The 57,671-nt window shown below is 40.4% G+C and carries 37 protein-coding genes (1 of these 37 running past the window's edge); 22 read left to right on the top strand and 15 right to left on the bottom strand.

Annotation, left to right across the window (positions count from 1 at the left end; all coding sequences use genetic code 11):
• Positions 1-274: 274 nt before the first annotated feature.
• A complete protein-coding gene (locus H6G08_RS08085) occupies positions 275-1,909 on the bottom strand; it encodes a serine/threonine protein kinase (RefSeq protein WP_190540319.1) in 1,635 nt (544 codons plus the stop codon).
• A gap of 601 nt (positions 1,910-2,510) precedes the next feature.
• Between H6G08_RS08085 and H6G08_RS08090 the strand changes: the two genes are divergently transcribed.
• Positions 2,511-2,828 (top strand): hypothetical protein, encoded by a 318-nt coding sequence (locus H6G08_RS08090; protein WP_190540321.1) that lies wholly within the window; start codon positions 2,511-2,513, stop codon positions 2,826-2,828.
• A gap of 143 nt (positions 2,829-2,971) precedes the next feature.
• Positions 2,972-6,202: a CHAT domain-containing tetratricopeptide repeat protein gene (locus H6G08_RS08095; RefSeq protein ID WP_190540323.1), complete on the top strand. Its 3,231-nt coding sequence runs from the start codon at positions 2,972-2,974 to the stop codon at positions 6,200-6,202.
• 138 nt (positions 6,203-6,340) lie between these two features.
• Here H6G08_RS08095 and H6G08_RS08100 read toward each other — a convergent pair whose 3' ends face one another.
• A complete protein-coding gene (locus tag H6G08_RS08100; RefSeq protein WP_190540325.1) occupies positions 6,341-8,542 on the bottom strand; it encodes a BamA/OMP85 family outer membrane protein in 2,202 nt (733 codons plus the stop codon).
• Between the two features lie 152 nt (positions 8,543-8,694).
• On the opposite strand from H6G08_RS08100, the gene H6G08_RS08105 reads away from it, so the two are divergent.
• On the top strand, positions 8,695-10,056 hold the full coding sequence (locus H6G08_RS08105) for a lipid-A-disaccharide synthase-related protein (protein WP_190540327.1): 1,362 nt from the start codon (positions 8,695-8,697) through the stop codon (positions 10,054-10,056).
• A 123-nt stretch (positions 10,057-10,179) separates the two neighbouring features.
• On the opposite strand, the gene H6G08_RS08110 is transcribed toward H6G08_RS08105, so the two are convergent.
• Positions 10,180-10,899, bottom strand: coding sequence for a response regulator transcription factor (locus H6G08_RS08110; RefSeq protein WP_096645749.1), 720 nt, complete (start codon positions 10,897-10,899; stop codon positions 10,180-10,182).
• A gap of 1,454 nt (positions 10,900-12,353) precedes the next feature.
• Here H6G08_RS08110 and H6G08_RS08115 point away from each other — a divergent pair.
• Positions 12,354-13,754: an ATP-binding response regulator gene (locus H6G08_RS08115; RefSeq protein WP_190540329.1), complete on the top strand. Its 1,401-nt coding sequence runs from the start codon at positions 12,354-12,356 to the stop codon at positions 13,752-13,754.
• A 42-nt stretch (positions 13,755-13,796) separates the two neighbouring features.
• Positions 13,797-14,927, top strand: coding sequence for an ATP-binding response regulator (locus H6G08_RS08120; protein ID WP_190540331.1), 1,131 nt, complete (start codon positions 13,797-13,799; stop codon positions 14,925-14,927).
• 201 nt (positions 14,928-15,128) lie between these two features.
• Here the strand turns inward: H6G08_RS08120 and H6G08_RS08125 are convergent, their stop codons facing one another.
• Positions 15,129-15,554 (bottom strand): response regulator, encoded by a 426-nt coding sequence (locus tag H6G08_RS08125; protein WP_190540333.1) that lies wholly within the window; start codon positions 15,552-15,554, stop codon positions 15,129-15,131.
• Between the two features lie 692 nt (positions 15,555-16,246).
• Here H6G08_RS08125 and H6G08_RS08130 point away from each other — a divergent pair.
• Positions 16,247-17,449: an AAA family ATPase gene (locus tag H6G08_RS08130; protein WP_190540335.1), complete on the top strand. Its 1,203-nt coding sequence runs from the start codon at positions 16,247-16,249 to the stop codon at positions 17,447-17,449.
• A gap of 210 nt (positions 17,450-17,659) precedes the next feature.
• Entirely contained in the window at positions 17,660-18,922 is a 1,263-nt protein-coding gene (locus H6G08_RS08135; protein ID WP_190540337.1) for an AAA family ATPase, read from the top strand.
• A 242-nt stretch (positions 18,923-19,164) separates the two neighbouring features.
• Here the strand turns inward: H6G08_RS08135 and H6G08_RS08140 are convergent, their stop codons facing one another.
• Positions 19,165-19,665: a DUF1648 domain-containing protein gene (locus H6G08_RS08140; RefSeq protein WP_190540339.1), complete on the bottom strand. Its 501-nt coding sequence runs from the start codon at positions 19,663-19,665 to the stop codon at positions 19,165-19,167.
• Positions 19,666-19,766: 101 nt separating this feature from the next.
• Complete coding sequence (locus tag H6G08_RS08145; RefSeq protein WP_190540341.1) at positions 19,767-21,170, bottom strand: aromatic ring-hydroxylating dioxygenase subunit alpha; 1,404 nt, start codon at positions 21,168-21,170, stop codon at positions 19,767-19,769.
• A gap of 323 nt (positions 21,171-21,493) precedes the next feature.
• On the opposite strand from H6G08_RS08145, the gene H6G08_RS08150 reads away from it, so the two are divergent.
• Both H6G08_RS08150 and H6G08_RS08155 read left to right on the top strand, forming a co-directional pair.
• Positions 21,494-23,689, top strand: a complete 2,196-nt coding sequence (locus tag H6G08_RS08150; protein WP_190540343.1) for a tetratricopeptide repeat protein — start codon at positions 21,494-21,496, stop codon at positions 23,687-23,689.
• A 360-nt stretch (positions 23,690-24,049) separates the two neighbouring features.
• Entirely contained in the window at positions 24,050-27,544 is a 3,495-nt protein-coding gene (locus H6G08_RS08155; protein WP_190540345.1) for an NB-ARC domain-containing protein, read from the top strand.
• A gap of 287 nt (positions 27,545-27,831) precedes the next feature.
• Here H6G08_RS08155 and H6G08_RS08160 read toward each other — a convergent pair whose 3' ends face one another.
• From H6G08_RS08160 to H6G08_RS08170, 3 genes are all read right to left on the bottom strand, one after another.
• Positions 27,832-28,098, bottom strand: a complete 267-nt coding sequence (locus H6G08_RS08160) for a hypothetical protein (RefSeq protein WP_190540347.1) — start codon at positions 28,096-28,098, stop codon at positions 27,832-27,834.
• Between the two features lie 114 nt (positions 28,099-28,212).
• On the bottom strand, positions 28,213-28,449 hold the full coding sequence (locus tag H6G08_RS08165) for a hypothetical protein (protein ID WP_190540349.1): 237 nt from the start codon (positions 28,447-28,449) through the stop codon (positions 28,213-28,215).
• Positions 28,450-28,508: 59 nt separating this feature from the next.
• On the bottom strand, positions 28,509-28,916 hold the full coding sequence (locus H6G08_RS08170) for a KTSC domain-containing protein (RefSeq protein WP_190540351.1): 408 nt from the start codon (positions 28,914-28,916) through the stop codon (positions 28,509-28,511).
• A gap of 180 nt (positions 28,917-29,096) precedes the next feature.
• On the opposite strand from H6G08_RS08170, the gene H6G08_RS08175 reads away from it, so the two are divergent.
• Positions 29,097-31,415, top strand: coding sequence for an alkaline phosphatase D family protein (locus H6G08_RS08175; RefSeq protein WP_190540353.1), 2,319 nt, complete (start codon positions 29,097-29,099; stop codon positions 31,413-31,415).
• Positions 31,416-31,747: 332 nt separating this feature from the next.
• Here the strand turns inward: H6G08_RS08175 and H6G08_RS08180 are convergent, their stop codons facing one another.
• Positions 31,748-32,671 carry a nucleoside hydrolase gene (locus tag H6G08_RS08180; protein ID WP_190540354.1) on the bottom strand — a complete coding sequence of 308 codons (924 nt, stop codon included), beginning with the start codon at positions 32,669-32,671 and terminating at the stop codon, positions 31,748-31,750.
• 16 nt (positions 32,672-32,687) lie between these two features.
• Between H6G08_RS08180 and H6G08_RS08185 the strand changes: the two genes are divergently transcribed.
• The 7 genes from H6G08_RS08185 (at position 32,688) to H6G08_RS08215 (ending at position 41,641) form a co-directional block, all read left to right on the top strand.
• The gene (locus tag H6G08_RS08185) at positions 32,688-33,119 is read left to right on the top strand and encodes a nucleoside deaminase (protein ID WP_190540356.1); all 432 of its coding nucleotides are present in this window, start codon (positions 32,688-32,690) and stop codon (positions 33,117-33,119) included.
• Positions 33,120-33,706: 587 nt separating this feature from the next.
• Positions 33,707-35,899: an Hsp70 family protein gene (locus tag H6G08_RS08190; protein WP_190540358.1), complete on the top strand. Its 2,193-nt coding sequence runs from the start codon at positions 33,707-33,709 to the stop codon at positions 35,897-35,899.
• The gene (locus H6G08_RS08195) at positions 35,896-36,393 is read left to right on the top strand and encodes a LysM peptidoglycan-binding domain-containing protein (protein ID WP_190540360.1); all 498 of its coding nucleotides are present in this window, start codon (positions 35,896-35,898) and stop codon (positions 36,391-36,393) included. Before H6G08_RS08190 ends, H6G08_RS08195 begins: the two co-directional genes overlap by 4 nt.
• Before the next feature lie 209 nt (positions 36,394-36,602).
• Positions 36,603-39,341, top strand: coding sequence for a peptidase M, neutral zinc metallopeptidase site (locus H6G08_RS08200; RefSeq protein WP_190540361.1), 2,739 nt, complete (start codon positions 36,603-36,605; stop codon positions 39,339-39,341).
• A gap of 125 nt (positions 39,342-39,466) precedes the next feature.
• Entirely contained in the window at positions 39,467-40,081 is a 615-nt protein-coding gene (locus tag H6G08_RS08205; RefSeq protein WP_190540363.1) for a molecular chaperone DnaJ, read from the top strand.
• Positions 40,074-40,652: a nucleotide exchange factor GrpE gene (locus H6G08_RS08210; RefSeq protein WP_190540365.1), complete on the top strand. Its 579-nt coding sequence runs from the start codon at positions 40,074-40,076 to the stop codon at positions 40,650-40,652. The genes H6G08_RS08205 and H6G08_RS08210 overlap by 8 nt, the downstream gene beginning before the upstream one ends.
• 665 nt (positions 40,653-41,317) lie before the next feature.
• Positions 41,318-41,641: a slr1957 family protein gene (locus H6G08_RS08215; RefSeq protein WP_190540367.1), complete on the top strand. Its 324-nt coding sequence runs from the start codon at positions 41,318-41,320 to the stop codon at positions 41,639-41,641.
• A 35-nt stretch (positions 41,642-41,676) separates the two neighbouring features.
• On the opposite strand, the gene H6G08_RS08220 is transcribed toward H6G08_RS08215, so the two are convergent.
• Positions 41,677-41,835, bottom strand: coding sequence for a hypothetical protein (locus H6G08_RS08220; protein WP_190540369.1), 159 nt, complete (start codon positions 41,833-41,835; stop codon positions 41,677-41,679).
• Positions 41,836-42,268: 433 nt separating this feature from the next.
• Here H6G08_RS08220 and H6G08_RS08225 point away from each other — a divergent pair, with 433 nt between their 5' ends.
• On the top strand, positions 42,269-43,861 hold the full coding sequence (locus tag H6G08_RS08225; protein WP_190540371.1) for an alkaline phosphatase D family protein: 1,593 nt from the start codon (positions 42,269-42,271) through the stop codon (positions 43,859-43,861).
• Positions 43,862-44,073: 212 nt separating this feature from the next.
• Here H6G08_RS08225 and H6G08_RS08230 read toward each other — a convergent pair whose 3' ends face one another.
• Complete coding sequence (locus tag H6G08_RS08230) at positions 44,074-46,731, bottom strand: DUF4114 domain-containing protein (RefSeq protein WP_190540373.1); 2,658 nt, start codon at positions 46,729-46,731, stop codon at positions 44,074-44,076.
• A 613-nt stretch (positions 46,732-47,344) separates the two neighbouring features.
• Positions 47,345-49,255 carry a GTPase family protein gene (locus H6G08_RS08235; RefSeq protein WP_190540375.1) on the bottom strand — a complete coding sequence of 637 codons (1,911 nt, stop codon included), beginning with the start codon at positions 49,253-49,255 and terminating at the stop codon, positions 47,345-47,347.
• 193 nt (positions 49,256-49,448) lie between these two features.
• Between H6G08_RS08235 and H6G08_RS08240 the strand changes: the two genes are divergently transcribed.
• The 4 genes from H6G08_RS08240 to H6G08_RS08255 all read left to right on the top strand — a co-directional run bounded on the left by H6G08_RS08240 (position 49,449) and on the right by H6G08_RS08255 (position 54,488).
• Complete coding sequence (locus tag H6G08_RS08240) at positions 49,449-49,808, top strand: hypothetical protein (RefSeq protein ID WP_190540376.1); 360 nt, start codon at positions 49,449-49,451, stop codon at positions 49,806-49,808.
• Between the two features lie 90 nt (positions 49,809-49,898).
• Positions 49,899-50,879: an aldo/keto reductase gene (locus H6G08_RS08245; protein ID WP_190540378.1), complete on the top strand. Its 981-nt coding sequence runs from the start codon at positions 49,899-49,901 to the stop codon at positions 50,877-50,879.
• Positions 50,880-51,318: 439 nt separating this feature from the next.
• Positions 51,319-53,646, top strand: a complete 2,328-nt coding sequence (locus H6G08_RS08250; protein WP_190540380.1) for a hypothetical protein — start codon at positions 51,319-51,321, stop codon at positions 53,644-53,646.
• Positions 53,643-54,488, top strand: coding sequence for a hypothetical protein (locus H6G08_RS08255; protein ID WP_190540382.1), 846 nt, complete (start codon positions 53,643-53,645; stop codon positions 54,486-54,488). Before H6G08_RS08250 ends, H6G08_RS08255 begins: the two co-directional genes overlap by 4 nt.
• 282 nt (positions 54,489-54,770) lie before the next feature.
• On the opposite strand, the gene H6G08_RS08260 is transcribed toward H6G08_RS08255, so the two are convergent.
• Together H6G08_RS08260 and H6G08_RS08265 are read right to left on the bottom strand one after the other, a co-directional pair.
• The gene (locus tag H6G08_RS08260; RefSeq protein WP_190540384.1) at positions 54,771-56,123 is read right to left on the bottom strand and encodes a GTPase family protein; all 1,353 of its coding nucleotides are present in this window, start codon (positions 56,121-56,123) and stop codon (positions 54,771-54,773) included.
• Positions 56,124-56,438: 315 nt separating this feature from the next.
• Positions 56,439-57,671 carry the 3' portion of a CHAT domain-containing protein gene (locus H6G08_RS08265; protein WP_190540386.1) on the bottom strand. 1,371 nt of this gene lie beyond the right edge of the window, so 1,233 of the gene's 2,604 nt are visible here — the last part of the coding sequence; its start codon lies off the right edge, out of view — the gene reads right to left on this strand; its stop codon occupies positions 56,439-56,441.

The raw sequence follows: 57,671 nt of genomic DNA on the forward strand, positions 1-57,671 counted from the left end.
AATAATCCTGACAATTGAAGGGGTATCGAACCCCTCCAATTGTCCCGCAATTCCCCTCACCGCCAACCTTCGGTGTGGCGGGAGTACCCTTGCGGAGGTCTAGATGGAAATCCCTGAATTCACCCCACAGGAAAAGGGGTAGGGGATAGGGGGAGAATTATCTGTAGCTGGAATTTAGACAAATGTTATTAATCCCCAAGTAGATACTTCATTGCGGGAAGGGCAATGTATAAAAATATCTGATTTATATGAAATTTTAATCGGAGATAATTAGCTAATTATTCGTTTCGGAAGTTGATTCTGCTGGCTTCTCGCTTTTTGATGAAGGATTATCACTAAAATTTTGTTTTACCTCTTGGGTAGGTACTACTACAGGCGCAGGAGCCGAACTTTTAGATTCTACTGGCGCTTGGGGAACGACTACAGGGTTAGACTGTTTTTCTGATTTTGGCGGTGCAGAATTGTTAGGAACAGCAGGTGAGTTATTTGTTGGTGATGCTGCTGGTGTAGGCTTACGAGAACGAGTTGTGCGAATTGCGCGTAATTTTTCCACTAGCGAGGGAGAGGGCGAAACTTCCGGCGCAGGGGAGGATTTTTCTGGGGTTTGACGGGGCGTTGATTGTTCTTGTTCTTGAGAACGTCGGTTACGGCTAGAAGAGCTAGAAGATTCTTCTTGATAAACGCGACGATTGCGCCTGCGGCGTGAGGAAGTAGAAACGGGGGTAGTTTCGCTAGCAGAAGTTGTTTGCGCTTCTTTAGTTGTCTCATCTGGTGTGGAGTTCACCACTGGTGTTTGCGGGTTCGGGCTAGCTTCGAGAGTTGGCTCGGCAAATAGCTGCTTTTCTGGTGACTGGGGCTGAGATTTTGGCAGCATACTAGTAATACCAAAACCTGCGGTAGCTGCGACAACGGCAACAGTTGTACCAATAAATACTTTAGATTTTGCTAGTTTTTGAGCCAGCAATTTAGCATTATTGATCGCAAATGATGGATCGACATATTTTTTGGTAGTTCTGGTAAAAAATTCGTCCTGTTCTTGTAGCGATAAATTTATAGTGGCGACTGTGTGGGTAGGTACAGATTGGGGTACTGTATTTGTGCTTTCACCGGGTAGCAGTTTCAGCCATTCGGTAACTGTGGCGGGACGAAAACGCGATTCTACCGCCATACCCCGCATCACTGCTTGGTTAACAGCAGCACTGAGGTGGGGTTGGAGTTCGCGGGGAGTTGGCATTTGTTCGCGATCGCGCAATAATGCCGGCAGGGGTACTTGGGCGGTTAATAATGCGTATAATGTAGCTGCCAAGCCATACACATCTGTAGCGGGTGTACGCGGTGCTTGGGTTAAATACTGCTCAATGGGGGAATAACCTTCCGAAACCATCCCCGTGTGAGTTTGTCTCACACCGCCATTAAATTCACGCGCAATGCCAAAATCAATCAGCACTACTTCCTGAGTGCCTTGGCGCAAAATAATATTATCCGGTTTCACATCTCGATGTAGTAAACCGTTATTATGAACAACCTGTAAAGCTGCGCCAATTTGCCTAATGTAATGGATAGCGGTAGCTTCTGGTAAAGGTATCCCTGGTAAGACAAATGCATCCCCCAAGGTATCCCCAGGAATGTACTCCATTACCATGTAAGGCAGCCCAGATTCGACAAAAAAGTCGCTCACCCGCACAATATTGGGGTGGACACAAGTAGCTAATCTTCTCGCCTCATCTTGGAATTGGCGCTCGAACTTGGCAAAATCAGGATGTTGTCGCAGCCGTTCATTAATAGTTTTGATCACTACTTCCTGACCTAAGTAATGATGCGTAGCTTTGAACGTGATTCCAAAGCCACCACGCCCGATTTCTTGATTTAGGGTATATTTGCCACCCTGTAAAGTTGTACCTGCTAACATAAAGATTTTTGCGTTTTGAGTCCTTAGTCCGAAGTGAGCAGATAAGTACTGAGTCCTGAGTTTTAAAGCAATTATAAAGAAATCGCTTCTCCCCTCAGTGGGAAAACCTCCCTATTATGGCAAGAGTTTTGTCTTTTTCATAATACATTGCCAATTGCCTGAACGACTTTAAAGCTATGGTTAAGTCAAATTAGAACTTATTTTCGGAAAAAATTGGCTGCAATCTGCGAAATTGCCTGTTTCTAGCGACTTCCAGAAAATAAATTATCCCATTTTCACAGTGGTAGATTCTTTCTCCTCTGCCTCCTCTGCTTCCTCTGCATACACAGCGATGGAATATTTTTTTAGTTGGAAGTTATTACTCTTTCAAGCCTCATGCCTTTAGGCTGAGGTTCCTGACCGATTTAACTGTTATGTACTGTCCAGCTTACCATCTGTATTCATTGGCTGTTGCCCATTCAATTCAGGATGGAGTTTTTGGGCATGGCGAAGAAATTACCAATCTCCACCCACGGATCGGAGTTTCCCGCCGCTTTCAATGAAGGCCTTGATTTACCGTAGTTTTGATTGTTGATGCGTAAATCCTACAGAACTTAAAATTTTGAGTGTAAAACTTGAAACTTCATTTGCAAAACCCGACAATTTGACATCAGAGCTTGAAACTTCAGCTGCAAAACTCGAAACGCCGAGTTCAGAACTCGGAACTTCAGCTTCAAAGCTCGAAAGGTCGAGTTCTGAACTCGGAACTTCAGCTTCAAAGCTCGAAAGGTCGAGTTCTGAACTCGGAACTTCAGCTTCAAAACTCGAAAGGTCGAGTTCAGAACTCGGAACTTCAACTTCAAAACTCGACCTTTCGAGTTCGGAAGGCGGAACTTCAGCTTCAAAACTCGAATCTTCAAGATTTCAACCCCATCATTGACAGTTGCTGGCAAACGGATCGTGAAATTTTTAGCATTAACGGCTGTGGGTTGCTGAATTTTGCATATCTTCCCACCGATGAGAGATATATGTTTGTATATTTTCCCCTTCCAGGATGGAAACTCCTAACTGTAAATACCAACCATGCGCGATCGCCAACTTAGTTTAACTGTATTAATCACTCTCATCTTGACTGTTTCACAACCCATCGCCAATTTGCCTTCATTATTCCAGCCATCGCAGGTATTGGCGCAAACACCAGCAGACCGCAAAGCAGAAGCAGACCGATTGTTTGTGCAAGGTGGTGAACAGTTTAATATGAGTGAATTTAAAGCGGCATTACAGACTTTCCAAGAGGCGCTAATTATTTATCGTGAAATTAAAGACCGCCAAGGAGAGGGAAGGATATTGACGCTTCAAGGCAGTGTTTATCTTTCTCTAGGAGACAAAATTCGTGCAATCGCTTCTCTTGAGCAAGGTTTAGCGATTGCTAAACAAATCAATGATCCTAAGTTAGAGGCATTTGCTCAGAAATGGCTACAGTTGGCTCAAAGTGAAAATGATCCTCGCATGCTAGAAGCAGACCGATTGTTTCAACAAGGTATTCAGCAATATGAAAGCAGTCAATTTGAAACTGCATTACAGTCTTGGCAACAGGCGCTGATAATAGTGCGGGAAATCAAAAACCGTCAGGGTGAGCGTGCGATTTTGGACAATCTGGGACTTGCTGACCATGCCTTGGGGAACTACGCTAAAGCAATTGAGTATCACCAGGAGAGTCTAGTAATCGCCCGTGAAATCAAAGACCGCAAAGGGGAGGGAAATGCTCTGGGTAATCTGGGAAATGCTTACAATTCTCTGGGAGATTACCCCAAAGCTATTGACTACTACCAGCAGAGTTTAGTAATCGCCCACGAAATCAAAGACCGTCAAGGAGAGGGAAATGCTTTGGGTAATCTGGGAATTGTTTACTATTCCCAGGGAGATTACGCTAAGGCTATTGACTACCAGCAGCAGAGTTTAGCGATCGCCCGTGAAATCAAAGACCGCCAAGGGGAAAGTGCGGCGCTGGGCACTCTGGGAAATGCTTACAATTCTCTGGGAGATTACGCCAAGGCTATTGACTACCACCAGCAGAGTTTAGTAATCGCCCGCGAAATCAAAGACCGCCAGGTAGAGGGAAATGCTCTGGGGAATTTGGGAACTGTTTACCGAAACTTGGGAGACTACACTAAGTCGATTGATTACCAGCAGCAGAGATTAGCGATTGCCCGTGAAATTAAAGACCGCAACGGTGAGGGTCAATCTCTGGGCAATTTGGGAAATGCTTACCGAGACTTGGGAGATTACGCCAAAGCGATTGATTATCAGCAGCAGAGTTTGGCGATCTCCCGTGAAATTAAAGACCGCAACGGTGAGGGTCAATCTCTGGGTAATCTAGCAGCTGCTTACTCTTATCTGGGAGAATACACCAAAGCAATTGAGTATTACCAGCAGAGTTTGGCGATCTCCCGTGAAATTAAAGACCGCAACGGTGAGGGTCAATCTCTGGGCAATCTAGGACTCGTTTATCAAACACTAGGAGACTATACCAAGGCGATTGATTATCAGCAGCAAAGTTTGGTAATAAAACGAGAAATCAAAGACCGCAACGGTGAGGGTAAATCTCTGGGTAATCTAGCACTTGCTTACTATGACTTGGGAGATTACGCCAAGGCGATTGATTACCAGCAGCAGAGTTTGGCGATCTCCCGCGAAATTAAAGACCGCAAAGGTGAGGGGTATACTCTGGGTAATCTAGGAAATATCTACTATGCCCTGGGAGATTACGCCAAGGCGATTGATTACCAGCAGCAGAGTTTGGCGATCTCCCGCAAAATTAAAGACCTATTTGGAGAAGGACAAAATCTGAATAATCTAGGATCTGTCCTTCAAAAATCTGGTAAATTCGCAGAAGCAGAAAAAATTCTCCGCGCTGGCGTTGAGGTACTAGAATCTATCAGGGGAAAATTGGGTGGCAATGATAGCTACAAAGTATCAATTTTTGAGGAGCAATCTAAAACTTATCGCACACTACAAAAAGTCCTAATTGCTCAGAATAAAACCAAAGAAGCATTAGAAATTTCTGAGCGGGGACGTTCTAGGGCATTTGTGGAGTTATTAACTTCACGCTTGTCTGGTAAAAATATAGGTCAAATCACAGAAAAACCTACAATATCACTGCTGCAACAAATCGCCAAAAAACAGAATGCTACTCTCGTTGAATATTCAATTATTTATGATGACTTCAAAATTCAGGGTAAACAAGAAACCAAAGAATCAGAACTCTACATTTGGGTAATTAAACCCACAGGTGAAGTTACCTTCCGCAAAGCTGACCTTAAACCTTTGTGGCAAAACGAAAACACAACTCTTGACAACCTCGTTACCACCAGTCGCAACTCCATTGGTGCAAGAGGTACAGCTTTTCGTGGCATCTTTGTAACTTACAACCCCAATGCACCTGAAGCAAAAAACAATTTAAAACGCCTACACGAATTATTAATTAACCCCATCGCTGACTTATTACCCAAAAATTCTCACGACAGAGTTATCTTCATTCCCCAAAGTTCCTTATTCCTCGTCCCCTTCGCTGCATTACAAGACGCAAACGGTAAATACCTGATTGAAAAACACACTATTCTCACATCCCCATCAATTCAGGTTTTAGACTTAACCCGCAAACAGAAACAACGCATCGGGACACAACCCATGCAAGGAAAAGATACGCTGATTGTTGGTAATCCTACCATGCCTTTTGTTACCCCAAAAATTGGCGAAACTCCGCAACAATTACAACCTTTACCTGGTGCAGAACAAGAAGCAAATGCAATTAGCTCCTTACTTAAAACCGAACCTCTCATCGGCAACAAAGCCACAGAAGCAACTGTAGTTAAGCGTTTACCCCAAGCGCGATTTGTGCATTTAGCAACCCACGGCATATTTGATGATATTCAAGGATTAAATAGCGGTATTGCCTTGACTCCATCCGCTAAAGATGATGGTTTATTAACAGCCTCAGAAATCCTCGATTTAAAACTCAACGCGGAATTAGTCGTTCTCAGCGCTTGCGACACCGGACGCGGACGCATTTCTGGGGATGGGGTAATTGGTTTATCTCGTTCCTTAATTAGTGCTGGTGTACCCAGCGTCTTAGTATCGCTCTGGTCGGTTCCAGATGCGCCCACAGCACAACTAATGACGGAATTTTATCAAAATCTCCAAAAAAGCACTGACAAAGCACAAGCGCTGCGACAGGCGATGCTGACGACGATGAAAAATAATCCGAATCCCGTTGATTGGGCAGCTTTTACTCTCATTGGAGAAGCAGAGTAGGTTTTTTCAAGTAGAAGGGATGAGGAGGACAAGGGGGACAAGGGGGACAAGGGGGACAAGGAAGCAAATGACTCTTGTACAGACGCGATTCATCGCGTCTCTGCCCAATGCCCAATGCCCAATGCCCCATGCCCAATGTTAAAACCTCTGTCCTATACCAAAATGAACTCGGCTTTCTCCTTGGTCATTGACTCCGTAGTCAGCGCGGAGTACTCCCAGGGGTGAATCTAGGCGGACTCCTGCGCCGTAACCAAAGCCGTTACCGGGTTTATTTCTTGCCCCGGCGGGATCTCCTAAAACTGTGTTACCAGAACCTAAGTCTGAAGCATAGTCAGCAAATAACACTCCTCCCACAGCAGAGACGATGGGAAAGCGATATTCGGCTGAGGCTAAAACATAACTGCGTCCGTTACCCACTGCGCCGGTATTGTAACCGCGTACTGAGTTAGCACCGCCTAAGTTAAAGGCTTCGTAAGGTGGTAAATTTCCGAGAACTGTCCCGGCTTGGACGTTAACGGCAAATACTTGGGGTTTTTGACTGCCAAATAAATTTACTGGTAAATATTGGCTATAATTCGCTTGCACGCGATTCATGGAAATATTGCCTTGACCAACGGGAACTGATTGTTCTGTACTTAATTTCAGCAGGGAACCTTGGGTAGGATTGAGGGCATTATTACGGCGGTCTTGGGTAGCGGTGAATGATACTGTGGTTAAGTCGTCAATACCTGTACCGCTAGCAGTGAGGGTATTTCCTTGGGCGTCTTTGGCGGCGATATTTCCTTGGCGATCGCGAATACTGATGCGATTATAGTTAAATCCTAAGGATGTATCCCAATCATCTATCGGTCTTTGAAAGCTAATACTACCGCCAATTCTCCCTTCTCTGGCTTGTTCGCCATTGGCTAAAGGAATTTCATCGTCAAAGGTTTGCGATATTTCCCGTCGCCGAAAAGCATTAATGGTGTATCCTAAGCGATCGGGGTTGGTTTGGCGATAGGGGCTGCTATATCTGGTGTCAAATTGAAAGTCTCGCAAGCCGACGCCTAAATTTAAACCTAAGGTATTGTTAACGCCGCCTACATTTTGGTCTTGATATGTTACTGTGCCTAATACACCTTGGTCAGCGTTGTAACTACCGCCTACATTTACCGCACGCGCCCCGGTTTCTTTGAGTTCGTAAACTAAATCTACCTTGTTTGCATCCCCTTCTAAAGCTACATTCACAGTTTCAAATAAGCCTGTACGATATAGCTGTTGCACATCTTGGCGGACAGCATTTTCTTGGAATACTTGACCGGGTTTGAGTTTAAGTTGTTGGCGGATAAAATCGGGTTTGGTACGTCCGGTGACAGGGTTACCTTTGCTATCAACGGTTTTACCATCGTCGTTCATAAACCGGAATTTGATATCGCCTACCAAGCCTTCGGCAACATTTATATTGAGAATGCCTTCGCGGTTGGGTTTAATTGATAGCACCCTAGCGAGATTATAACCGTTATCGGCGTACCATTTATTAATTTGTTGTACTGCTTGCTGGAGTGTCGCCGGACTAATTACAGTCCCGATTTGCGGCTGAAAGTAACTTTGCGCCACTTGATAGGTTAGCACCTTCGCCCCGGAAAGTTGGAGCGATCGCACTACTACTGGTTGTACTTGATACGATACATTCATCCCCGCAGGCGTAATTCGGCTATTTACAGTCGCACTGGTAAATAAACCTGTATCTAAAATTGCCGCCACATCTTTTTGTAACTGACTTTGACTGGTATCTCCCCCTTTTTGGGTTTTAATGACTTTGCGAACTATTTGCTGTAATTCCGCACTTGCGCCCAATATCTGCACATCTGTGGCTGTAACTACTAAATTATTGTCAATATTAGTAGCCGGATTAGTAGCTGGATTAGTAGCCGGAGAAACTACAGGTTTAGGCGTTGGGGTAACTTGTTGAGCTTGTATTTTCCCGACTGTAACTTTAGAATTCCCCTGTATCTCCTTTACCTGAGAAACAGCAGCCACAGAAGAAGCAACAGGTAACACAACCTGTAAATTCTTTTTCTCCCCCTTGTCCCCCTTCCCTTTATCCCCTATCCCTGAGGAATTATGACCAACACCACTGGGCAACAATACAGGATTTTGCGAAAATTGTTGAGAAATTACGGTTTCCGGTGCTGAAACTGCTTCTTTGCGGGCTGGCGTTTCTTCAACTACCGGAACTACCACATTACTTGGTTTGTCAGTGGGAATGGCGTTTGTAGTAGGTGCAGCCATTGCTTGCTGAGTGGCGCTATTAGCCGCCAATGTCGCTAAAGTAAAAATTGCAGCAGAAGAAACTCGCATAATATTCAGCCTATGTTGCCTAATTTACTGGTAATTAATCGTAGTCAGGTGAGTCAGTGAGGATAATAGTAACTTCCAGCTGCTTAAGCTATTTTTATCCCCATTCATTCCTCTTTTCTACATAGACATTTAATTATAATTTTTTGTTTCTCATGAGCGATCTATCTTCTTTATCTGTAGCATTCCCATCACAATCATCGGCTGCGCGGTTGCAATTACTGGTATTAAGTAATGGTCATGGTGAAGATATAATTGCCGTCAGAATTTTGCAAGCATTATTACAACAATCAAACCCACCAGATATTTATGTGCTACCTCTGGTGGGTGAAGGACATGCTTACCAAAAATTAGATGTGCCGTTGATAGGTTCGGTGCGGAATATGCCTTCTGGCGGTTTTGTCTATATGGATAGTCGCCAATTAGTCAAAGATGTGCGTGGTGGTTTATTACAACTTACCTTAAGTCAAATTAAAGCTGTTCGCCGTTGGGTAAACCAACAAAAAAAACTAGGTAATCGCACGGGAATTTTAGCAGTAGGCGATATTGTACCGCTATTATTTGCTACTTTTAGCGGCGCTAATTATGCTTTTGTAGGTACAGCGAAATCAGAATATTATGTCCGCGATGAAGGTGGATTATTACCACGTAAAAATAAAGGCGCAAAGTGGGAAAACTTTTCCGGTTCGATTTATCATCCTTGGGAACGCTGGTTAATGAGTCGTCCCCGTTGTCGCGCTGTATTTCCTAGAGATTCCTTGACTACGGAAATATTACAAAAGTTCCAAGTTCCAGCTTTTGATTTTGGTAATCCGATGATGGATGGTTTAGAACCTTCTTTTCCTACAGGACGGTTTTACACTGCGGATTTACAACAGCAAGAAATCAATCGTCCTTTGGTTGTGACTTTGCTGCCTGGTTCCCGTGCGCCAGAAGCTTATAATAACTGGGAAACTATTATGGTTGCGGTGTCTGCATTAATCGCCAGTTTCCGCGATCGCAATTCTGTCTTTCACACCCATAGTACAGTGGTATTCTTAGGCGCGATCGCCCCAGGTTTAGATTTTACCACTTTAACCCAAACCCTCACCACCCAAGGCTGGCGACCCCATGCAGAACCTCCGGTGCAACTTGGCGATTCTAATTGCTTGACATTTAAGCAAAAAAATGCATATTTAGTTTTGACGCAAAATGCTTATAACGACTGCTTGCATTTGGCAGATTTGGCGATCGCAATGGCTGGAACCGCAACAGAACAATTTGTTGGTTTAGGAAAACCTGCGATCGCTATTCCTGGTGATGGGCCTCAATACAACCCCGGTTTTGCTGAAGCGCAAAGTCGTCTTTTAGGGCCATCTCTAATTTTAGTAGACCAGCCAGGACAAGTTGCCAAAATAGTGCAATCTCTCTTCAAAAATCCTGATACCTTGCAATTAATCGCCGACAACGGATTGCGGCGCATGGGTCAACCAGGTGCAGCGCGCCGGATTGCCGAATGTTTACAATCAAAATTGTAGTTGGGCATGGGGCATGGGGCATTGGGCATGGGGCATTGGGCATTGGGCATTGGGCATTGATAATTTCTCCCCCTTCCCTTGTCCTCCTTCCCTTGTCCCCCTTCCCTTGTCTCCCAAACTTCCTCATCCCACCAAACCAGAGCGCAAGGCGCGAACTGCTGCCTGAGTACGATCATCAGCGCAGAGTTTGTTGAGGATGTTACGCACGTGGGTTTTAACTGTACCGACTGTAATATAGAGTTTTTCGGCAATTTGGCCATTGCTGCAACCAGCAACAATTAATTCCAAAATTTCGAGTTCGCGCTGGGTTAAGGGGTAGGTTTCTAAAACTTGCTCGTACTCTGAAGCCAAAGCTTCTATTTTCACAGTCTTGGGTTTATCGCTGTTATTGGCTTCACCAGGTATACCTTGGCGCATTTTCCGTAAAACTACGTTAGCGATCGCTGGATCGATCCAAGAGTTACCAGTATAAGTTGCTTGGATCGCTTCTGTTAATCTGGTGATGCTGGTTTCTTTCATATAATAAGAATCAGCCCCAGCCGCAAAAGCCGCCAGTACAGCATCTTCTGTATGATCCATTGTCAGAATCAGGATTTTGGTGGCTTGGCCAGTTTCCGCTTGCTGACGCTTAAATTTGCGGGTGAGTTCAATCCCATCCATATCCGGTAAGCCAATATCTACCACCGCTACATCTGGTTTAGCGGTTTCTAACAGCTTCAATCCTTGGGTAGCATTTGCTGCTTCACCGATAACTTTCACGCCCGTCTGCGATTGGAGTGCAGCTCTTAGCCCCATGCGGGTAAGGTCGTGATCTTCAATTAAAATAATACTAATTTCACTCATTGCAACGCTCACGTTTTTTAGCTCCAGTTTGGGAAATACTTAACTTATCTAAAGTCTTTATTTCTTTTTACCAAACCAAAGATAGATGATATTTAGACTACCGTGCATCCACCGATAGAAATAATAAATTTATGATTTTCAGTTAGCGATAGATGTAAATATCTAGCCAAAGATGTATAGATATTTTACGAGATAAATTGAAATATTGAGACATAATCATGGTTTTTGCAGTCTGTTGGCTTTATTTACCCAGTGAGGACTCATCAAGCTTGAAGCAGATATAACATCAGTGGTTTACATATTTACTTATTAGGATTATCTAGCATAATTAGCGCCGTAGGGAGGAGATTTTTTTGGGAAAGTAACTGCTGTTGAGGTATCTAGGCTAGAGGTAAGTCTACAAAATTCTTTATTGTTCCTAGCTGTAACTAGAAATTATGCAATTTTAGTAATGTGTCATAATCCAATATTTTTACGATCAAAAATTTACAATAAATAAAATTACAAACTATATTTTCTCCGAATTTTATCTTCGCCACAGCAGATGATACTTCTATGATTTTGTAGAGAAACATCACAAAATTTTTATCTTCTGGTAGACTTGAGCAATCCGCGATCGCCAAAAATATTGTGGCAACTGCCAGAAGTAAAATAAAATACTTAGCAATATATATCTTATTTCAGCTAGCCCCTAGCCTCTAGCCCCTAGTCCCTGACTCAAGCAACCTGATGAGTAAAATTGCTCAGGCTTATGGTACATAATAGTTATTATGCAACTCACACCAATGACTGACGACAGCGTCTAAGCTGTTTATTTAGAATTGTTTTGAAGCTTGATGCAAGTAATTGAAGTTACTATGCATCGGCTAAGTTTGCTATGGAGGTTTAATAACTAACTTTTGATTAATTGCTGATGATAAAAGAGCTTAAATTTAGTTAATTCTTAATAGAGGTTTTGGATAATCTCTATTTCTCAACCAGATGTATCTACTATCAAGAGGTATTTAATACTTAATATACAACTAAGTTAACCCAACTAAGTAGAAAATAGCATCAAGTAAATTTTTCAGCAAGTAATTCACAAACTACAAAGAAAGGAAAATACAGCTAATGTCAAAGATATTAAATAGATTTAAACCTGCCGAAAGTGGACAAAATTTAATTTATCCCATAATTATGTCCCGTGGCAATATAAAAAACAAATCCTGCCCTGAAAAGGACTAAATACAAATAGCAAACTTTTGATATTGAAAAATCTCAAATTGGCAGAGTTAACCCTTACCCAAAGAGCAGTGACCAGATTTTTTAAATTAGAGCTTGGGAATTAACAGCAACACTGATGAATTATAAATAATAAGCATTACTCAATCTCAAATTTAAAATGATTTAATTTAACAGTTTGAAATCGGTAATGCTAAACATCAACCTGTATCTGACAGCGAAAATAAAAGCCGATGGAAGAGACGCTGAAAATATTAGTTGTAGACGACGATGAAGTAGATCGCATGATAGTTCGTCGTGCCCTGATTCAAGCAGGTGTACCCTTAGAACTGTCAGAAGTAAGCGTCTGCAATGATGCGATCCATACCTTAAGAAATACTACCTATGACTGCGTGTTTCTAGACTATCGTCTACCAGATGCAGATGGCTTAACTTTAATTCAAAAGTTACGCTCATTAGAAATTAAAGTTCCTATAGTCGTGCTAACTGGATTGGGAGAGGAACAAATTGCTGTCGAGTTAATTAAAGCAGGTGCTACAGACTATATATCTAAAGCTAGAGTATCTTCCGAAAGAGTAGCGCAAGTTTTGCGGAATGCAATTCGAGTTCACCGTGCGGAAATGCAGACAGCTTTGGCTAATCAGCAACTTAAAGAAAGTCACGAACAACTAACTCGTAAACATGAAGAACTCGAAAGACAACGGCAACAAATTCATCTGCAAAATTTAAGATTATTAGAAGCATCGCGGCTAAAATCGCAATTTTTGGCCACTATATCCCATGAATTGCGCACGCCAATGAATGCTATAATTGGCTTTTCGCAAATATTGCTGCGGCCTAAATTTGGACAACTTACCCATCAACAAAAGGATATGGTAGAACGTATCCTCAATAATGGGAAGCATTTATTGATGTTATTAAATGAAGTTTTAGATTTTTCTAAATTAGAAGCAGGAAGGTTTGAGCTAAAACCAGAATTATGCGATTTACCAAGAATAATTGAAAACACAGTAGCCGATATCCGTTCTTTAGCAGAAGCAAAAAGATTATCTTTATTAGTTGATATTAATTTAGCCGATCCGTTAATTTTTAATGATGCAAATCGCTTGCAACAAATTTTAGTTAACTTACTTTCCAACGCCATTAAATTTACAGAGTCAGGAAATATTTGGGTAGAAGTGAGTGAAATTCCTCATAATAAAGTAGCAATTAGCGTGCGGGATACAGGTATTGGTATCGCATCTCGCGATTTCAAACTCATTTTTGAAGCTTTTCGCCAAGTAGATCAAAGTATTACGCGCAAATATCCCGGTACTGGTTTAGGTTTAGCAATTGTTGATTCATTAGTCAGAATGATGGGTGGTAAAATCATTCTTAAGAGTCAACTGGGGGTAGGTTCATTGTTTAGAATTGAATTACCACGGCAGGTAACATTGTCAAATACAGCATTTGATGATGCGGCATTAAAGTTAGATAGCGATTATATTTTTTGTACTGCGGAAAATCCCCATCCTGTCTCTCATCAACCGAGCCAGCATCAACATCCTTCCCAGCCACAACCTAACCAACACCAACATTCATCTCAGGAAAAATCAAGCAAAATATCAGTAAGTTCTGCTAAATTTAATTTATAAAGTTACTTGTAATTAATTGTAAAAATATATAAGTTATCAATCATGTCTGTTCGCGAAAATTCTCAAATAGATCGAATTCTGGCTGTAGACGATACTATAGATAATCTTATTTTGGTGCAAACAATTTTAGAAAGCGAAGGCTATGAAATTGATTTAGTATCCGATGGAATGACAGCTCTAGAAAAAGTTGCCGAATCGCCACCAGATTTAATTTTATTAGATGTGATGATGCCAGGAATTGATGGCTATGAAGTCACGCGGCGAATTCGAGAACTGTTAGGTAATAAAAACTATATTCCTATATTGTTAATTACAGCGTTTCACGAATCTAGCGTTGTTGAAGGTTTAGATGTCGGTGCTGATGACTTTATTCGCAAACCATTTGATACAGATGAACTACTAGCCAGAGTGCGATCGCTATTGCGTTTAAAGCACAGTTTGGATGCACAAAAAAAGATGGCGCGTCAACGGGAAGACTTTGTTTCTCGTCTAACTCATGATTTGCGCACACCTTTAGTAGCTGCAGATCGGATGCTGAATTTATTTATGGAAGACACCTTCTGTAAAATTTCGCCAGAAATGAAACAAGCCATTGGCGTGATGATTCGCAGTAATCAAAATTTAATGCAAATGGTAAATACCCTCTTAGAAGTTTCGCGCTTTGAAGCGGGTAAAAAGACTTTAAATTGGGAAAGTTGCAATCTCAAAGAAACAGCGCAAGAAGTAATTAGCGAACTCACTCCTTTAGCGATGGAGAAAAATATCACCCTCAAATTAGATACCCAAGAATTAGATAATTTGGGAGACAAGGCTGGTGTAGTTATGGGTGATAACCTAGAATTACGCCGAGTTTTGAGTAATTTAGTAGGTAATGCAATTAAATTTACAGATACAGGAAGTGTAGAAATTAAGCTTTCAGAACAACCAGATAAACAAGAAAATTCTGATTATTTAACCATTGAGGTAAAAGATACAGGCTATGGTATTGCACCAGAAGATCAAGCCAGTATTTTTGAGCGATTTCGCCAAGGTAGAAATAAACGTTCCGGTAGCGGTTTAGGATTGCATTTATCTCAGCGAATTGTTGAAGCACATGGCGGTACTATTGAACTCAGTTCGGTATTAGGTGAAGGTAGTGTATTTACAGTTCGCTTACCGAAAAATTTAGAATAGTCATTTGTCATTTGTCATTTGTCATTTGTCAGTTGTTAATTTACTAATTAGCCCCTCACGAAAAAATCTCACAACCAAATATGAAAATCTCTCTTCCCTAGCCCCTATCACTACGTATCCAGTAATGGTGATTATGATTGAATGGTAGCTGATTGAGGTTTTAAATTTAAACGCAAAGTTAGGCAAAGAAGGAGTTATGAATTAATGACATGTTTTACTAAGTAATTTGTGAATAACTATTTCTAATTCATCAATCATGTAGGGTTTGCTTAAATAAGCATCAAAACCCGCTTGGAGAATTCTGGCGCGATCCTCTTGGCTAGCTAATGCTGTCACTGCAATAACCGGAATGTGGCGAGTTAAGGGTTCTTGTTTTAAATAGCGCACCATCTCAATACCGTTGATAGTTGGCAATAAAATATCCAACATAATTAAGTCTGGTTGGTACTCTTTTGCTACTACTACAGTATTGATACTGTCTGATTGACAAATGAATCTACAACCCAGCGATTCCAGCGCATAACCCATCAACAATAAATTATCATCATTATCTTCTACTGCTAAAATTAAAGGCTGTTGAGGTTTACGCTGTTTGCGATCGCTTTTTGATGAATGTTTTAAGTACATTTTTGCTCCGGAGGATACAAGTGAGATTCATTGTCTTTCATAAATCACAAAACTATCTATATTGAGAATTAACGCGATAATTTACGCACGCAAAACTGTTTCTCGCTTGAGAAGTTTCCTGATTACTTTAATATGAGAATCTCGAAAAATTAAGCTTCAAACTATAATATTTACCCCTCAATTATATGCAAAATTAAAGAATGTTTTTGGATTTATATCATCAAATCTTTGAATATACAAAAAAGTATATAAATCGTAATTATTAATTACTTGTATTGTTATATACCTTATATTTTTTACACTACAGACTCATTTACATATTTGACATCTATATCTGATTGTAATACAATATATTACATGTAATAACTACTCATAAAAATCTGCACATTTTTTTTAATCTGCCCCTCAGTCAGATCCAACGCGATACTAAAGCAAGAAGCTGTCCTATTATATTTTTGTTAAACTCAATCTCAGCCTTAACTTATATGTAGTCTAACGCAGGTAACTCATCATTGCGTATTAGTCGTTTGAATTTCGCCAGAAAAAAGGACAAAAAATTAAATGACAGTATTAAGCAGTGCTAATTAGAGCCACATTAGCCGAGCGATCGCAATTAGAATATAATAGAAAACCCTGTGCTAAACTTTTACGTCAGCTAAAGATAGCTCACCTACCGCTACAGTGAAAAAGATATGGTTTTTGATGATTTTAGAAATAACGAAGGTAATTCTGCAAATAACAACCGTCAAAACCTTCTGAGTAGCGGTTGGCGTCCATTACAGCGCGACTTTGATTGGGGGTTTTTTTGGCAAGTTCTCTTTCACGATACCCAGGAGTTAACGCAAAAAACTATTAATTTAGCGAGTTATTACGCCGATGCTTTAGGTAGAAGAGATTATAGCTGGTGGGCAAATATCTTAAATGTTGCTTCCGACTATACGCGCGGTGAATTGCAAAAATATTGGAGTTTTATTACACCAGATCCTTTAACGCCAGATAATCGCTATAAAGAAGTTTTAAGTACAGAAACACCAATTAACCAATTTGTCAGCCGCAATAGCATTCCCATTGATTATGTACTCAATCGATTACAAGAAATTACCGTATTGCGAGTTTTAGCATTATTAGAACGTCCCGATATTATTACACAATATTATTCAGAACGAGACTTTTATTTTCCCGTCGATAAATTTATCAGTTGGGAACGAATAGATGTGATTAATACTGTTTATGCTTATTGGGCTAAACATGATATTTGGTTGCAAATAGATCCCTACGATCGCGGACGCAAACAATATACTTTGTTATCTAGAAATATGGCACCGCTAATTAACAAAGCGACTTACAATTTAGCAGTCATGTTAAGCGGTTATCAAAGTCGTGTAGGTAGGGTTCACAGCCAATTTCCGATTCGTACTTTTCCCGCAGATATTCAAAGTTTTACAGACGCAGTTCAGCAATCAATTCTCAATCAAAATCAGTTAGCAGTTGTCGTACATGGCGAACCGGGTACGGGTAAAACCGCATGGACTCAGGCTGTAGCCCAAGAAATTTTAGTACCTTTAGGCTATGTAATTTTTATTTTGGATCATGATGCCATTACAAATTTTGTTCCGCCTAGTTATTTAGAACAAATTTGCATCATTATTAATGAAGCAGATAACCTAGCCCAAAATCGTGCTTACGAAGTCGCCCAATATAATAATAAAACCGAACATATTCTGAGTTTATTAGATGGCACTTTGTACCAAAGCATCATTGATGAATCTGGGATGCAAATGAAGCAGCGTTTAGTAGTATTGATGACTTGTAATACTACAGAAAGATTAGATCCGGCGATGTTACGCAAGGGTAGAGTTGATTTAATTTATGAGTTTACACAAAAATTTGTATAAGTAAGCGTGAAAATTTTTCTTCTTAGTCAATAGTCATTTGTTAGAGACGCGATTGTTAGAGACGCGATTGTTGGAGACGCGATTGTAGAGACGCGATTAATCGCGTCTCTACAAGAGTCAACATTTTTTTGGTAAATACCTGCGATTCCGGAATTAATGCGGAATATTGTGTATTAGTTAATAAATTTAATTAAAAAGTAATAAATCAGCATGAATATTCAACAATTGATTACAGAATCATTGAGTTTGCCGATTAATGCGATCGCATATCATATTAGTCAAGAATTAGCCGCGATTTATCCCCGGAAATTTCTCTTAGAAGGTAACGATAGTACATTCAATTTAGAAAAATACGCCCAGGCTAATCTCTGCCAAATTCAACATCATGCTTCCATTCATAACCAAATTTTAACTAGTTGGGATGGCATGGAAAATCAGCTATATAAATATACAGAAAATGCTGAATTTATGGTGAAATGGCAAGGACAGCAATTTGATGTATTATTAATGAGTTGGCAAGAAGGCTATTGTAAAACTAGATATTACTGGATTTTGGCTCATAATCAAGAATTAGCAGAAAAATTTTTTACGGCTGTTTGTGATTGGAATTCAGAAATTCGTGAAGAGGTTTTAGTTTTTGAAGATGGCTATTGGAATAAAAACCCCGAACTATTTCAATCGATTAAAACAGCTACTTTTGATAATTTAATTTTGCATGGGAATCTTAAACAAGATATTCAAGATGACTTGAGTAACTTTTTTGCTTCCCAAGCAACCTATGCAGCTTATGATATTCCTTGGAAACGAGGAATTTTATTTATTGGTGCGCCGGGAAACGGGAAAACTCATACAGTCAAAGCTTTAATTAATCTCATGCAAAAGCCTTGTCTGTATGTTAAGAGTTTTAAATCTGAGTATGATACTGATAGCGAAAATATTCGCAAAGTATTTAAACAAGCGAGACAGTCTGCACCCTGTATTTTAGTCTTAGAGGATTTAGATTCGCTGTTAACCGACGAAAATCGTTCTTTCTTTCTCAATGAACTTGATGGTTTTGCGGCTAACGAGGGAATTGTCACCATTGCTAGTACCAATCACCCAGAAAGGCTAGATCCAGCAATTCGCGATCGCCCTAGTCGTTTCGATCGCAAGTATCACTTCGATTTACCAGATAACTCGGTAAGACAAGCTTATATTACCATGTGGAGCGATCGCTTAAAACCAGAGATGCGTCTATCACCACAAGCCGTAACTCAGATAGCATCTATGACAGATGGCTTTTCTTTCGCCTATCTCAAAGAATTGTTTCTTTCATCAATGATTAATTGGATGGGTAACATGTCAACTAATGGGATAGAAGCAATTATGGTGACACAAATTGCAATTTTAAGAGAACAAATGGAGAGTAAAAACACCAGCAGCGAATCTACAGAAGAGACAGAAGCCGCTCGTAAATCAATACGGTTCCGTTAAGGATAAATGTAGGTTGGGTTGTAGCTTGCTTCCCCGAAGGGGTACGAAGTGAAACCCTACAAAGCGCCGAAAATGTTGGGTTACCCTGCGGGAAGCCGCTCCGCGTCTACGTTCCTCAACCCAACCTACGCCTATATATGAAAGGGAAGAGAGAAATAACTCTTTCAAATCAAAGTGTAGAAGACGCAATTAGAAGGAAATTCAATGACAAATGACAAATGACAAATGACACCTATACTTAATTAACGCCCTACAAAAGATTGAAAAAACCAATATGCGATCGTTCCGAAAATAATAATTAAAGATACAGGTAAAAACCAGATGCCTAAATGAGGTGTTTCTGTATTAGCTAAGTAAAATATTTGCCATTCAATATAAGCAAATAACCAAATCATTTCAGTTTTCAACCAATTTAACATTGAGCAGGCAATGTGATATTGACGCAGTGCATTTTCTTGTGTAATTTGCACTGCATAATTAAATGTCTGGGGATAGCGACTGATAACTGTTAGCATCCCATAGATTAATAAACTTAATAAGGGGAACAGCCAGAGAAAGTTTTTACTCCCCCAGCCGTTAGCTTTACCATCAACTCCGAAATGGATGGGTATAGTCTCTGGTAATGCAAACCAAGCATGAATTGCAGTACCAAACAATGCAACTATTCCCGCGATCGCAATCCAATTGAGCATTTTTGCTTGTTGAGTCTGGGGAGGGATAAAAACAGGTCTTTGATAAGTCATTATAGCTCCATTGTATCGGCTAATTGTGTTTATAATTTAGCCTTTAATGGTTGGTAATGTCTTGGGCTTGTTACAGAGATTTAAGATACTATCATATTCTCTTATGAGAGAGATTTACTAGGGCGATCGGCGTAAACCTTAATGATAGGTAAACCGCCTTGAGGAATGCTGGTAAAAAATTGTTGTTTTAAGTTATCAATGAAGTATGAACCAAGCAAACTGATGATTGATAAAATTGTGGTGAATAGGGCAAACTTGGCGGGTATACTGATGATGATTAACGCTAATGTTAACAGCGCTAATAATCCTGAAACTCGTTGTAAAATTGCTTGGACTTTGTCGAGTAAAATCACAGAACGGCGACAATTAGGACAAAATTTTGTATGTCTATGCCATCTGTCATAAAGTTGTTCATTATCGATATTTTTGACAGTGGTTTCTAGATTATCTTGCCAACTAGGCGCACCGCCAGCAAATTCATCGAGCCATTTTCTAAAAGTGACAATACCCAAATCAGCCGGAGAAGGCATAAAATATGCTTTCTGCCATTTTTTATTTAGAGAAGTTTCAATCATTTCTTGGGAATGCATGACTGTTAAATCTTGATCGCTTACCTTATAGCTTAATAAATGCTGTAATCCTATTTGCAAATAGTTTGGCAGTAAAGATAACCAAGATTTTTTCTTAACTGTATTACCTCCAATAATAAACTTAACAATATGCCTACATTGTCCGGGTTTGGTAGGTACAAAATATAATTGAAATATATGATTTTTACCATTAGCGTAACGGTAAATTGTGGTATTGGCACAAGGAGGTGTGAAATTCCTAGTAGCTTCCATATCTTGATTGAGAAGATTGTAGCCAGAATGTTTGAGATGAAAACCTGCATCGGCAGACATTTCACCTACTAATGAAAACTCTTTTATGGGTACTGCTGTTTCGGGAGAATAATAACCGCTTCCTTCATGTAAATATTGTGCGTGTGAAGGGTCAAAAGTACTTTCAACTGAGACAGTGTAACCTACAGGAACTTCTGTCATATGCCAATCCATAAATGATTTATCTGGATCGCATTCTGGGATGGTGGCAGGATTTTTTAATTGACAATCTTCAAAGGCTGTGGCGCTATCATCAGGCCAAATCCATAATAAACCTTGCAGCACTTGTGTAGGATAAGTTTTAACGTGAGACCTTAAACTATTACAAGCAATTTCTTTGGCATTACCTGTTAACATGGGTACATTAGTGCATTGACCTTCATTGTTAAAAGTCCATCCATGATGTCTACACATTAAGTTGCCATCTTCGTTAATTCTTCCTAAAGATAGTTGTGCTAGTTTGTGAGGACAATAATCATCCATGACGATCCATTGCTGATGATTATCTTGCCAAATTACGAGTTTTTTACCAAGTAGGGTGACGGGATTGGGACTATTACTATCGAGATAACTTAATGGGCTAATGGGATACCATTGTTTAGTCCAAGAAAATTGTGTTTCCATCAGCGAAATCCAAAAAAATTCATTAATTAGCAACTCTACACATTTCAATTTAGCGTAGAGTGTTTATTTGTGGAGATTTATGGAAGATTTAGGAATTATGAACCGCCAAGACGCCAAGGACGCCAAGGAAGAGAGCAGTATAATTGAGAGAGAAAAATGCACTTAATGCTTTTAGAACATAAGGAACTGAAAAAAACTCTGCGTACCTACCCTGCGGGAAGGCGAAGCGCCTATGCGTTAACCTTAGCGCACCTTTGCGTTCAATATAGATGTTATAGATTGGAGAAGGTACGCCGCTTGCAAAACTAACAATGGATAGGGATATGAAAAGCAAACATCCAGCCGTCTACGCTTTAGTTTTACAGAGCGTTCTCGTGTTTTCGCCTTTGCTGCTGTCTCCTGGTAAAATCAATGGGCAAACTGTACCTGCTGTATCGTCTGGTGTGGCTCCTGCTCCGGTATTATCTAATCAGGAACGGGAAGAATTGGCTGGATTGCTGGCGCAACGGCGGATTCAAGATGCAACCCAATCTGATGTTCAGCGTAATTTTAATCAGACTACCATGCCCTTGAATATCTGGATAGTATTATTAAGCTTATTTCCTGTCGCCACAATAGTTTTACTGTGGCTATTGCGTGGATTAATTATCCGCGAAGTTGTGAATAAGGCAATGTCACAGATAGAAGGTGTAGAAAGTTTGCAAACTCAGCTAAATGCAGTGAAGCAAGAAGCTGAAAATGCAATTCAAGCGGTGCAAAAGATTACTCAAGATTTGGGGACAGAGGTTGAGAGTTTGCAAGCGAAGATTAAAAGCGAGCAAGAAAATTTATCGGCGATTAATTCTGATTTTACGGCGAAGCAAGCAAGTATTTTAAATCAGTTAGATACGGAAGTTAAAGTTATTCAAGGGAAATTAGAAAATATAGATACGGAATTTGCAAGTCAATTAGGGCAATTACTGGCAAATGCCCAAAGTCAAAGTAATTTTACTATTGAAAATTTAAGCAAAATAGAATCTGATTTATCGCAGCAATTATCAGAAATACTATTAAAAGTAGAACAGCAAAAAGATAGCACGTTAGCAAGTTTAAATACATCTCAGGCGGAATTTACAGGAAATTTAGCGGGTTTACAGGCTGATACGCAGCAAGAAAAAGATATAGTGGTTGAGAAAATTACGAGTTTAGCAGCAGAAGCGGCGAATAAAATATCTGAGTCGCAAGCAGAGGTTGGACAGCAGAAAGATGCAAGTTTGGTGAATATTGCTGAATTAGAAAGTGCTTTGAAAATAGAAGCAGTAAATAAAATATCTGAGTTACAAGCAGAAGTTGGACAGCGAAAAGATGCAAGTTTGGTGAATATTGCTGAGTTAGAAAGTGGCTTGAGAACGCAAATCACAGAATTACAAGCTAATAGTCAACAGCAAAAATCTGCTCTTTTTGCTGATTTACAAAAATTACAAGCAGAATTTACTAGTAACTTGGCTGAGTTACTGGAAGATGTGCAAAAACAAAAAGATTTAATTATTGAGACTTTAGAAAAATCTGGTTCGGAATTTACTTCGCAATTTTCGGAATTACAGGTAAATGCACAACAGCAGAAAATTCTGATTTTAGAAAAGCTGGAAAGATTAGAAACGGAATTTGTCTCCCAGCTTTCGGAATTGCAATTTGATGCACAACAACGCAAGGATTCTATTTTAGAAGAACTGACGGAAATTAAACAGCCATCGGTAATTGAAATTGAGGCGAAAAAATTAGAACCGTTACAATCTCCTAAGCCAGAAACCTCGTCTATCACAGAAGATGTAGAGGTTAGCGTTGCCGACGATGAATATTTGACAAGGGGAGATGTGCTGTTTGGCGAAAAACGGTATTTAGAAGCGATCGCACTTTACAATCAAGCAGTGGAAACCCAGCCAGATAACGCCACAGCTTGGTTTAAACAAGGTTTAACTCTCGCTAGGTTGAAACGCTACCAAGACGCGATCGCATCCTATGATAAAGCATTGAAAATTAATCCCAACGATCATCAAGCATGGTGCGATCGCGGTGTGGCTTTGGGGTATTTACGCAAACATCAACAAGCTTTTGTATCATTTAATCAAGCGACGAAAGTTAAACCCGATGACGCTGTAGCCTGGATGAATCGCGGTTTAGCCTTGATTGAGTTAGAAGAATACGACGAAGCGATCGCATCTTTTGACAAAGCCATTGAAATTAAACCATCACCCAAAGCTTGGGATAAACGCGGCTATAGTTTGGTAAGGTTGGGAAGAGATGACGAAGCGATCGCATCTTTTGACAAAGCATTAGCACTCAAACCCGATTATGCAGTTGCTTTTTACAATAAAGCCGCCTGTTACGCACTGCAAAAACAAGTGGAATTAGCTGTAGAAAATCTCCAGCAAGCGATTAACTTGAATCCGCGATATCAGGAAGAAGCAGCGACAGATATTGATTTTGATGATATTGCAGATGAGCCGGCTTTTAGGGAATTGCTTGGTAAACCAGAGTAAAAACTCTTTAATTCTCACTCATCCCGCAATCCCGCCGTCACCCTAGAAGGGTGCGGCTAATTGAACAAAGCCTGCCTTCGCAGGCTAACGAAAATTCCAGCCTGCGAAGGCTGGCTTTGTAACGTTAGCCCCAGGCTTCTAGCCTGCGGGCGGTATATCGGGTATGCGAGAGAACTGTTTGTATCTGTATTCAGGGGTAAAACCTACCATTCACCAAATGCGTTCTCTGCAATTTGTTTTTTCTCACGCAGAGGCGCAGAGGAGAAAGCCAAAGTATCCTCTTCCCCATGCCCAATGCCCAATGCCCAATGCCCAATGCCCATCATGTATACTTAAAAACAGCACATCCCAACCCCGGCAATGACGAAACGACAGCGATTGGAACAACAGCGAGATACCCTTCAAGCCGACTGGGATCGGAGAAATAAGAAGTTAACGCAGTTGCGGCTGGCTTTCGCAATTGAGGCTGGGGTTGCTGTTAAGTTTCAGTTAGAACAACAAATCCAAGATGAGGAAACAGAACTCAAACGCTTGGAGCAGGAATTAGATACAATCGAGCAAGCTCTTTCTCAGACGAATTTTGACCCTGATCGCCAAGCTTTAGGTAATCTTACCAACGTCCCAGAATTACCACCGCACTTTTTACCCCGTGAAGAAGAACTTACACCCTTAAAACAGAAAGTATTATCTTCAACAAAGCAACCTGTGGGTATTACAGGGAAAAGTCGCCGTGTTGGTGTGCAAGGAATGGGCGGAATTGGGAAAACAGTCTTAGCTACAGCCTTAGCGCGGGATGAAGAAGTGAGAAAGGCGTTTCCTGATGGAGTGTTGTGGGTAACATTTGGACAAACGCCTCAAATTTTAACTTGGCAATCCTATCTTGCTCAAGCGTTGGGTGAGAAGCAAGCGGCTTTTACCGAGGTGGGATTGGCGAAAGCGCGGTTGCGGGAGTTGTTTGCCGAGAAAGCTTGCTTGCTGATTTTGGATGATATCTGGCGTTTGGATGATGCGACGGCGTTTGATGTGTTGGGGGAACGCTGTCAGATGTTAATTACTACCCGTGATGGGGCGATAGTCACGGGGTTGGGCGGGGAAGAATATCAGCTGGCAATTTTAGGTAAACAACAGGCGTTAGAACTGTTGGCGAATTGGGCAAATCAACCGGAGATATTGCAACCCAGCCCGCAAAATGATGTTACTTTGCAGGTTGCGCGGGAATGTGGATATTTGCCCTTAGCATTAGCGATGGTTGGCGCGATGATGCGGGGGAAACCTGCAAATCGCTGGCAGAATATTTTAGAAAAACTCCGCAGTGCTGATTTAGAGAAAATCAAACAACAGTTTCCCGATTATCCTTATCCAGATTTACTCAAAGCTATTGCTGTTAGTGTGGCGGCTTTGGATGAGAATTGCCAACAGCGATATTTAGATTTTGCGGTATTTCCCGAAGATACACCCATACCCGAAGCAGTTTTGCAGATTTTTTGGCAACCCTTGGGGTTAGATGAGTTTGATAGCCAAGATGTCATTGATGAATTGGTGAGTAAATCTCTGGCTTTGCGGGATGAAGCGGGAAATTTGCGGTTGCATGACTTGCAGTTTGATTATGTGAGGAAGCAGTACACGACTTTAGCAAAGGAAAGTCAGGGGATAGGAGTTTTACACAATCGGCTGTTAAATGCTTACAGCGAAAAATACCCCGAAGGCTGGCATAGTTTAGCAAATGACGGTTATATTTTGCAGAATTTAGCCTATCATTTGCTGGCGGGGGGAAGGGATGGGGAATTACAACAACTGCTGTGTGATTTTCGCTGGTTGCAGGGGAAGTTGGAGAACATCAATATCAATGCTTTGCTAGCAGATTATGATTTTTTGCCCCAAGATGAGAATTTACAGTTAATTCAAGGTGCGTTGAGGCTGGCGGCACATATTTTAAATGAGGATAAACAGCAATTGGCGGGGCAATTATTAGGGCGGTTGCTGAGTTTTGAAAGAGAAGAAATTCAAAGATTGTTAAACCAGGCGCAGCAATGCAAAACTCCTGGCTTGCTTCCGCAAACAGCCAGTTTAACTTCCCCCGGCGCTTCCTTAGTACGTACTTTAGTAGGTCATAGTAACTCGGTAAATACAGTTGCCCTGAGTACTGATGGCAAGTATGCGATTTCTGGTTCCGATGACAAGACTCTCAAAGTCTGGAATTGGCAAACTGGTGAACTACTGCGGACTCTAGTTGGTCATAGTGACTCGGTAAATGCAGTCGCCCTGAGTGCTGATGGCAAGTACGTGATTTCTACTTCCCGTGACACCACCCTCAAAGTCTGGAATTGGCAAACTGGTGAACTACTGCGGACTCTAGTTGGTCATAGTCGCTCAGTAAATGCAGTCGCCCTGAGTGCTGATGGCAAGTATGCAATTTCTGGTTCCGATGACACCACCCTCAAAGTCTGGAATTGGCAAACTGGTGAACTACTGCGGACTCTAGTTGGTCATAGTGGCTCGGTAAGTGCAGTCGCCCTGAGTGCTGATGGCAAGTACGCAATTTCTGGTTCCTTGGACAACACCCTCAAAGTCTGGAATTGGCAAACTGGTGAACTACTGCGGACTCTAGTTGGTCATAGTGGCTCGGTAAGTGCAGTCGCCCTGAGTGCTGATGGCAATTACGCGATCTCTGGCTCCTTGGATAACACCCTCAAAGTCTGGAATTGGCAAACTGGTGAACTACTGCGGACTCTAGTTGGTCATATTAGCTCGGTAAGAGCAGTCGCCCTGACTCCAGAGGGCAAATACATAATTTCTGCTTCCCATGACACCACCCTCAAAGTCTGGAATTGGCAAACTGGTGAACTACTGCAGACTCTAGTTGGTCATAGTGACTGGGTAAGAGCAGTTGCCCTGACTGCTAATGGCAAGTACGCGATTTCTGCTTCCCGTGACACCACCCTCAAAGTCTGGAATTGGCAAACTGGTGAACTACTGCGGACTCTAGTTGGTCATAGTAGCTCGGTAAGAGGAGTCGCCCTAACTGCTAATGGCAAGTACGCGATTTCTGCTTCCCGTGACACCACCCTCAAAGTCTGGAATTGGCAAACTGGTGAACTACTGCGGACTCTAGTTGGTCATAGTGACTGGGTAAGAGCAGTCGCCCTGACTGCTAATGGCAAGTACGCGATTTCTGGCTCCGATGACAAGACTCTCAAAGTCTGGAATTGGCAAACTGGTAAACTACTACGTACCATAGAAGGTCATAGTTACTCGGTAAGAGCAGTCACCCTGACTCCTGATGGCAAGTACGTGATCTCTGGTTCCTTAGACAACACCCTCAAAGTCTGGAATTGGCAAACTAGTAAACTACTGCGTACCATAGAAGGTCATACTTACTGGGTAAATGCAGTCGCCCTGACTCCTGATGGCAAATACGCGATTTCTGCTTCCCATGACACCACCCTCAAAGTCTGGAATTGGCAAACTGGTGAACTACTACGTAGCATAAAAGGTCATAGTAGCTCGATATATGCGCTTGCCCTGACTCCTGATGGCAAATACGCGATTTCTGCTTCCCATGACACCACCCTCAAAGTCTGGAATTGGCAAATTGGTGAACTACTGCGTACTATAGAAGGTCATAGTGACTCGGTAAATGCAGTCGCCCTGACTCCTGATGGCAAATACGTGATTTCTGGTTTTGTTGACAACACCCTCAAAGTCTGGAATTGGCAGACTGGGGAAGAAATCGCCACTTTCACAGGGGAAAGTGCAATATATTGCTGTGCTGTTGCATCTGATGGGGCGAAAATTGTTGCTGGCGATGCATTAGGGCGGGTGCATTTTTTGCGCTTGCAAGTCACAAAAGAGTAATTCGTAATTAAGAAATGCGGATTTTGTTTGAGTCAGTTGTGGCGAATGGGGATAATATAGAGTCCGGTTAGATAATTGTAATTGCCAGCCAAGAAATATCCAATTAAAAACATACCCAAATTGTAGGGGCACGGCATCCAAAGACTTTCGGTGAGACAGATATCTTATCGGTGCCGTGCCCCTACAGGGCGAATCATTGATTTTTTGGTATTATCCAAGCAAAACAAGCCGCGAATTGTGCGATCGCCTGTTTTAATTTCCTTCTCATCACCATCACTGTTGCTAATTCACTCATCAGTCGCCATCAAAGTGCGAGCGCTCTTGCTAATTTTCTCACCTTTCCAGCAAAAAGCCGCAACGTTGAAGATAAAAACCGCAATTTTCCGCATCAAAGCCGCAACGTTGAGGCTAAAAGGTGCAACTTCCAAGATAAAAGCTGCAACGTTGAGGCTAAAAGGTGCAACTTCCAAGATAAAAGCTGCAACGTTCGAGATAAAAGGTGCAACTTCCAAGATAAAAGCTGCAATGTTGAGGATAAAAGGCGCAAGCTTCATGCTTTGAAGTGCAAATTCCACCTTCAGAGGTTCAACAGTTGGTGATTTTTCCCGGCGAATTATGTTATTTCGGTCATATAACCTTACCCGTAGGCGGATGAGGGTTTAGCAGTGCTAAACCCCTACGCAAAATTTATCTGAAGGGCGATGTTTGGCAAATGCGATCGCATAATTAATCTCCACATCTATCTTCGTCACAAATCCTACCACCCCACGTAGGGGCATGGCACTGCCATGCCCTCTTCGCCCCCACGCAAAATCTATCTGGGCGAAATTTTGACCAAATGCGATCGCATAATTGATCTCCACATCCATCTTCGTCTCAAATCCTACCACCCCACGTAGGGGCATGGCACTGCCATGCCCCCATAACTTACATCACATCACCGACAATTCCTATATTGAAAATCTCAATCTATCCGTTCGCAGTCAAATTGCCCTTTAATATAGTCGTTATAAAAGCTACCAATAGAATCAGCCGAGTAAAAATCCTCCCAAGTCTCCTCATCTACCCCAAAATACTCATAAACTGCCCCATTCTTAAACTCAACTTGCAAAGTTTGCTCGTGACTATCGTAAGCAATGCTAGCCGCCATTGAAGAACTCACAGGTAACAGCGCAATTGGTTCTTCATATTCCGGAAACACCACAGGTTCGGCAACAATCTCGTTGAGTTCTACCAACCCCTCAAAAGCTTGAACTGGTGCGGGAATCTCTAAAAGTTCTATTTCCTCGCCGCGATCGAGCAATAATTGTAAATGTCCGTCAGAATGAGCGATCGCAATTAGGCTACTCAAGTCCATTTTTGATAGTCTCATTAAATTTGCTCTCCTGTGGGCGTAGAAATGTTATTTTTCGGTTGATAGGATTAAATTCTGCTGCAAAATCGCACCGCTTATTAGTACATTTGTATCATACAAGCGGTTGATCGTCAAGACTTTGCAGTGAGAAATACCTACTGTCGTACTCCGGTTTTCACAAGGCTGGCATAGTTGGCAATGAACAACCCATTTGGAGAAAAATTTTTACAAGAATTGCCGCTAATTCTGGCGGGGCCTATCTTGCAGCATACAGAATCAGACGCCGTTACAGTCTGGATAGCGCTGAAACGTCCTTGTGAGGTGGTACTCCAGGTTTATGACACAGCAAATCGCGGTGAGTTAATTACAAATCTGCTCTTTGAGGGAAGACGCCGGACTTTTGCCCTGGGAAAATTCCTGCATATTGTCGCTGTCACGGCGGAATCTGCGGGTAGTCATTTATTAAGTAGCGATCGCATCTATGCCTACGACTTACAATTTATTGAATCTTCCACCCAGCAGCAAACATTAGCCACAGCTTTATGTTCTCGCCGCTTTCCCGCCGTTAATATCAGCTATTTCGACCATCAAAAACCCACCTTTGCCCTCCCCCCCACCGATTTACAAGATTTACGCATCGTGCATGGTTCCTGTCGCAAACCTCACGGTGATGGTTTTGATGCGTTACCGATTCTCGATTGCTTAATTGAGTCCGCCGCTAACCAGCCAAACAAACGACCCCATCAGCTTTTCCTGACAGGCGACCAAATTTATGGTGATGATGTCGCCGATCCCCTGTTGTGGGTGTCTAGTCAGTTAGGGGATGCGCTGTTAGGTTGGGAGGAAAGGTTACCCGTCACCCAGTACACAGCCGCCGATCCGAGTTATTACACCCCCAAGCAATTACTTCCCGGATATCGTGCAGATATCGCCACACACCAAGCTGGTTTCACCGCCGGCTTGCATAATAAAACCGCCAAAGTTAGCAGTCACCTGCTGAGTTTAGGTGAATATTACGCATCTTATATATTGTCATGGTCGCCCGCCTGCTGGCCGAGTAGCATACCCCAAGGACACGAGGTAATGCATGGACATCGAGTCAGCCGCCGTTGGGATAAAGAAGTGCGGGACATGCAGCAATTTACCCATACCCTGTGGAAAGTGCGGCGGGCGCTGGCGAACGTTCCCATGTATAGTATTTTCGATGACCATGATGTCAGCGACGACTGGAACCTCAACCAAGCTTGGTGTCTGCGGGTTTTAGGACAGCCCTTGGGACGGAGAACAGTGCAAAATGCTTTATTAGCCTATGCAGTGTTTCAAGCTTGGGGAAACACACCCAAGCAATTTGCAGCCGGTCAACCAGGGGAGAGATTATTACAAGCGGCGGCGGATTGGTCTGCATCTGGGGGAATGAATGGTGCGGTGGAAAATGCGATCGCCCGTTATTTAGGAATGCCGCCCATCAATCCCAGTACAAACTTGCCGGAATTTGTGCAATATGATGCAGTCTTAGTTCTCGACCGTGCCCCAGAAGCCTTGACCTGGCATTATACAATCCGTAGTTTTTGCCATGAAGTCATAGTTTTAGATACACGCACTTGGCGCGGTTACCCTGCCGACCAAAAACCCATCGCGCCGCCAATGCTGCTATCACCGCCAGCCTTTAGCCAGCAACTATCCCAGCCTTTAGAACAAGTAAATCATAAACCAAAAGGGCGATCGCAACTGCAAGCTACATTTGTGATTGCACCGACCAACTTATTTGGGTTAGAAGTAATAGATTGGATTCATCACTGGCATTTAAAAAGAGATAAAGTTTATGGTGTCGATGTCGGCGATGCATGGAACATTAATTACGAAGCATTAGCAAAATTTCTCACCACATTATTTGAACAACGCCGCCAAGTAATAGTCTTATCTGGAGACATTCATTACAGTTCTGTTGTCCGGTTAACTTATACCCGAAAATCTTTAGGTTCCGAGAAAAAATCTGTATTAGTGCAACTAACAGCCAGCGCCTTTAAAAACGAAGAAAAAATTACAGAAATCATTCATACCAGACTCAAACAATGGCTGTTACCAGAAAAAAATCGTCAATGGATAGGCTGGAATAATCCCCCATATATGCTAGAAATTTCTAGCAAAAAATCCTACCGCAAATCTCTCTCACATCGTCCCCCCGAATGGCATGGTTTAATGGAATGGGTTCACCGTAAAATCACCAAAACTGCTGAGTTTGGTCATAATATTTCCTGGCTAATGACCGCCGAACAACATGCGAGAAACCTAAAATGGGAACTATTCCAGTATTTAACCTTTTGGAAACTACCCTGGTTTCAAGATGGACGAGAAGTTATAGGTTTAAATAATTTAGCCTTAGTCCATTTTGAAATAGATAATAATAATTCTTCCAAAGTCATCCAAGATTTATATTGGTTTTCTACTTGGTATCCCATCGAAATTGTTTACAGCCGCTTTGAAAGCGAACTCAGCCATTCTCGATTATCAATATAAGTAGGCGGTGCAATTAAACATAACTGGCTAGGGCTGTCATTTGTCATTTGTCATTTGTCATTTGTCATTGGTAAGGGTTTCAAGCCAATATTGGACTGTCTAGCCTTAAATATTGCAATAAATTTCTTCTTCTCTCTCTGTGTTCTCTGCGCCTCTGCGGTTTATTAATGCACTATTTTAACCTTGACACGCTGGTATACTCAACTTTGGTGCGTTGCGCTGCGCGACAACACACCCTACTAATTCTTCTTTTCTCTTGGCGTCCTTGGCGTCTTGGCGGTTCATTAAATATTAATTACATCATCATAGCGAAATGGTATAACTTCAAAAATTCATCTCGCCCATTGCTGCGAAATATAACTATAAAAAGCCTCCTTATCCACCTTATCCATTGCATAAATCTTCCTCCCACCGGCAACAACTTTCGTCCGTCCTTGACTAACACCATTACTAATAATTTCCGTTTCCCACTCACGTAATTGATAAAATTCTGGATGTCCTAAATAAGCCGTTGCTAACACATCCCAACAATAATAATCTTGAGGAATAACTAAGGCATAACATTGTCCCACCAAATCAGAAATAGGAAATTGGCGTTGTCTTCCCATTTTGCGCACCATCTCTGATGTCATCGGTACATTATTAGTTAAATCCAAAGGACACATAATAATTTCAATTTGACTTTTCCAAACTCGCGCAGCAGAAACAGCATCCCAATAAGCATTCCATTCCGCAGTACCATCTTGTCCTGGTTCCCAATTTTTCTCAATATTTCCCGGAACATTTAACGCACCCCCCATCCAGACAATTTTGCTAATTTTCGCCTCAATATCTGGCGCTTTATCTAACGCTACAGCTACATTCGTCAACGGCCCGGTTACCATTAGCGTAACTGCTTCCGTAGCTTCACGCAAAACCTTCACCATAAAATCTTGGCCTGTTTCTTCTACCAAAGCTGTCTGAATATTGTCATTTTGATTGAGAATTGGTAGATGATCGACAACATAAGAATCACGACGATAAAGATAAGGAAAAGCATTAATTCCCCGCACCGTGCTTTCTGCAACCGGGATATGTGAAAATCCCATCAAGTCTAAAATTTTCCTTGTAGCACTCACAGCAGGTTGCACATAGCAATCAGCAGGTGTCACCACAATACCGAGTAATTCCACATGATCCATAGTCAGCAATAGCATAGTTGCTAGATAATCATCTACACCGCCATCGTGATCCATTAAGACAAGTTGTTTAGACATAGCTGGAGGATTAATCATGGATGAATTTATGCAAGCTGCGATTCAAGAAGCAAGACAAGGTAGACAAGAAGGCGGAATTCCCATTGGTTCAGTACTGGTCAAAGATGGCAAAATTGTTGGTAGAGGACACAACAAGCGGGTACAAGATAGCGATCCCGTTACCCACGCCGAAATTGACTGTCTGCGCAACGCTGGCAGAATAGGTAATTACAGAGGTACAACACTCTATTCCACCTTAATGCCATGCTACTTATGCGCTGGTGCAGTCGTGCAATTTGGCATCAAAAAAGTCATCGCTGGAGAATCGAGAACTTTTCCTGGTGCTAAAGAGTTTATGATATCTCACGGCGTCGAAGTCGTTGACCTGGGATCGGATGAATGCGAACAAATGATGAGTGAGTTTATCGAAACTAATCCCGAACTTTGGAATGAGGATATTGGGAAGTAGAGACAAGGGTTCATCGTGTCTCTCATACTAGACGCGATGAATCGCGTCTCTACAATTTCGATTCATCGCGTCTGTACAATTTTTTATTCATCTGGTTCGGTGGGAAACAAAAACAAAAGCTAAATTACGAAATAATGCTGAGGCTAAATCTTCAAAGGCAGGATTTAATTGCAATGATGATTGTGAGATAAATTGATGTTCTTGGCTGTTGAACATCAGCAAATATTGAGAAATATATTTGTATCCCCATCCAACAAGAGGAAGTGTAAGTTTGTAGTGATGATTAAAATCATGACTACAAACAATATTTCTTAGAAAAAATATTGACCAGTATTTTTTTACATAAAAAACAAAAATTCGGTGGCTGCGATTTTGTAGACACCGATTTTTTTTCTGCCAAAAATTACCTAAATACTTAAGTAAAAATTTAACTGTTTTACGTACTTACTCTGTGGGATTTTACCAATTTCATCTGTAATAGTCGAAATAAGCTATTAGCTTCTGCTGGGCAATTTTTATTTGATACAGCAGTTAATCAAATGTATTTACAGGGTAATTGATATAAGTCATAAGGGTGGCAATTAGCAATGGGTAAGGCTATAGGAATTGATCTGGGAACGACTAATTCTGTCGCCGCTTTTAAATTAGCAGAAGTGGAAGTGGTGACAGCAGATGATAATACACCCCCAGATAGAAAACTAACGCGATCGCTCGTGGCTGACGAGCAAGGTAAATTATTAGTAGGTGAGCAAGCATATAACCAGCTACGTGCTGATCCGGAAAATGTGATTATTTCGATTAAACGTCTCATCGGTAGGGGTTTTGCCGATCCCTCTGTGCAGAAACAACAGAGAGAATTTGCTTACAAAATTACTCCCCCAACGCAAGGAACAGATAACGGGATTGCGGTATGGCTAGGGGGTAAAGAATATCAGCCAGAGGATATTTCGGCGGAAATTCTCAAAAAAGTGGTGCGAAATGCCCAAAATTATCGTCAAGCTATCGGTAAAAATGACGAAGTTATCGATCAAGCTGTGATTACTGTCCCTGCTTATTTTAACGACCAACAACGCCACGCTACCCGCATAGCTGCTCTTAAAGCCGGACTCAAACCTTTAGAATTACTCCCAGAACCAACAGCAGCAGCGATATCTTATGGTTTTTCTCCCAACGGCGACGATTTTAAAACAATATTAGTCTTTGATTTTGGTGGCGGGACATTTGATGCTTCTTTAATTCAAGCGGCGGGAACTTCCTTTATTGAATCGGGGAAAGCTGGGGATTTATGGTTAGGTGGAGATGACATCGATTCGCGGATGATTAATTTTGTAAAAGCGCAAGTTTCCCAACAAGAAAAAATCGCTGATATTGATGGTTTAATTGCCAAAATGCCCCACTATCAACGAGTCAGATTTAATGCTGATTTGAAAATAGCTGTAGAAAGAGCCAAAGCAGAATTAAGCACGGGGACAGCAGCACAAATTGTCCCAGCTACCGCATTATTAGACGAATTAGGCATAGCAATTCCCATCGAAGTTACCATCACCCGCGAACAATTTGAGAGTTTAATTACTGATTTAGTAGACCGTTCGCTGCAAATTTGTCGCAAGGCTTTAGAATATGCCGAACATCATATAGAAATGGTAGATGTAGTTTTGATGGTGGGGGGTTCTTCACAAATTCCCTTAGTTCAACGCAAAGTTAAAGAAGCTTTTGGTAATAATAAAGTATTGATACATCCCCGGCCAATGTACGCTGTAGCTGAAGGTGCAGCAATTGTTGCGGCTGGACAAACAGATAAAGTAACTACAGTTTCTCGCGATTATTATATTCAGTTACTAGATGGACAATATAAAGTAATTAGTCGAGGTGATATTCTCCCAGTCGCCACATCACATACTTTTAAAACTACGGCTGACGGACAGAGGTTAATTCACTTTAAGTTTTTCAGTCCCGATGAAAATGAATATTTTGAAAGTATTGGCGATATGTGGTTAGGGTTAAATCACTATTATCCAGAGGGGACAGAAATTATCGTCAATTTGGCGTTGGATGAAAAAAATGGCGTGTTAAAGATGACTGCTACGTTAAAAAATGACCCTTCAGAAAGAGTCAGTTGTACTTTCTCGCGCGGTGGATCGGATGAAAAAATATATCAGGAATTGGAATCGACGATCGCAGAACTCAACGATCAAGATTTAACCGATATTGGCGTTCAAGAAGCGCTCAAATTAGCTTTACCAGTGGTGCAATTAAGCAACCAAATTATTGATCACCACACAGGAGAAGAACGCAGCGATATTCGCGATCGCGCGGCGTACAATCTGCAAAAATTTCAAGTATCCATGTCTAAGCAACGCCTAGCGGCTGATTACTTGATCAATGAATGCGATCGCATCGTCCAACTTTGTAGCTTTTTAATTTCCGAACCCCAACAAGAACGCTTAAAAAGGCTGAGTCAAGATTTACAAGCCGCAATGGATGCTAATGATGTATCTGGGATGGAGTATCACAGTGAAAATGCGGAAAGGGAACTCAGCAATCTCCCCGATCGCGTCAAAATCATTCAAGCTAGTCTCGCAAGTATCCGCCAAGCCAATTCAGTTTCACCCACCCAAGCCAATGGGATGTATGACAAGCTGTTGCGAATGCTAGATGCGATGGAACGGGAAGAAAAACCAGAAGCGGAACGTTTGTGGAGTGAACTACAACCAGATGTACAGCGTTGGTTAAATGAGGAATCTGCTGGTAGAACTATTGTCACAGGATTGACAAAATGAAGACTATCCTTAACTGTCCTGTGTGCGGTTATCAAGAAGTTACCAGTTATACTTGTCCCAACTGCGATACTGACTTATCTGTAATTCGCATCCTCCAAGAATTACCTGCTGTTAAAACCACAGTTTCCGCAGCCAAATTTCACGCTTTACCTTTAGCAATTGCGTTGTTGACATTGCTTTTAGGTATGTGTTTGGGATTTGGAAGTCGGTATATCTTCCCAACAACCCAATTACACGCCTTAACAGTTCCTTCTCCCCACCCAATTGTCAACAGTCGCGTCAGTCTCAACCCACCCTTTAATCAGCCTCCGGTAGTCATGAACACAATTACCTATACCGTACAATCTGGAGATCATCTGAGTGCGATCGCCGAAAAATTTTGCGGTAGAGGAACACCTTGGGAAATCATGGTGACAGCTAACCCCCACCTGCAAAATCGCGAGAATCACATAAATATCGGTGAGGAATTAAATATACCCAAGTGTCAGGAGTAAAGATGGTAGTTAAGAGTCAATAGTCAATAGTCAATGGTCAAGAGTTAATGAGTTGAAATGCAATTAGTAAGTCAGTAATTAAACCAAATTATATTACCAAACGTAAATCAACCTGAAACCTTTACCAATGACCAATGACAACTGTACAGACAAGAGTTATCGCGTCTCTAACCAATGACAAATGACAAATGACAAATGACAAATGACATATGAGCATCCTTGATAATTTCAACACCTTCAGTAAGATTTTGCTGGGTGTGGGGATAGTTGATGGTTGGAAATACGTAGAGCAATCTCAACAAATTCAGAAAAGAGCCGAAAAATTAGCGCAAAACAAGCAATTACGAGAAGCAGTTAGTATTATTCAAAAATCTCTAGCTGTATGGTCAAAAAAACCTGGTTTTGGCGAACGGTTGCTGCGTCAGTGGTTAATGAGTAATTTATTAGACAATTTAAGTCAGCAATTACAACAGTGGAATCAACAAATCCGCGAAGCAGATAAACTAGCTTTGCAAGGGGATATGTTGCTGAAAGAAGATCGTGGCGATCCTCTGGAAACTCAAATTCTTGTGAAAGCGATCGCTATTTATCAAAGCTGTAGCCAAATTATCCATGATGAGCGGGTATTAAAGCTCATCAACCGATGTCAGCAGGAAATACAACGCAGACAGCATTTTCAGACGTTGGTAACTAAAGCACAGTCACACGCGGAGAATAAATATTTTCAAAATGCGATCGCAGTTTATCAAAAAGCTGAAGAATTATATTCTACAGCAGCTTTACAAGAGGCGATCGCGGCGGCTAAATCCCAAGTAGAGCAGGAAAAAATTTATACTTCGGCATTGCAAAGGGCGCAACAAGCCCACAATCAAGGAAAATTAAAAGGAGCGATCGCTGTTTTAGAAACTGCTTTGAGTAATTTTCCCCGTCAGGATGGATGGAAATTATTACAAGAATTACAACAAACAATCAAAGGTAAAGAAAAGTATCGTCAAGGGTTAGCAGCAGAGAAAGTCAATGATTTACCAGCTGCGACATCTTTGTATGAAGCTGCGAAAACCCTTCTACCCAATCCTACAGAATGTCAAATCAGGTTAGGAATCATTGCGATTAAAACCGAAAATTGGGCGATTGCTTTATCTCATCTATTCAATTTACCAGGAGAACAAGCGGCTTATCTGCGGGGATTTGTCTATGCTAAACAAAAGAATTTACAACAAGCTTATCGAGAATGGCAAGGAATATCTTTTAATGAAATTAGCGCCCAAAGAGAAATTCTCAATACTTTAGCGCAGCGTCAACGCCTGCTTTATCTAAAGAATATTGAGGAATTTGTGAATCTGGGAAATTTGGAACTAGCGAAAGCTGCGAGTGCAGAATTTAGCCATACATTTGGTTTCGATCCTTTAGTAGAAACCAATCTCAAAGAACACATTATACCCAGAATAGATGTGGAACTTTGGCAAAATTCCGAGCGCCAGAAAATCGTTAAACAAATTGAAAAAAATTGGATTTCTCAACCTAATATTACCAATTTACATAATTTATTAGTAGCTATTTATTACAGCGAGCATTACGATTTTCTCCATCTCTCACATTTGATAGTTATCTTATCTACAGCCTTAGCAAATTTAACGGCAGATCCTCTGCTGCAAGATATACCTTGGCTAGGAAATCAATCTATTGATTTTCAATTAATATCCTTAGAATTAAAACGGCGATTAGAAGCAGCAATTGATAGCTATAAAGATAGAGATATTCCCACCTATTTAAATTTACGCGATAAATATCGTTTAGAATCAGTAGCCTTAAAATTCATGGGCGAACCTGCGCAAAGAGGAATGACAGTAAATAATCTATTTATCACACCAGGTTGTTATCAGCATTATATTTCTCATTGGCGAGATAAAGTAATTGAACGTATAGATATAAAAAATCAACTTCTCCGTTCTCTGTATACACCTTGGGGATTAGCAATAGCTGCTTGTTTATCAGCAGATAGTCAAAGAGCAATTAAACTTAAAACCTTACATCAAACTACTAATAATATTGATGATATTGAACAATTTTCTCAAAAATTTATCGCTTATCATGAAGGTTGCCATTATCTGAGTCATAAACAATGGCGTCAAGCAATTACTCCTTTAACAACAGCAAAATCAGCAATTATCAATCATCTAGATTGGCAACAAGAAATAGATAGACTAGCTGGATTGCAACGTCAAACCATCTCAGCAATTGAAGAACATTTAGAATTTGCTCAATTTTGGTATGAAATTTTAGGTAGTCAACCTGCTAGAAGTTATTTATCCGAATACAAAGCCGAGAAAATTCGCGAGCAAATTTATCAAAGAAAAATTTCTTTAAATGAGGCTACAAAAGAATTGCAAGAAATCAAAAAAATCGACCCGAAAAATCCGATAGTACTGGATTTAATCGCCATGATTGAATTTCAGCAAGAAATAGAAGTAATTGAGAACTTGTTGAAAACTAATCAATTCGATCAAGCAGTTAAATTGGCTAAAAAATCTCAGCAACCACGCATCCGTTATATTGTGGCAGAAATTTGTATTGATATATTACTTAAAGGCTTTCAAAATGGAGAATTAAGTATTCCAGAAATTTCCAATTTAGGTCAATGGGCTTACGAACTTTGTCCCGAACAAGATAATATCAAAAAAATCTATCACTTTAGTCAAGAACTGAAGGAAATTCAGGAACTCATGAAGCGCGATCGCTTTGAAGAAGCAATTCGCAAAGCCCAAAAATCACAACATGAATCAACTCGCCATTATGTTGCAGAGTTATTTATTATGACCATAGTTAAAGGTATTCAAAAGAAAGATTTATCTTGGGAAATAATTAAGCAGTTAGGAATTTGGGCTTACGAACTTTGTCCTAACGAACCTGCTTTTCAAGAAATTTTCCATAGCCTCAAGTTACGTTAAATAAAGGTGATATATAACTTGAAAATGGGCATGGGACATTTATTAGAGACGCGATTAATCGCGTCTCTACAATTGTCCTCCTTGTTCTCCTTCCCTTGTTCTCCTTCGCTTCCTTTCCTGATCTTATGGAACACAATCCCTATGATATTTTAGGCGTTACCCCAGTCGCCTCAAAAGCCGAAATTACTAAAGCTGTCGCCTTAGCCATGAAGCGCAAGCAATATCCTGTAGATGTCATTGCTAAAGCGCAAAAAAGCTTAATGAAGCCGGAAGAACGGATTATTGCTGATTATTTACGTCCGATATTACCGCCGGTTAAGCGTTTCAAAAATAGCGATTTATCGGCTTTACAACAACCAGTACCAAAATTGGTATTATTAGCTCAGTTAGATGGATTAGAGCAAGCGATCGCTCAAGCTAGCCAACAAGAGCTGATAGAACGAGAATATATACCCTTGAGCTTATCAGAATTAATGACAGAAGGTATCGCTGCTTGCAAACAAGGCCGTTATCCTCAAGCGATTAAATATCTAGAAGAATATACTCAAGGCTGTACAGATAAAAATCACAAAGATTATATTCAAGCCCAAATGTGGCTAATTAGAGCTTATCATCTGGGTAGAGATTTGCAAAGAGCGATCGCCCTTTGTCAACTATTAAGCAATCATCCCCACACTCAAGTACAAACTTGGGTAAAGAAAACTTTATCTATGTTATCTCAAGAGGTTTCTCATGTCTGAATCACCCCAAAACACCAGCAAATTTTGGGATTGGATAAAATCGAAAATTCTCGGTTTTAATTCTCCAGAATCTTTGTCTGGTGAAAATACAGGATCTGCAAATAAAAATCACTATTTAATTACCCAAGAAAAACGCGATTTACTCATTAGCGAAATCGGCACAATTCAAAAAGAAAATATTTTATTACAGCAATCCTTGCGAGAACAGCAAACCCAAACTGTAGCCAAAACCGAGGATTTATTTTTAGAACTTTTAGAAGTTTCTGATGCTTTAGAAAATTTATTAGAATATTTAGAAAATAATACTGAACCCAATCAAGAGTTTCTCCAACGTTTACCTAAATCTGTTGGCGCAGTACATCGCAAGTTTTTGAGTATCTTAAAAAAGCGTCAGGTTTTACCGATTGAACTCCAAGATACCCAACCAGATTTTACTGTATGCCGAGTCGTCGATCGCGAAGTCCGCAACGACCTCGCAGACCAAACAATCACTAAAGTTGTCCGTCAAGGCTTTCGCTTACAAGAAAAGATTCTCCGCCCCACAGAGGTAATTACATCGAAACCAGGTTAGGGGTTAGGGGCTAGGAATTTTAGATTTTAGATTTTGCGAAAAGTCGGAGCGCCGGCTTCCGGCGATCTGAACTTTTCAAGACGGATTTTAGATTCAAATACAATCCAAAAGACGCTCGAGGACTCGCTAACGCTGCGCTATCGCAAATCCAAAATCTAAAATTGTTTTTAATGCCCAATGCCCCATGCCCAATGCCCCATGCCCCACTTACTTCATCTTTCGTTACATTTTTAGGCGATCGCTAAAATATGCCTGCAAGCAGATAACAGCATCTTCAGGAAAATGCTTATATTAAAGTCTGTTTCAATTTACTAAGATAGCTGACAGCTTATGTTTACAATTCTTGACTTTAGAAATAGATTTTTAGCAGATTGTTAGCATATATATTTCTTTTAGGTGTACTTGAGAATTCAAACATTATTGAAGGACTTATTTACATTACTTTACTTATTTCTATTCTGGTTAAGTTTATTGTATTTTGAGCTAACCAGCCTCAATAGCCTGTTAGCCTTGTAATCAAGCTAAGGATTGTTTGAGTTAATTGATATATGGATTTCAATCGAAAATTAGCCTTATGTTTATGCAGTTAGACAGCTACTTTTGATTTTAGTAAGTATTGATATTCAGAAAACTACACCAATTCCACAAATTACACTAGCAACCAGATGATGAATCATTACGCTATCGAATGGATTGAGGCATGGTGCCGAGAAAATGGCTGGACAGATTTATTCGTCGAGCGGCGCAATAACTACTGGGCGTTTCCTCCAGGCTGTGTAATGCCTGAACCAATTCCCGTACAAGCCCTGAGATTGATTAAAGCCGAAAAAGGGCTGACTGCTGAAGAAAAATGGTGGTCGATATCAGCAATTATTGGCACAGTGGTAGCTGTTTTATCTACAGTGGTATTAAAGTGCCCCATGCCATTAGTATTTGCTTTTGCATTTAACGCAATTACGGTGGCTCAATTTGAAATGGAAGATGTATAAAATTCCATTTACTGCATCCTTAAGTCATTGGTCTATTATGAAAAACTGCTCTTGATTTTACCTTCAGCAAGAGCAGTTTTTAATTTGGGATTGGAAATTAAATATAAATATATTTGTTGACTGTTGACTGTTGACTGTTGACTGTTGACTGTTGACTGTTGACTGTTGACTGTTAAAATTGATATAAAGGGCAATTTAAATAGGATTTTTAGAAATAATTAATTAAGCCTGGATAAACGATATTTGGCAACTTTCTATTTAACTTGCTACAGTTATTATTGTGTTATTGTTTCATTAAGCATAATCTTTTAATATCCAAAAATTAAGTTTATATTAACTCCTCCTTGATACAGAATTAATATCTTCCCTATATTTGTTGGAACATCAAAGTAATACAGCAATCCTAAATGATTTGTGAAATACTACAAGCAAGGTTGTTGACTGTTAACCGTTAACAGTCAACAGCCAAAACCGATATTTTTCGCAACTGAAATAGGATTGCTATACATGACACATTCTAATGAATAGAGTTATCCTTGGGAGCGTTTACCGATTGTTGCTCTATTTTTACGGTGTCAGATATTTCTCTACTTTGATTCACTTAATATAATCAGGGATTGAGTAAGGATGTTCAAGTACGAGAATTTTGAGCGGTTGTTGCACAGTTCCATCAAGCGACGCAATCTAATTATCGGGGCAGGAGCATTTACTGGTTTGGCGATCACTAGCCAATTTTCTCATCAACGAGCGATCGCTAAAACTAAATTTTCTACTAATCCTTTTACGCTAGGTGTAGCCTCTGGTGAACCTGATGACAATAGCGTAGTTATCTGGACTCGTCTAGCGCCCGAACCCCTAAATGGTGGTGGAATGCCTGCGATGAATGTACCAGTTCGCTGGGAAGTAGCAATTGACCGCAATATGAAGCGGATATTGTCTAGAGGTACAGTCATGGCTCGGCCAGAACTAGGCCATTCGGTGCGGGTGGTAGTTGAAGGACTCTCTCCTGATACTTGGTATTGGTATCGCTTTAGTGTTGGTAAAGAAGCTAGCCCAATTGGTCGAACTCGTACTACTCCAGCAATGGGTAGAGGTATATACACCAATAGCTTGAAGTTTGCCCTAGCATCCTGCCAGAACTATCAGCAGGGATACTATACTGCTTACAAATACATGGCTGAGGATGACCTGGATTTAGTAGTCCATGTTGGTGACTACATCTATGAGGGAGGAATCAGTACCACTGGGCCTAGACAGCATAATAGTGCCGAAATTCTCACATTGGCAGATTACCGTAACCGTCACGCCCTCTATAAATTAGACACCAATCTCCAAGCCGCTCATGCAGCCTTTCCTTGGATTGTCACCTGGGACGATCACGAAGTAGAAAATAACTACGCCAACTTTATTTCTGAGATTGATACTGAACCAGATCAAGATCCGGCAATTTTTCTCCAACGGCGAGCAATTGCTTATCAAGCTTACTACGAACACATGCCACTGCGTCCCTTCTCGCGACCAGTAGGCCCCGATATGCAACTTTATCGGCGGGTAAATTATGGTAATCTGGCGACATTTCATGTTTTAGATACTCGTCAATATCGTACAGATCAACCCTGTGGCGATGGTACTAAAGAACGTTGTCCAGAAGTTTTAGATCCGCAAGCAACAATTCTCGGACAAGCACAAGAAGATTGGTTATATAAAGGTTTAAGTCGCTCGAAAGGTCAATGGAACATCCTAGCTCAACAGGTTCCTATTGCCCAAAGAGACACCAGACTAGGTGAAGGGCAAACCTTTAGTATGGATAAATGGGATGGTTATTTAGCAGATCGCGATCGCCTGATGGATTTCTTCGCTAAACGCAAACCTTCTAATCCAGTATCTTTGGCAGGGGATGTACATTCTCATTGGGCAATGGATCTCAAAGCTGATTTTAACGATCCAAAATCTGCCATAGTCGGTAGTGAATTTGTCTGTTCCTCAATTAGTTCTGGTGGAGATGGCAACGACAATATACCCGCCTACATCAATGATGCTGATAATCCACACATCAAGTTTTATAACAATCGTCGTGGGTATGTTCGCTGTACATTGACTCCCACTCTCTGGAGGTCAGATTATTTAGCAATGTCAGAAGTAACAACCCAATCTGGTACGATTAGTACCAAAGCTTCATTCATTGTTGAAAACAATCGTCCTGGGGTACAGCGCATTTAACACTGTAAATACAGTTTTCTCTTTGATAATTTTCGGAGTTAGAACTCAAGTCCTAACTCCGAAATTAATCACAAGGCTAATGTTTGATTCGGATAGTATTTGGTATTGCACATTTTAGACCATTGAAGGAATTAGTCGAACCTGATAACAAACAAAGCAGCCTCTCATACCGCAAGTCTAAAGTCAAACACAGATGCTTAAACTAGGTTTGTTTACTCAACTGTCGCATTATTAAAGTAGTTGGTAATTGCTGTACCTATTTGTGTATTTGTCCAATTGTGATTGTAAATCGCTACATCTTGGATAGTAGGAAGACTGACAGTTTTAATTCCACCAAGACTAATCACAAAATCGTTGTAGTCGCGATTAGAACCACTATCAATAGCCACATCTTCAAAACCGATAACCGCGCCTTTATCTCCTGTCAAGAATTCTGCTACTTGTACAGTCTCGTTTAAATTAGCAGCAGACATTGAGAAGAAAAGTTTATTGCTGGCTGCACCTTGTCCAGTCAAAGCATCGTGAAGAGTTCCATTGGCAGCGAAAACAAAACCAAAAGTATCTCCTCCTTGCATTTGATAAATTTTCTCGCCTCTATACTGCTCGTTATTGAAATTCGGTTCCCAATTAAGAATGGCACTATTATCAGTGAAACGCGCACCTTCTACAGGATCTTGGGCCACAACATATCCATCTGAATTGTTGCTGGTAGCACGGCGCACTGCTTCTGTCATAAAAGCTGTCGAGCCGATTTCGTACATATCCATTCCCCGAAGGCTAAAAATACCTAATTCCCCTTGATGATAATCACCGCCGTCGTAGAGGAAGTCAACTTTAACTTGACCGGTTTGATTAGCAAGAAAAACTCCTTCATCAAAAATTGCGCGGTTCGTATATTCGAGTAATTGTTGTCCTACAGTTGTGGTACGCCAATCGCGATCGGAGTTGGAGAAATTATCAATGGATTGAGCGATTCCTTTAGCGCCTTTGATTTGGAAAACAAAATCGTTGTAATCGCGATCGGAAGTACTAGAACCAGTGGGAATATCTTCAAAAGCAAAAGTTCCGTTACCATCTACATCTACCATTTGTCCGACAGCCATATTGGGATTCGCTTCGGGGATGGAGAACAGGGGAAGTTTACCATATTGCCACATGTGGCTGTCTTTACTGAGCCAATTAGCATTTTTGATTGCCTGAGCATTAGTATGGGGTACAAACATAAAGGCAAACTTATCTCCTGGATTCATCTCGAAAGTTGTTATTCCTCGATAATTTCCAGAATTAAAATTGTCTTCCCAAGGCATTTTTTCAGTGAACCGCGCACCTTCTGAAGAGTCATCAGATAAGACGTAACCTAATTTAGAATTGCTGAGAGCGCGTCTAGATGCTTCTTGAATAAAAGCTTGAGAACCAGCTTGGTAATTTTCCATTCCGGCGAGGCTAAATACAGCCATCTCTCCTTGATACCAGCCGCCATCGTAAAGAAAATCAAAGGTTACTTGACCAGTTTCACCAACTTGAAAGACTCCTTCGGTATATGTAGATCGGCTAGCATATTGGAGTAATTCTTGTCCGCTATTACTTGTTCGCCAATCTCGGCCGGAATTAATTTCTGTATTGATGCTGGCGGTGTTATAACTTTTAAGTCCTTTGGCTTGGAAGATGAGGTCATTGAAATCTTTGTCACCCTTACCAGCACTAACGTTGTTATCTTCAAAGGCGATCGTCCCATTATTATCGACTGCAACTATCTGTCTTTGATTGGTAGAGAAAATAACCTCTTTACCCCATTGAGAAGTAACAGAGGGTTTGTTAAAAACTTCCTCAAAGGTGGTATTTTGCACCAGCATAAATGCCACTTCGTCGCCAGCGTTCATCTGAAATGACTTAACGCCTTGGTAATTACCAGCACCGAAGTTATCTTCCCAACTAGCATTATTTTGGCTAAAACGTGCGCCTTCTGTGCGATCGCTAATGAAGATATGACCTTGTTTGGAGTTACTTAAAGCACGCGCGATCGCTTCTTGGCGGAACTCTAAGGAGCCTGGTTGGTATTTATCCATACCTTTGAGGCTAAAGACAGCTACTTCACCTTGATACCAACCACCATCATAAAGATAGTCCAGTTGAACTTGGCCTGTACCATCAACTATGAAAGTACCTGTGTCAAACTGAGGACGATTCGCATATTGTGTTAATTCTTTGCCAACATTGGTATTTAACCAGTTGCGATTAGAGTAAATGGAATCTTGGACACTCGGTGCGGTAGCTGTTGCACCCGACACCTGAACCACCATATCGTTGTAATCGCGATCGGTTAAGTTGGAGTTCAAGGTATTAATATCTTCCCAACCGAAGGTATTTCCCTTACCTGTGATGTCTGCAATTTGATTTGAAAGTTGTCCTGTGGTTGGGTTGAGTGAGCCGAAAGAAAACAGAACGTTGTTGGCGCTAGAAGCGGAACTTTGGGCAATATTAGCAACTGTTGTATCGGTAACTAACATCATTGCAAACTTAGTTCCAGCAACCATCTGAAACTTTGGCGCGCCTTGGTAAATACCGCCGTTATAGTCTTTTTCCCAAGCTAATTCATCATTGAGGTTAGTGAAACGAGCGCGATCAATTTCATCTCTTACTACTACATAACCAGAACTAGAATTGCTGAGAGCGCGTCTTGTAGCTTCCTGAATAAATGCGGTGGAACCTATCTCCAGATTTTCCATACCTTCAAGGCTGAAGATAGCTATCTCTCCTTTCTTCTGCCCACCATCATAGAGAAAATCGACGCTAACTGTACCAGTTGAACCTACAGTAAAAATGCCGTTGTTTGAGTTGTTTGAGTTGTTTAAGTGAGAAATCGTAGTCATGTCTTTCGGCTCTTAAGTTTCGTAACAAACCTTCATACTGAATATTGTGTAACTTCGGCTACTGAAAACAGAACTGTATTTGTACGTCTTTTTATATAAAACTTGACTTAAGAGATTTGGGTTTTATTTAAAGAACATCTTGATATAAACATAAAAAAATAATTAAGTAGTTCTTGGGTGTAATTGGCTTTAAGCTTAATTTAGATGAATAACTTTAAGTTTGCTTTATCTGATTTAAATAAATTTTTTACATATCAGCCTGACTTTAGATAAATTACTCATAAAGTAGCTGGCAAAAACCTATTAAATTCGTTGTTTCGATCTATGTAATAATATTGATTAAACTATCAGGAAAATTTACCACTTTTCCTGAATAACCGCAGCCTGAATGAAGACATAAAACTTGTATTACTGTCATTAATTGCCTACATTACAGCCAAGAAATTACTAGTGATCTCAATCACTGACCATGAAAAAATTAGGCAGTAATGTCACTCTTATAAAAGAAAAGTGTATACTACAATACTTTATTGCAAATATTAATGTGCTAAAGCGAAAAAATTATTCAGTCAACAGTCAAGGCTGAGTGTAGCCGAAGCCTTGACACTGAACCTTATTTGCTCGCCGACAAATTGAGATAATAATTAAACCGATCGCGCAATTGTTCAACTGTGAGATTTTGAGTCCAGTATTCAACTAAAGCATGACCAAAAGCCCAGGTATCGCTGGCGGCTGTATTTTCTACCAATAACGGCCAAAGGGTTAATAAATCAAAATTGCTTGATTTTCCAGTATTTAAGAGAGAGAAAAGGTCATAAGCCATTTGCAACTTCCCAATGACAACGGGTAACTGTTCCACGGGAATTTTTTCTGCTAACAAGTATGCCAGAGTGGGCGAACCGGTTGATAGGGTAGAAATGAACTGGAGAACGGGACTTTTCAGCAGCGATGTCAGTCCTTGGGTTGTCGCCATCTGGAAGGTGTAATTATCAATAATTTTGGCAGCTTCAACGGTACGAGCTTCGAGATTACGTAAAAAACGCGCCAGACGCAGTTGTTTTGCAGGTGCGATCGCTGCTACTAATCCTAAAGATAAAGCGTCAATTCCCCAAGCAGTGCGATTAGTTTTGCTATCGCTTGTCACCACAGGTAAAACTAACTTGGAGAAATCCCCCAACAATTGCGCCCGATATTGTGTAGCTTCGCGGATGGAAATTTCCTTGGCGCGATCGCCCCATTCCCAATCATAAGGCGGTTCCCATTCGCGGATCGGACGCAGGCGATCGACTTGAGTAACTATAGTAATTACAGGTAAATCTTTAACTTCCGCCTGTATATCTTTGAGAAAATCTACATCCATTTGCAAGGCGGGATCTAAAGCGGGGGTAACTAATAATAGTAAATCTGCCTTTGTCGCATAGTCTAAAACTAAGTCGCGAAAATCTGCGCGGTTAACTTGCTCATAACCTGGAGTATCCCATAATGTCAGGGTTTCTTTATTGGAAGTTTGCCATTGGTAATTTTGAATTTTATCGGTACTAGGTAAGACATCAACAGCAGCTAATTCTGAGGAAAATAAACTGTTAATCAAGCTGCTTTTTCCCGAACCGGTGCGCCCTACCAGCAGAATACTGACAGGTTTTTGCGCTACAGTTTCAGCAGGTTCAGCTTGGGCGAGGATTTCTTTTAACGTTTGCGTTTTCGCTTTGGGAAGGGTAGGAGTTGAAGAAGAAAATTCCGCCTTTGGTAAAGTAGTACCACTATAAAGAGCGATCGCTTGACGGCACAAATTACGTAAAGCTGCCTCTCGCAGCATTTGTCCTAAATTCACCAATAATTGCTGATTTGCTTGGCTTGTAGAGCGCTGACTCGCTTTTTTAGCCACAGCCGCCGCCGGATTTAATAACCATTGTGCCCCATTCCAAGCTTGAAAGAGTTTGCGGGCGGATGGTTCTAACTTGCGATAGACTTCGTAAGCTTGGTAAGCTTGCCCAACTGTGACTTGATTTAAAGCAGGTGATAGCTTTTGCATCCATTGATCCATATCATCTACTGTTCCCCGAATTAACCCGTAGGCTTGGGTAACGTAAATATTTAATAGGGGATATTTAACTTCAGGATGGTAAATATGAGCGATCGCTACCACTAAATTTTGGCATCGCGTCCAGAAAGTTACCCAATCTTCCCAAATCGGGCGATCGCTTTGGGATGCTTGCAAAATTTCCGTTAAAACAGTTTGAGCTTGACTAGTAGCGTCATTTCCGGCAGGTAATTGGTTATCATCTACTGTAGCGGCTAATTCTTCATTAACTTGAGCTAATACCGCCTCTAATTGTTCTACCTCTGGTCGAGTCCATTTAACCAGCAACCAACGCCACCCGACAAATAGTAGGGTAAATACAGCCCAAATCCAATTAATTCCCCAAGTATGGATCTGGGAACCTGCGGCTACCAGCAAGAAAGTAACAATTAACGCGATCGGCGCTGCTAATATAACCCATTGCCACAACTTTAAACGCACCATTACCTGATACCTACCTCAATCACAAATTACTTATAATCAGCTTCTTTGATAAAAATTACGCTTGTCTCAAGTCTATCGTTTCTATATTTGGACAGAATTCTCCGATCTGGTCACAGGGTTTTAGCCCTTCAGTTAAAAACTAAAAGGTGAATCAAACTATAATAATTAAGCAGAAAGCTCTCATGTTAAGGGTATGACCACAGTCGCAATCCTGCCCATATCGGATGCTATTGGAAAGAAAATTTATCGAGCGATCGCAGGTGATAAGCAATCAACAGGTAGAACTGCGGGTGAAGCGTTGGATGCTTTAACAGCACAACTCGAAGATGAAGAATTTAGCACTCTGTTGGTACTACAGAGTTTTCGTCCCGATTGGTTTTTTAGCGCCCAACAGCAACAGCGCTTATCAGAGTTGATGAGTCTATGGCGAACAGCACGCGATCGCGGACAAGAATTAAATCCAGTGGAACAAGCAGAGTTAGATAGCCTTGTTGAGGCTGAATTAAAAGCTGCAACAGCTCGTTCAGCAGCCTTGCTACAACAGATCGCTTAAACCTGTTAAGCAAAGTGGCTATTAATTGCCTGATAATGAAATTTTAGAAAGGCGATCGCAAGCTAATCAGGAAATCTACAGCGAGTGAGTATGCAAATTAGTCGGGAACTATCACTGCCAACAATGGGCTGTGGAACTTGGGCATGGGGAAACCAACTGCTCTGGGGATACGATCGCAGTATGGACGATCAATTGCAAGCCGTGTTTAACCTTTGTGTCAGTAACGGTGTGACTTTATTCGATACAGGCGATTCTTACGGTACTGGTAGACTCAAAGGACGCAGTGAGACACTTCTCGGCAAATTTTCTCGAGAATATCAGGGTATCAACGCAGAAAAAATTTGCATTGCTACCAAGCTAGCGGCTTATCCTTGGCGATGGACTCGTCAATCAATGGTACAAGCTGGTAAAGCTTCAGCCCAAAGGTTAGGCAGAAATGTCGATTTAGTACAAATGCATTGGTCTACGGCTAACTACGCACCTTGGCAAGAGGAAAGGCTATGGGATGGACTAGCTGACCTTTACGAGCAAGGATTAGTGAAGGCTGTAGGATTATCTAATTACGGGCCGAAACGTCTGCAACGGGTGCATAAAAAGTTTACCGAACGCGGAATTGCGATCGCAACTCTGCAAGTGCAGTACTCTCTACTCTCCACATATCCAGTAACGCAATTACAACTCAAGCAAGTTTGCGACGATATGGGTATAAAATTGATTGCCTATAGTCCTTTGGGATTAGGGCTATTAACAGGAAAATACTCAAAAACAGGCCCTTTTCCCAAAGGTATCCGTGGTTTATTATTTAGGCAGCTATTACCAGGGATTGACCCACTTTTAAACTGTTTACGAGAAGTAGCACAGTCAAGAAACAAAACTATGTCACAGGTAGCAATTAACTGGTGTATTTGTAAAGGAACGATTCCCATCCCAGGCGCAAAGACTGTACAACAGGCGCAAGAGAATATTGGTGCTTTAGGTTGGCTGTTAGACTCTGGCGAGATAGCTGCCTTGGATCGGGCTGCTAATAGTGTAGATAAAAAAATGGTACAAAATATCTTTCAGACTAAGTAAAATCACGAAAAATCGAGTTTTAGCCTTGCATGAGTAACGCTTAATTCAAATATCATTTGCTTACTAGGCAATTGGCTTTTTAGTAGGCTATTATATTGTGAGCGAAGTATAAAAATTTGCTAAACACTCTTCCAGTAATCAATGCTTTCTGGAGGGCAATATTAATATAGTATATTTATATACTATCGTTTTTGGCTGACTCTTTGTTAAAGCAGTCACATTCGATGCAAAATACTCACTTAGTACAACTTCAACAAGCATTTTTCTTGTTCTAGTTAGCTTTATATGCAACTAATTTTTCCCAATTAAACAGGGTGAATAAAGATGAATAGTATTATGCAAAATGCTCATATCATTAAATATTTTAATTTCACAATTATCAAAATCAATATTGTTTAAATAATTAATGTAATGATCATATTTTATATGAGGTATATTCATGCCTGTTTATCTCGTTAAAATTGTTCGCGCTGCTGTTCGAGAAATCCAGAAATTACCACATGAATATTTCAAGCTGGTAGCAGAAATAATTAAAAAAATTAGTGAAGGTAACCTGGGAGACTATCGAAAATTAGAAGGTTATCAAGATTTATGGAGAACTAAGAAACATGATGTGAGAGTGATTTGGACAAGAAATCAAGAAGAAATATTAATATTAATAGCCGGACAACGTAAAGATATTTATAAAAAAATTGTTGAGGATAGAAATAGAAACCCAGAAATAGATATATCTGATGTACTTGAACTGGGAGAAAAAACAGTAGAACATATTCCTACCTATGAATGGAATCCTAAACAAATTAATTCTTGGAATCAATTTGTTTATGGTGGTTATTTATATTCACCTGTTTTGACTCAAGAACAAAAAGAAATTTTTCAGGAAGTAAGAAATCCCTCACCCAATCCTGTATCAAACCATAGTAATATTAATAGCCTTTTATTACAAAGTGCCCCAGGTACAGGTAAAACAGTATGTGCAGCTTTAATGGCTTGTGAATTATATGTAAAAAACTATTGGAATATTGCTTTAATTCTGCCCGAAAACCTATCTGCTGAAATTAAAGAATTCACTGAAATTAAAGAAATTTTACAGCTTGGAGAACCTAATTTTTTTGTCGGAACTTTTGCAGAATGGTTGCATCAAGCTGCACCAGATATATATAAGACAGTAGCAACTGTATCGGAAGAGTTACAGGCTCTACAAGCAGAAGCGCGAAAAATTCATGTGATTGATAACAATGAAGATTTGAATATAAATGATTTAATTTTATTTAGAGGATTTATAGCCAAAAAACACAAGCATGAACAATCCAATCACCCCATTTATCGAGAAAATGAGCATTGGATTGGAGAACTTAAAAATATTACATTACCTAAATTGCAGCAGAGATTAGGAAATAAAAAAATCTGGATAGATGGAGTAAATGCAATTACAGAAAATGCTCTTCCTTTACAGCAGAGTAATACAACACTGTTCATATTTGATGAAGCTCAAGATTATCTCATAGATGAAATTAATGCTATTGTTAACATGCTGGAGAGATGGCAACAGGATAATAATCACACTTCTATACTTTTTCTATTGGGTGATATGAATCAAAGAATTACACCCATAGATTTTAATTGGGGACATTTACAACTGAATAAAAGACACAATCTTAAATATAATTATCGCAATACAAAATATATTCTAGAATTCGCTAATAGTTTTCATGCATTTGCAAAAATAGCAAATTCAGGAGGTAAAAAATTACCTGAAGTCAGTCAGCCTGAATATGCTTTTGAACAAGGTGAACCTGTGAGGATTTTAGAATGCACATCACAAGAAGAAGCGCTGCAAATTATTAACGATTTAAGCGATAAAGTAAGATATACCTGCGCTTTAGAACAGCATTCTATATTGAGACTTCTTTCTAGCCAAGTCAAGCTAATTTATCAAGATATTCCTGAACAATATAGTAATCTTCCAGGATTAGATTATATAAAATTCAATCAAGCTAAAGGAAGAGAGTTTGATGCTTGTGTTGCTTTCTGTGTATTTGCAGGAGCAGGAAAACCATCATTTGAAGAAGCTAATAATTGGTACACAATTTTTACTAGGCCGCGTTACCGATTACTTGTAATTGCAACTACTGATGAAATCGAAAGAATTGGAAGATTACATTTTCAAAAATGTCAGTTTTTTAATAGTGCAAATGCAGATACTCTTGATTGGATTACAGAGTGGGCAAATGGAGAACATTTATTTAAAGATATCACAGGATTGTGTAACATAATTTACGAAGGTTTGAGTAATCTACCTATACAAATTTATTGGGATACTTATGCTGCATTTAGGCTAGCAAGAATTGATAATGACACAGTTACCCAAATTGAGGAGCAAGCAATTAAAATTCTGGCAAATCATTCTAGAGAAATTTTATATGAAGAATTGCAGCAAATTCAGCAAATTGATAGCCCTAGCGATCGCATTCCTCTGCAATGCTTACTCTTAAGGGCTTTGGGTAGTTCTTGGGAAGCAGTTAAAGTTGCATCTGAGTTGCAAGATGTTAATCTTCAAGAATATCAAGACTTAATATTAAGAATTGCTTCTACGCTGCAACAAAAAGGACTTTTATATGAAGCTGCTAGAGTACGCGCAAAAATTGGAATGCAGATCCCCGACGATTTTCCCTTTAGACAGGAAATATCAAATCAGGAAGGAAATTTAGTATCCCTACTCTGCAATGCAGCTATAGAAAAGATTGCTCATACAGGTGAATTATGAATGATAAATCTCCCACAGATTTACAAGTTTCTCAAGAACTAGAAGCTTTATCTATAGTTATTAATCAATCTATAGATAAAGCTAAAAATATTCTCGAAGAAGCTAAAGAAATTGATGAAGTTAGAGAACTGATTCATGAAATTCACTTGAGCCGAGAAGAACTATTAAACGTAAATAATGATTTAAAGAAACATGAAGATAAAGTATCAAATTATTTATCCGCAGCGAAAGAACTTCAAGATAAGTTACAAATATTACAAGAAATACCAAGACAACTGCATGAACTTGGTATAGAAGAACATATTTTACAAGATTTGCAACTAGTAATTAATGAAATTAATCATGCTAGAATAGAAAGTCAAACTTCAACCGAAGCATCTCACAATATATTATTACAAGTACAAAATTATCTGCAAGAATCTCAGGATATAGTTCAAGAATTGCAGAGTAAAAAAGAAGTAATTGAAAACTTAAATATAGATATAGATAATAAGCTGATCCAAATCAGAAATATCATAGATACATACGATGAACAAAATCGATATACCCAAAGTTTAATACAGGAATTAAATCTAGTTATACAAACGATTGGGGGTGTGGAAGAAATTCAAAAATTCATTCAAGATATCAGAAATACTCGCTTAGAAATGCATAATTCTGAACAGCAATTAGTATCTGCGCGACAACAAATGATTGCTGTGCAAGGTTTTGAGGATTATTTAAATAAATTCCAGAACATTCGTAATCGTAAACAACTATGGCAATGGTTATGGGATGAGTTAGGATTGCTGGGAGTGATAGTTTATTTACTCAGTTTGATAACTCCAAAAAGAAGAAGATGAGTTAGATAAATGAGCGGAGTTATAGCATTTATTTGTGAAGCTGCACAAAGATTTACTTTTTTAAACGCAAAGTTACGCTAAGGTTAACGCAAAGGTACGCAGAGTTTTTTCAGTTATATATCTTTGACAAGGATGAGGTGCATCTTGATATTAAATTGGTATTATATCAATCCTAAATTAGTTACAAACACCTATCTTCCTTGTCCCCCTTCCCTTGTCTTTTTTGTTCGTATATTAAATAGGATTGCTATAGGTTTTCAATGGGGAAATTTTTCAACTACCCTAACGTTTAATTCCCTTAAACCTTTCTTGTGCTGCTTTAAAAGCTTCTTGCATCACAGATTGAATCTGATTCGGGTCTGGTTTCTTCCCACCCATCAAGTCACCAAAGTAGACACAAGCTGTTTCACCGAGTGACCAGGTGTAAGCAGCAGCCCAGGATGCAGCAATTACGCTACCAAAACCAGGAACGAATTTAATTAACTCCCTTGCTATGGCTTGAGCGAGAAAACCACCTGCGATCGCACTGACAATTCCCCCGGCTTGAGATGGTGATAATTGCTTGCCGTATAAGTTACCTAAAGCTGTTACCATAGATACTTGCAAAGCTGTTAATACTGGCATAGTTGCAAACGGTAATGGTATAGCAGCTACAGTTGCAGCCATAATTGCAAAGGGTAAAATGTAACGTCGTCCCGTATCGCGGTAAAGATTACCCAGTTGCTTACCGGTTTCCTCCCGATCCAATAATTGATAAATCGCTTTGGCTTCGGCTTCGGGAAGTAGTTCGGCTAAGTTATCGCGTAATGCTTCTAAGCCGTAAAATACTGGATTGTAACCATCTTCTTCTAAGGTAAAGTCAATGAGAACGGAACGATCGCAAACCTTCGCAAAATCTTCTTGAATCGCGCCAAAAGCCCGATTAATTTCCTCATAATCAGGCGGATAAGCTGGATGATCGACTGTCCCCGGCGGATACACCTCATGCAAACAGGTAACCGCTAACAAACAGGGAATATCTGGATACTGTTGACGTAATTGTTGAGCAATTTGACGCAATGTGTCAGTAGCAAAATCGTTAATTTTTACAGTCAGAATCAAAACTCTGGCGCTGCGAGTTGATTTTTCTAAATCGCCAACCAATTCAGTAATAATTTCTTGCGTATCTTGTTTGACATCGCCTAATCCTACCGTATCCGTAAAAACCAGCAAAGGTAAGTCATCAGCAGGATAATTGTAGCGCTGAGTATGTTGGGTGTGAGGGCGGAATCCTTGACCGACAATATCGGCGGAAACTCCTGTTAATCCCCGCACAATCGAACTTTTACCCGCTTGGGGTTTACCAATTAACAAAGCTTCCGTAGTTGGTAGTTCGCGGCGCACCGTCTCCAAAATCTCAGCAATTTGAGTTTCGCTGACACTAAACCATTGCACAACCGTCTGTGCTAATTGTTCTACGGGTAATAATTGTCCTAGACGCGGTGTTGCTTTGCGCCAAACATCAGCAATCCGGTTTTTCCAAGAATTCTCAGCAGGTAGCGCCGGAGTTAGATTTTCCGATTCTAGGCGATCGCCTGGAGTTTCACTTTGCTGAGAATCTCCTGGTAAGGAATCAGCATCACGTTGCTCAGTCATTGCTATGAAAACGGTAGATAGAAGCCACACTAAATCCTGTTTATTATTTTAGGATGTGCTGTAGTCAGTTACTATTTGTCAATGGTTATATTTGCCGTAAAAGCATTGGTATGCAGATGAGAGGTTTTGATTTACAGTTAAAACTCTTCGTCTAACTGCCTAAGTACACCATTTTATTAATTCATAGCGAATTGGTTTGGGAAATACTCTGCGAAACTTTGCGCTAACCTCCGCGTTCCTTTGCGTTGAAAAAGTTATGAACTTATGCAAAGCAGTACTAAGTAAATCTGCTAAATCTCTAGATCGCCTGTATTTCTACAGCCAATTGCCAACTAAAATATAAGGTGCCCAATAAACAGGATGCTCTGATTGAGGATCTTTTAACAGTGCCATTTGCGCATGACGTAAGGCTTCTGCTTTCGTTTCTTTGGTACTGCTCAAATGCTTGTAAAACTGACGCATTAAATTGGCGGTTGCTTCATCATTCACCGACCATAATGTTGCTAAAGTACTACTAGCTCCCGCCTTAACTGCTATTCCCGCCAAACCTAAAGCCGCACGTTTATCGCCAACTGCGGTTTCACAAGCACTAAGTACCAGCAGTTCAATTGCTTGTTGTTGTTTCTGTTCGGATATCTGTAGTAAATTATCTAGGTCATTAATTCTGATGCGATCGTCCCAAGCCAAAATAAAGGTTTCTATGGCTTTAGAGCTAAATTTACCATGAGTAGCAATGTGAACTATGGGGAAAATCGCTGATTGCAGGTAATTTTGCAAATTTTTACTGGTAAATTCCTGATTTAGCAGTACTGTACTGGGAACTTCCGACTTGATTTCCTTCATTTCCTGTTCAACATATTCCAAAGCCGAAAAACCCTGTCTGGCTTCAGTTAACCCAGCACCAAGGACTTTAAAGTTATGCTGTGCTAATGTTTTCGGGGGTAGTAATTGAAGACTTGGTGTTAAAGCAATGTTGTACTTTTCCACCAAATATTGTTGATTACTATCATGCAGAGCGGCCATGGGAATATTTCTTAATACACCGTCCGGTACAAATACTAAGGTTTTAATCCCACTTTTCACTAAATCAGTTTCCACTGGACGAATTAACCAGTCATATACTTGTTGAGATAAGGGTAAAAAGTCTTCTTTAGAACGAATAACTAAAGTTTTCCGCAATTTTTCGACAATACTTTCCAGTTCGGCTTGCGGTAAAGAAGTCGCGTAGTGGCGTAAAGGTTGTTTTGGTAAGCTGACAATAACTTCTAATCGATCTGGCAGAATAATCGGATAGATAACTGCTGCTAAGGGATCTAATTCATCGATTTGAGTATATTTTCTATCTAAACAGGCTTCGCGGAAAAAATCATCGAGTTCGGCTAATTGCAAAGATTCAATTACTTGACGAGCTTGCTTGAGAGCTTCTTGACTAGGTGACGATGTTCCTGATAGAAGTAAACTAACTAGTTCTCGATATACTGGTTCTACAGTTTCGCGAAAACTAAATTGAATATCTGGATCGATGGCAACCAAATCACTACGCAAAGA

Source organism: Calothrix anomala FACHB-343, assembly GCF_014696435.1.
GTDB lineage: Bacteria > Cyanobacteriota > Cyanobacteriia > Cyanobacteriales > Nostocaceae > Aulosira > Aulosira anomala_A.

Bases quoted from the DNA above. Each gene is read 5' to 3' on its own strand.
- H6G08_RS08110 (WP_096645749.1), bottom strand. From the start codon at position 10,899: ATGAGTGAAATTAGTATTATTTTAATTGAAGATCACGACCTTACCCGC.
- H6G08_RS08100 (WP_190540325.1), bottom strand. From the start codon at position 8,542: ATGCGAGTTTCTTCTGCTGCAATTTTTACTTTAGCGACATTGGCGGCT.
- H6G08_RS08185 (WP_190540356.1), top strand. From the start codon at position 32,688: ATGGATGAATTTATGCAAGCTGCGATTCAAGAAGCAAGACAAGGTAGA.
- H6G08_RS08085 (WP_190540319.1), bottom strand. From the start codon at position 1,909: ATGTTAGCAGGTACAACTTTACAGGGTGGCAAATATACCCTAAATCAA.
- H6G08_RS08225 (WP_190540371.1), top strand. From the start codon at position 42,269: ATGTTCAAGTACGAGAATTTTGAGCGGTTGTTGCACAGTTCCATCAAG.
- H6G08_RS08095 (WP_190540323.1), top strand. From the start codon at position 2,972: ATGCGCGATCGCCAACTTAGTTTAACTGTATTAATCACTCTCATCTTG.
- H6G08_RS08170 (WP_190540351.1), bottom strand. From the start codon at position 28,916: ATGAGACTATCAAAAATGGACTTGAGTAGCCTAATTGCGATCGCTCAT.
- H6G08_RS08150 (WP_190540343.1), top strand. From the start codon at position 21,494: ATGAAAAGCAAACATCCAGCCGTCTACGCTTTAGTTTTACAGAGCGTT.
- H6G08_RS08180 (WP_190540354.1), bottom strand. From the start codon at position 32,671: ATGTCTAAACAACTTGTCTTAATGGATCACGATGGCGGTGTAGATGAT.
- H6G08_RS08200 (WP_190540361.1), top strand. From the start codon at position 36,603: ATGAGCATCCTTGATAATTTCAACACCTTCAGTAAGATTTTGCTGGGT.
- H6G08_RS08120 (WP_190540331.1), top strand. From the start codon at position 13,797: ATGTCTGTTCGCGAAAATTCTCAAATAGATCGAATTCTGGCTGTAGAC.
- H6G08_RS08210 (WP_190540365.1), top strand. From the start codon at position 40,074: ATGTCTGAATCACCCCAAAACACCAGCAAATTTTGGGATTGGATAAAA.
- H6G08_RS08250 (WP_190540380.1), top strand. From the start codon at position 51,319: ATGCCTGTTTATCTCGTTAAAATTGTTCGCGCTGCTGTTCGAGAAATC.
- H6G08_RS08135 (WP_190540337.1), top strand. From the start codon at position 17,660: ATGAATATTCAACAATTGATTACAGAATCATTGAGTTTGCCGATTAAT.
- H6G08_RS08190 (WP_190540358.1), top strand. From the start codon at position 33,707: ATGGGTAAGGCTATAGGAATTGATCTGGGAACGACTAATTCTGTCGCC.
- H6G08_RS08255 (WP_190540382.1), top strand. From the start codon at position 53,643: ATGAATGATAAATCTCCCACAGATTTACAAGTTTCTCAAGAACTAGAA.
- H6G08_RS08125 (WP_190540333.1), bottom strand. From the start codon at position 15,554: ATGTACTTAAAACATTCATCAAAAAGCGATCGCAAACAGCGTAAACCT.
- H6G08_RS08195 (WP_190540360.1), top strand. From the start codon at position 35,896: ATGAAGACTATCCTTAACTGTCCTGTGTGCGGTTATCAAGAAGTTACC.
- H6G08_RS08115 (WP_190540329.1), top strand. From the start codon at position 12,354: ATGGAAGAGACGCTGAAAATATTAGTTGTAGACGACGATGAAGTAGAT.
- H6G08_RS08205 (WP_190540363.1), top strand. From the start codon at position 39,467: ATGGAACACAATCCCTATGATATTTTAGGCGTTACCCCAGTCGCCTCA.
- H6G08_RS08215 (WP_190540367.1), top strand. From the start codon at position 41,318: ATGATGAATCATTACGCTATCGAATGGATTGAGGCATGGTGCCGAGAA.
- H6G08_RS08245 (WP_190540378.1), top strand. From the start codon at position 49,899: ATGCAAATTAGTCGGGAACTATCACTGCCAACAATGGGCTGTGGAACT.
- H6G08_RS08155 (WP_190540345.1), top strand. From the start codon at position 24,050: ATGACGAAACGACAGCGATTGGAACAACAGCGAGATACCCTTCAAGCC.
- H6G08_RS08260 (WP_190540384.1), bottom strand. From the start codon at position 56,123: ATGACTGAGCAACGTGATGCTGATTCCTTACCAGGAGATTCTCAGCAA.
- H6G08_RS08105 (WP_190540327.1), top strand. From the start codon at position 8,695: ATGAGCGATCTATCTTCTTTATCTGTAGCATTCCCATCACAATCATCG.
- H6G08_RS08145 (WP_190540341.1), bottom strand. From the start codon at position 21,170: ATGGAAACACAATTTTCTTGGACTAAACAATGGTATCCCATTAGCCCA.
- H6G08_RS08160 (WP_190540347.1), bottom strand. From the start codon at position 28,098: ATGAAGCTTGCGCCTTTTATCCTCAACATTGCAGCTTTTATCTTGGAA.
- H6G08_RS08130 (WP_190540335.1), top strand. From the start codon at position 16,247: ATGGTTTTTGATGATTTTAGAAATAACGAAGGTAATTCTGCAAATAAC.
- H6G08_RS08165 (WP_190540349.1), bottom strand. From the start codon at position 28,449: ATGCCCCTACGTGGGGTGGTAGGATTTGAGACGAAGATGGATGTGGAG.
- H6G08_RS08230 (WP_190540373.1), bottom strand. From the start codon at position 46,731: ATGACTACGATTTCTCACTTAAACAACTCAAACAACTCAAACAACGGC.
- H6G08_RS08140 (WP_190540339.1), bottom strand. From the start codon at position 19,665: ATGACTTATCAAAGACCTGTTTTTATCCCTCCCCAGACTCAACAAGCA.
- H6G08_RS08240 (WP_190540376.1), top strand. From the start codon at position 49,449: ATGACCACAGTCGCAATCCTGCCCATATCGGATGCTATTGGAAAGAAA.
- H6G08_RS08235 (WP_190540375.1), bottom strand. From the start codon at position 49,255: ATGGTGCGTTTAAAGTTGTGGCAATGGGTTATATTAGCAGCGCCGATC.
- H6G08_RS08175 (WP_190540353.1), top strand. From the start codon at position 29,097: ATGAACAACCCATTTGGAGAAAAATTTTTACAAGAATTGCCGCTAATT.